49 protein-coding genes, 5 tRNA genes and 2 pseudogenes (1 of these 56 cut by a window edge) are annotated in these 56,797 nt (G+C 65.8%); 12 read left to right on the top strand and 44 right to left on the bottom strand.

What is annotated here, in order from left to right; all coding sequences use genetic code 11:
- The 6 genes from ED208_RS16770 to ED208_RS16755 all read right to left on the bottom strand — a co-directional run.
- A protein-coding gene (locus tag ED208_RS16770; protein WP_158608603.1) for a TolC family protein crosses the window boundary here: on the bottom strand, positions 1-1,238 show its 5' portion. Its footprint begins 22 nt before the window's first position; 1,238 of the gene's 1,260 nt are visible here — the first part of the coding sequence; its start codon is at positions 1,236-1,238; its stop codon lies beyond the left edge, outside the window.
- Between the two features lie 50 nt (positions 1,239-1,288).
- Positions 1,289-1,579: a hypothetical protein gene (locus ED208_RS17195; RefSeq protein WP_148044787.1), complete on the bottom strand. Its 291-nt coding sequence runs from the start codon at positions 1,577-1,579 to the stop codon at positions 1,289-1,291.
- Positions 1,580-1,674: 95 nt separating this feature from the next.
- The gene (locus tag ED208_RS17190; protein ID WP_148044786.1) at positions 1,675-2,079 is read right to left on the bottom strand and encodes a hypothetical protein; all 405 of its coding nucleotides are present in this window, start codon (positions 2,077-2,079) and stop codon (positions 1,675-1,677) included.
- 65 nt (positions 2,080-2,144) lie between these two features.
- On the bottom strand, positions 2,145-2,864 hold the full coding sequence (locus tag ED208_RS16765) for a hypothetical protein (RefSeq protein WP_123213077.1): 720 nt from the start codon (positions 2,862-2,864) through the stop codon (positions 2,145-2,147).
- A gap of 96 nt (positions 2,865-2,960) precedes the next feature.
- Complete coding sequence (locus tag ED208_RS16760; RefSeq protein WP_199720655.1) at positions 2,961-4,940, bottom strand: AAA family ATPase; 1,980 nt, start codon at positions 4,938-4,940, stop codon at positions 2,961-2,963.
- A 93-nt stretch (positions 4,941-5,033) separates the two neighbouring features.
- Positions 5,034-6,167 carry a site-specific integrase gene (locus tag ED208_RS16755; protein ID WP_123213076.1) on the bottom strand — a complete coding sequence of 378 codons (1,134 nt, stop codon included), beginning with the start codon at positions 6,165-6,167 and terminating at the stop codon, positions 5,034-5,036.
- 121 nt (positions 6,168-6,288) lie between these two features.
- On the opposite strand from ED208_RS16755, the gene ED208_RS16750 reads away from it, so the two are divergent.
- On the top strand, positions 6,289-7,320 hold the full coding sequence (locus ED208_RS16750) for a DNA-binding protein (RefSeq protein WP_123213075.1): 1,032 nt from the start codon (positions 6,289-6,291) through the stop codon (positions 7,318-7,320).
- A 169-nt stretch (positions 7,321-7,489) separates the two neighbouring features.
- Here the strand turns inward: ED208_RS16750 and ED208_RS17850 are convergent.
- The 5 genes and pseudogenes from ED208_RS17850 to ED208_RS16725 all read right to left on the bottom strand — a co-directional run.
- Positions 7,490-7,594: pseudogene (locus tag ED208_RS17850) on the bottom strand (VOC family protein); the annotation flags it as partial.
- A gap of 18 nt (positions 7,595-7,612) precedes the next feature.
- Entirely contained in the window at positions 7,613-8,638 is a 1,026-nt protein-coding gene (locus ED208_RS16740; RefSeq protein ID WP_158608602.1) for an AraC family transcriptional regulator, read from the bottom strand.
- Positions 8,639-8,718: 80 nt separating this feature from the next.
- A complete protein-coding gene (locus tag ED208_RS16735; protein ID WP_123213073.1) occupies positions 8,719-10,686 on the bottom strand; it encodes an alkaline phosphatase D family protein in 1,968 nt (655 codons plus the stop codon).
- Between the two features lie 152 nt (positions 10,687-10,838).
- Positions 10,839-11,750 (bottom strand): FAD:protein FMN transferase, encoded by a 912-nt coding sequence (locus ED208_RS16730; protein ID WP_123213072.1) that lies wholly within the window; start codon positions 11,748-11,750, stop codon positions 10,839-10,841.
- Between the two features lie 43 nt (positions 11,751-11,793).
- Positions 11,794-12,282, bottom strand: a complete 489-nt coding sequence (locus ED208_RS16725) for an Lrp/AsnC family transcriptional regulator (protein ID WP_123213071.1) — start codon at positions 12,280-12,282, stop codon at positions 11,794-11,796.
- A gap of 181 nt (positions 12,283-12,463) precedes the next feature.
- On the opposite strand from ED208_RS16725, the gene ED208_RS16720 reads away from it, so the two are divergent.
- The 3 genes from ED208_RS16720 to ED208_RS16710 are packed head-to-tail and all read left to right on the top strand — an operon-like array spanning position 12,464 to position 15,980.
- Entirely contained in the window at positions 12,464-13,708 is a 1,245-nt protein-coding gene (locus ED208_RS16720) for a thiamine pyrophosphate-dependent enzyme (protein WP_123213070.1), read from the top strand.
- Between the two features lie 3 nt (positions 13,709-13,711).
- Complete coding sequence (locus tag ED208_RS16715; RefSeq protein ID WP_123213069.1) at positions 13,712-14,725, top strand: alpha-ketoacid dehydrogenase subunit beta; 1,014 nt, start codon at positions 13,712-13,714, stop codon at positions 14,723-14,725.
- Between the two features lie 4 nt (positions 14,726-14,729).
- On the top strand, positions 14,730-15,980 hold the full coding sequence (locus ED208_RS16710; protein ID WP_123213068.1) for a dihydrolipoamide acetyltransferase family protein: 1,251 nt from the start codon (positions 14,730-14,732) through the stop codon (positions 15,978-15,980).
- Positions 15,981-16,055: 75 nt separating this feature from the next.
- Here the strand turns inward: ED208_RS16710 and ED208_RS16705 are convergent, their stop codons facing one another.
- The 21 genes from ED208_RS16705 to leuC form a co-directional block, all read right to left on the bottom strand.
- A complete protein-coding gene (locus ED208_RS16705) occupies positions 16,056-16,463 on the bottom strand; it encodes an SWIB/MDM2 domain-containing protein (RefSeq protein ID WP_123213067.1) in 408 nt (135 codons plus the stop codon).
- 580 nt (positions 16,464-17,043) lie between these two features.
- Entirely contained in the window at positions 17,044-17,373 is a 330-nt protein-coding gene (locus ED208_RS16700; RefSeq protein ID WP_123213066.1) for a high-potential iron-sulfur protein, read from the bottom strand.
- A gap of 191 nt (positions 17,374-17,564) precedes the next feature.
- Positions 17,565-17,639: transfer RNA gene (locus ED208_RS16695), tRNA-Lys, on the bottom strand.
- Between the two features lie 17 nt (positions 17,640-17,656).
- Positions 17,657-17,732: transfer RNA gene (locus ED208_RS16690), tRNA-His, on the bottom strand.
- 35 nt (positions 17,733-17,767) lie between these two features.
- A tRNA-Arg gene (locus ED208_RS16685) sits at positions 17,768-17,844 on the bottom strand.
- 19 nt (positions 17,845-17,863) lie between these two features.
- Positions 17,864-17,951: transfer RNA gene (locus ED208_RS16680), tRNA-Ser, on the bottom strand.
- 43 nt (positions 17,952-17,994) lie between these two features.
- Positions 17,995-18,070 (bottom strand) — tRNA-Thr (locus tag ED208_RS16675).
- Between the two features lie 46 nt (positions 18,071-18,116).
- Positions 18,117-18,785 (bottom strand): SPOR domain-containing protein, encoded by a 669-nt coding sequence (locus ED208_RS16670; RefSeq protein ID WP_123213065.1) that lies wholly within the window; start codon positions 18,783-18,785, stop codon positions 18,117-18,119.
- Positions 18,786-18,791: 6 nt separating this feature from the next.
- Complete coding sequence (folC, locus tag ED208_RS16665) at positions 18,792-20,054, bottom strand: bifunctional tetrahydrofolate synthase/dihydrofolate synthase (protein WP_233575100.1); 1,263 nt, start codon at positions 20,052-20,054, stop codon at positions 18,792-18,794.
- On the bottom strand, positions 20,044-20,913 hold the full coding sequence (gene accD, locus ED208_RS16660) for an acetyl-CoA carboxylase, carboxyltransferase subunit beta (protein ID WP_123213064.1): 870 nt from the start codon (positions 20,911-20,913) through the stop codon (positions 20,044-20,046). The genes folC and accD overlap by 11 nt, the downstream gene beginning before the upstream one ends.
- Before the next feature lie 123 nt (positions 20,914-21,036).
- Entirely contained in the window at positions 21,037-21,849 is an 813-nt protein-coding gene (gene trpA / locus ED208_RS16655; RefSeq protein WP_123213063.1) for a tryptophan synthase subunit alpha, read from the bottom strand.
- 37 nt (positions 21,850-21,886) lie between these two features.
- Positions 21,887-23,095 (bottom strand): tryptophan synthase subunit beta, encoded by a 1,209-nt coding sequence (gene trpB, locus ED208_RS16650; RefSeq protein WP_123213062.1) that lies wholly within the window; start codon positions 23,093-23,095, stop codon positions 21,887-21,889.
- A 5-nt stretch (positions 23,096-23,100) separates the two neighbouring features.
- Complete coding sequence (locus ED208_RS16645) at positions 23,101-23,751, bottom strand: phosphoribosylanthranilate isomerase (protein WP_123213061.1); 651 nt, start codon at positions 23,749-23,751, stop codon at positions 23,101-23,103.
- Positions 23,748-24,542: a tRNA pseudouridine(38-40) synthase TruA gene (gene truA, locus ED208_RS16640; RefSeq protein WP_123213060.1), complete on the bottom strand. Its 795-nt coding sequence runs from the start codon at positions 24,540-24,542 to the stop codon at positions 23,748-23,750. The genes ED208_RS16645 and truA overlap by 4 nt, the downstream gene beginning before the upstream one ends.
- A gap of 69 nt (positions 24,543-24,611) precedes the next feature.
- Entirely contained in the window at positions 24,612-27,635 is a 3,024-nt protein-coding gene (locus ED208_RS16635; protein WP_123213059.1) for a FimV/HubP family polar landmark protein, read from the bottom strand.
- 173 nt (positions 27,636-27,808) lie between these two features.
- The gene (locus ED208_RS16630) at positions 27,809-28,822 is read right to left on the bottom strand and encodes an aspartate-semialdehyde dehydrogenase (protein WP_123213058.1); all 1,014 of its coding nucleotides are present in this window, start codon (positions 28,820-28,822) and stop codon (positions 27,809-27,811) included.
- A complete protein-coding gene (gene asd / locus ED208_RS16625) occupies positions 28,819-29,934 on the bottom strand; it encodes an aspartate-semialdehyde dehydrogenase (RefSeq protein ID WP_123213057.1) in 1,116 nt (371 codons plus the stop codon). The genes ED208_RS16630 and asd overlap by 4 nt, the downstream gene beginning before the upstream one ends.
- 132 nt (positions 29,935-30,066) lie before the next feature.
- Entirely contained in the window at positions 30,067-31,164 is a 1,098-nt protein-coding gene (gene leuB, locus ED208_RS16620) for a 3-isopropylmalate dehydrogenase (RefSeq protein ID WP_123213056.1), read from the bottom strand.
- Between the two features lie 10 nt (positions 31,165-31,174).
- Positions 31,175-32,032, bottom strand: a complete 858-nt coding sequence (locus ED208_RS16615; protein WP_123213055.1) for an SMP-30/gluconolactonase/LRE family protein — start codon at positions 32,030-32,032, stop codon at positions 31,175-31,177.
- A gap of 22 nt (positions 32,033-32,054) precedes the next feature.
- Positions 32,055-32,690, bottom strand: a complete 636-nt coding sequence (gene leuD / locus ED208_RS16610; protein ID WP_123213054.1) for a 3-isopropylmalate dehydratase small subunit — start codon at positions 32,688-32,690, stop codon at positions 32,055-32,057.
- Positions 32,691-32,768: 78 nt separating this feature from the next.
- The gene (gene leuC / locus ED208_RS16605) at positions 32,769-34,181 is read right to left on the bottom strand and encodes a 3-isopropylmalate dehydratase large subunit (RefSeq protein WP_123213053.1); all 1,413 of its coding nucleotides are present in this window, start codon (positions 34,179-34,181) and stop codon (positions 32,769-32,771) included.
- A gap of 109 nt (positions 34,182-34,290) precedes the next feature.
- Between leuC and ED208_RS16600 the strand changes: the two genes are divergently transcribed.
- The 5 genes from ED208_RS16600 (at position 34,291) to ED208_RS16580 (ending at position 40,879) form a co-directional block, all read left to right on the top strand.
- On the top strand, positions 34,291-35,157 hold the full coding sequence (locus ED208_RS16600) for a LysR family transcriptional regulator (RefSeq protein ID WP_123213052.1): 867 nt from the start codon (positions 34,291-34,293) through the stop codon (positions 35,155-35,157).
- Positions 35,157-36,335 (top strand): BaiN/RdsA family NAD(P)/FAD-dependent oxidoreductase, encoded by a 1,179-nt coding sequence (locus ED208_RS16595; RefSeq protein ID WP_123213051.1) that lies wholly within the window; start codon positions 35,157-35,159, stop codon positions 36,333-36,335. Before ED208_RS16600 ends, ED208_RS16595 begins: the two co-directional genes overlap by 1 nt.
- 277 nt (positions 36,336-36,612) lie before the next feature.
- Positions 36,613-38,643 carry a reprolysin-like metallopeptidase gene (locus ED208_RS16590; RefSeq protein WP_158608601.1) on the top strand — a complete coding sequence of 677 codons (2,031 nt, stop codon included), beginning with the start codon at positions 36,613-36,615 and terminating at the stop codon, positions 38,641-38,643.
- Positions 38,644-38,709: 66 nt separating this feature from the next.
- Entirely contained in the window at positions 38,710-39,399 is a 690-nt protein-coding gene (locus tag ED208_RS16585; RefSeq protein WP_123213049.1) for a pseudouridine synthase, read from the top strand.
- 49 nt (positions 39,400-39,448) lie between these two features.
- Positions 39,449-40,879, top strand: a complete 1,431-nt coding sequence (locus ED208_RS16580) for an MFS transporter (RefSeq protein WP_123213048.1) — start codon at positions 39,449-39,451, stop codon at positions 40,877-40,879.
- Between the two features lie 90 nt (positions 40,880-40,969).
- Here the strand turns inward: ED208_RS16580 and ED208_RS16575 are convergent, their stop codons facing one another.
- Both ED208_RS16575 and ED208_RS16570 read right to left on the bottom strand, forming a co-directional pair.
- Positions 40,970-42,757, bottom strand: a complete 1,788-nt coding sequence (locus tag ED208_RS16575; protein WP_123213047.1) for an acyl-CoA dehydrogenase C-terminal domain-containing protein — start codon at positions 42,755-42,757, stop codon at positions 40,970-40,972.
- A gap of 327 nt (positions 42,758-43,084) precedes the next feature.
- A complete protein-coding gene (locus ED208_RS16570; RefSeq protein WP_123213046.1) occupies positions 43,085-45,049 on the bottom strand; it encodes a DEAD/DEAH box helicase in 1,965 nt (654 codons plus the stop codon).
- Positions 45,050-45,147: 98 nt separating this feature from the next.
- Between ED208_RS16570 and ED208_RS16565 the strand changes: the two genes are divergently transcribed.
- Positions 45,148-45,555, top strand: coding sequence for a hypothetical protein (locus tag ED208_RS16565; RefSeq protein WP_123213045.1), 408 nt, complete (start codon positions 45,148-45,150; stop codon positions 45,553-45,555).
- Between the two features lie 67 nt (positions 45,556-45,622).
- Here ED208_RS16565 and ED208_RS16560 read toward each other — a convergent pair whose 3' ends face one another.
- The 5 genes from ED208_RS16560 to ED208_RS16540 all read right to left on the bottom strand — a co-directional run bounded on the left by ED208_RS16560 (position 45,623) and on the right by ED208_RS16540 (position 51,584).
- Positions 45,623-47,413, bottom strand: coding sequence for an Ig-like domain-containing protein (locus tag ED208_RS16560; protein WP_123213044.1), 1,791 nt, complete (start codon positions 47,411-47,413; stop codon positions 45,623-45,625).
- 201 nt (positions 47,414-47,614) lie between these two features.
- Positions 47,615-48,100 (bottom strand): hotdog fold domain-containing protein, encoded by a 486-nt coding sequence (locus ED208_RS16555; protein WP_123213043.1) that lies wholly within the window; start codon positions 48,098-48,100, stop codon positions 47,615-47,617.
- A 179-nt stretch (positions 48,101-48,279) separates the two neighbouring features.
- Positions 48,280-50,304, bottom strand: coding sequence for an NADPH-dependent 2,4-dienoyl-CoA reductase (locus tag ED208_RS16550; protein WP_123213042.1), 2,025 nt, complete (start codon positions 50,302-50,304; stop codon positions 48,280-48,282).
- A gap of 20 nt (positions 50,305-50,324) precedes the next feature.
- On the bottom strand, positions 50,325-50,750 hold the full coding sequence (locus ED208_RS16545) for a hypothetical protein (protein WP_123213041.1): 426 nt from the start codon (positions 50,748-50,750) through the stop codon (positions 50,325-50,327).
- A gap of 9 nt (positions 50,751-50,759) precedes the next feature.
- Positions 50,760-51,584, bottom strand: coding sequence for a crotonase/enoyl-CoA hydratase family protein (locus ED208_RS16540; protein ID WP_123213040.1), 825 nt, complete (start codon positions 51,582-51,584; stop codon positions 50,760-50,762).
- Positions 51,585-51,971: 387 nt separating this feature from the next.
- Between ED208_RS16540 and ED208_RS16535 the strand changes: the two genes are divergently transcribed.
- Complete coding sequence (locus ED208_RS16535) at positions 51,972-52,745, top strand: DUF2971 domain-containing protein (RefSeq protein ID WP_123213039.1); 774 nt, start codon at positions 51,972-51,974, stop codon at positions 52,743-52,745.
- A gap of 483 nt (positions 52,746-53,228) precedes the next feature.
- Here the strand turns inward: ED208_RS16535 and ED208_RS16530 are convergent, their stop codons facing one another.
- Positions 53,229-54,110: an SDR family oxidoreductase gene (locus tag ED208_RS16530; protein WP_123213038.1), complete on the bottom strand. Its 882-nt coding sequence runs from the start codon at positions 54,108-54,110 to the stop codon at positions 53,229-53,231.
- An 84-nt stretch (positions 54,111-54,194) separates the two neighbouring features.
- Between ED208_RS16530 and ED208_RS16525 the strand changes: the two genes are divergently transcribed.
- A complete protein-coding gene (locus tag ED208_RS16525; RefSeq protein WP_199720654.1) occupies positions 54,195-54,665 on the top strand; it encodes a winged helix-turn-helix transcriptional regulator in 471 nt (156 codons plus the stop codon).
- Between the two features lie 43 nt (positions 54,666-54,708).
- Here the strand turns inward: ED208_RS16525 and ED208_RS16520 are convergent, their stop codons facing one another.
- From ED208_RS16520 to ED208_RS17885, 4 genes and pseudogenes are all read right to left on the bottom strand, one after another.
- Positions 54,709-54,954, bottom strand: a complete 246-nt coding sequence (locus ED208_RS16520; RefSeq protein WP_123213037.1) for a BrnA antitoxin family protein — start codon at positions 54,952-54,954, stop codon at positions 54,709-54,711.
- Positions 54,955-55,021: 67 nt separating this feature from the next.
- Positions 55,022-55,300, bottom strand: coding sequence for a BrnT family toxin (locus ED208_RS16515; RefSeq protein ID WP_123213036.1), 279 nt, complete (start codon positions 55,298-55,300; stop codon positions 55,022-55,024).
- Positions 55,301-55,343: 43 nt separating this feature from the next.
- On the bottom strand, positions 55,344-56,498 hold the full coding sequence (locus ED208_RS16510; RefSeq protein WP_123213035.1) for an MFS transporter: 1,155 nt from the start codon (positions 56,496-56,498) through the stop codon (positions 55,344-55,346).
- 179 nt (positions 56,499-56,677) lie between these two features.
- A pseudogene (locus ED208_RS17885) lies at positions 56,678-56,797 on the bottom strand (IS30 family transposase); the annotation flags it as partial.

Below are 56,797 nucleotides of genomic sequence, written 5' to 3'. Positions count from 1 at the left end.
TGCACTTGGTGGCGCGCGCTGTCGAGTTGCAGGTCGAGCTTCTGCATGGCGAGTTCGAGGGCCATGCGACGGGCGTCGAGCACGTCCTTGAGCAGGCCGCTGCCAGCGCCATACGCCGCCAGGGCGGCATCAATGCGAGCGCGGGATTGCGGCAGCAGAGCGGCGTCATAGCGGGCGAGCCGCTCTTGCAGCAGCTGCCAGTCCTCGGCGTTCATGCGGATTTCGGTGCGGTGCTCGCGCAGGGCGTCCTCCAGCCGCGACTGCTGCGAGGCCTGCATGGCCTTCGCCGCATCCAGCTGCTTGTCCTGCCGGTTGCCGGTGAAGAACGGCAGGGGGATTTCGACTTGCACATTGGCGTAGTCGGCGAAGGCGGGACGATGGCCATACCCCACGGTGAGCGCCCAATCGGGGCGGTAGTCCTGCCGCGCCATCTGTACCTCGTTCTCGACGGTAGCGAGCTTCTTGGCTTGAACGAGAAAGTGAGGGTGGCTGGTCAGGGCGTCCATCAAGGACTGAGCATCCGGTGGAGCTTCAGCAGGAAGATCGGGGCACAGCGGGTTGAATGCCACCTCGCCAATCCAGCGGGCCAGACCGTTGCGGTAGTGGCGCGACTGCTGGGCAAAGCCTGCAATCCGCTCCCGCAGCGCCTCTGCATCAACTCTTGCCGTCAGCACCTCGGCCTGGGTGGCACGTCCCGCGCCATAGGAAATCTCCAGTGCCTTGGCCTGCCGCTCGGCTTCGACGAGGCTTTGGCGGGCGAGCCGCTGTGCGGCTTCGGCTTTCCACACATCGAGCCAGGCGAGGCCGGTTTCGCGGGCGATCATCCGCGATGTGGCCAGGCGCTCGGCGTCGAAGGTCTCGGCCTCGCGCTCGGCATGTTCGCGCTTGAGCTTGAGTTTCTCGGCGCGCGGAAACTGCTGCCGGATGCCGGCCATGATCTGCGTATCGGACTCCTTGCGCAGGGTGAACCGGTCCGAGCCTTCGATCGTCAGATCGCTGATGCCGACGCTCAGGCTGGGATCGGGCAGCTCGCCCGCGGCAATGGCGCGCTGGCGTGCGGCGCGCGCTTCTGCATCGAGCGCATCCAGCTGCGGCTGGCGCTCCACGGCGAGTGCGGCGGCATCATCGAGACTGATGGCGACCAGTGCATCGGCTTGTTCCTGGGCGAAGACTGCTGGCGCACTGGCAATACAGATCGCAGCGACCACGCCATAAAGTATGGTGTTGGGGGTTTTCATCAAGAGCTCCTGGAAATGCCCTGCGGGGTCGCCCGCGCAGGGCATAAGCATCAACGAAGAACAGGAACCGTGTTGCGCGGGCCAACCCAGCGCACGGCATCGTTCGTGAGCGCCGCTTGCGGCGGCGTGACGTCGGAAACCAGCGAGGGAATGGTCTGTCGCGGGCCGTAAAACGGTGCGCCCAGATTGCGTTGCGGGGCCGTGGCCGTCTGTGTCACGACGGCACCGATGCCAGGCTTCCAATCCAGATCGGTGGGGCGTGCGTGCGCACTGGCGATGAAACCTGCCGAAAGAACGGCGGCGGTCAGAACACGGGTAAAGCGGGGGAATGAAGTCAACATGGCGAGCCTCTCAAATGACTAGGGGGAGGTGCAGCCGGACGGCTGCACAGGTCATGAGCCATCACCGTGCGCAAAGGCAGGTGATGGGCGGCGCTTTAGAGCCGCAGGCGAGCCGTGGTGAGATAGGTTCGAGTGCCGGTGCCCGCAGGCGGGCCACGGGCGGGAGGCGGTGCGGAAACCAGGCGGGGAGCCGGTTCGGCAAGCACCCACGTCGTCACCGGCAGAATCGTGAACTCCGGCAAATCGAGGCTGGGAACCTTGGCGATGGCGCCGGGCTGCTGGTCGCCCAGTGCCGAGCTTGAGACCACATCGCAGCACCGTTTCTTCTCTGCGCTGACGCTGGCGGACGATGAATCGTCAGGCTTAGCTTGGTGCTCTTGATGCCCATGCTTGCAGCAGCACATCGCACGCACCATGTTCAAGCCATCCATCTGGCACGCATAACCCGTCGTGACCCACGACAGGCTGAGTGCAAGAAGGATGGAAATGAGGTTGCGCATGGGGTGAATTGGTTTCGACAGCTAGACCATAAACCTTGGGGTTACCCCCAAGTCAAGAAACAGAACTAGCTAAATAACTTGTTGCCCGTATAGAGAGTGGCCATCACACCGGCAGCGGCCAGAAGCAGCTCCAAGCCTCGAACGAGAGCCGCGCGTCTTTTGGTCGAATAGCGGAAATCGTTGTACATCAGCCTGAGGCGGTACCCATTTCCCTTCCATCCGCGATGCCCATGTGCGCTTGTTGCCGCGCAGTAGCGGAAGTAGGCCACGAAATACTGGTTGACACAGCTCTCCGAGACCTCAGAGGCACAGCCGTGACGCGCAAGGATGATATTGGCTTCGTCCACGCGCATTGCCTTGGATTTGTAAGGGGCAAGGAAAACCGTCACGGCACCTGTCGCGTCCTGCGAGAACCACAGGGTGGCTCCACTTTCTGCCAACACCTCTGATCGAGGCGCATCGTTTTCGGAGATTGCCCGGCTGACATCCAACAAGCGCCAGCCAGTTTGGATTTGAATCTGGTTGATAATGTTGACGGGGCTGAAATGCGGCCTGTTGAACGGGGGGTATGCCCGATTCCGGGTCAGATACAGGTCCCCCAGTTCGGCCGCCTCGCGAGAGCACGTCGAAATCTTCTCGTAGGCGGCGGTGACCAGGCGATCCAGATCAAGCCACGCGACCCGACTCACGAAGGCACGATCCCGTCCGCGCGCAAGTGACTTCGCGGCCTCCTGTAACGCCAACTTCATCGCCAGCCCGCCGCAGCAGGCGGCAGCGCGATACAAACCGACTCCAGTTGCGCGCCTCGCATCTTCATTGCCGTAAAGATGTGCTGGCCTATAGTTTTGCAAAGACCCGCCGTCGGCAACTGCGCCAATTCCTCAATAAGCCGCATTGATGGCCGCAAACAGCGCTTTGAATCTGCCCTTCGTCGCAGCATCGATGGACTTGGGTGGCGATCCCGCAAAGTGTGCGGCCACTGCATAGTGATTGAATCCACCGGATGGCCGAATCGTAAGACCCTTGCTTTTGATGTACTGCTCAAGGCGATACACGATCCGGTCGCCGGCCGGGAGATCGGACTCGGCGATCACTGTTCCACCCAGCTGAGTGGCGAAGGTTGCGTTGAAATGCTTGAGGTAGAGCGACACTGAAAACAGGTCTTCGATATCGCTTGGCTGGCGCTTCTCGCTACTTTTTTCGGGATCACGGAACTGCGCTACGTTGAACAGCGATTTGGCGGCCAGCAGCTTGTCGCGCACGAGGCTTTCAAGTTTCTGATCGGGGGAGCCGCTGAAGTCGTGCAGCACCGCCAGTTTGAGTCCGTTGGCCCCGAGAAGAGAAACAAAGGTGGCCAGCTTGTCCAAGCCTCCCGTCGGCACGATGGTGACGTCGTCTCGCAAGCCGCCGCCGCCGTCCGCCTCCAGCAGGCCCGATATCGCCTGCAGGTAGATCAGCTCGGACGGTCCTTCCACCAGCAGATTGCGCTCGGAGATGAAGAGGTTTTGCGCCACTGTCCAGCCAAGTGCTGCTTGCAGCGGGAAAATCGTCCGGGGGTCGGCGCCGCTGAGATGCTCCGAGATGACCGTTCCGACCTTCAGTTGATCCTCCACGACGCGGACTTGATGCAGACGATCCGAATGCACCATGAAGGGTGAGTGCGTGGTGTAGAGCACCTGATGATCGTTGGCGAGGCGGTCGATGTAGCGCAGGAAATCGGCTTGGGCCAAGGCATGCAGTGCCAGACCGGGCTCGTCGAGCAGCAGGATCAGGCGCTTGCTGGCGCTCTTGCCACTCGGATCGAGCTGGTGCTGCACGCTGTCGAACCAGACGAGGAAACTGAAGAACCAGATGAAGCCGCGACTGCGCTGATCGAAAGGAGTGCTGACGCCGCGGTGGCGGCGGTTTTTGATACGCAGATATAGATTGGCACCGTTGTTGAACGGCCCTTCATCACTGGGGTCGGCCTTGATGTCGACTTCCACCTCCAAGTCTTCATTCTGCTTCCAGAACTCCATGACTTGATCCGTCAACCTGATCGACACCGCCTCGATTTTCGCCTTCAACTCTTCGTAGCCACTGGGCGTGGTGAGGTCGGTGATAGGGACGTCCGCCATGCGTAGCAGCGCGAGCACCGCCCGGTGGCTCGGCTTCAGATGCTTGGGGTCGGATTTGGCCTGCTCGACACGAGTGGCGAGGTCAGCCAGGTTCATCTTGCCGGGCAGCAGATCGTAATCGCTGAAGTACAGAAACTTCGGACGGCGGTTACTGATTTCGGCCCAGGTTTCCCATTGGGCGACGTTGTCCCACTTGCTGGCCGTGATACGGGCGTTCAGTGCTGCGAGCGCCGCACTATCAGAGTCCGTCAAACTGACCTCGGCGAGCAGCGTTGGAATCACACGCAATTTCTTGCAGCTTGAAAGGGCCGCCGCCGCATCCGTGCTGAGGGACTTGGTGAAAGCCTTGACGAGAGGCTGTTCATCAACCGCAAGGCCAATAACGATGCTGTTGTCGTACTTGCTGGTCACTGTGACTTGGTGACCTGGCTTCAGAGCCGTGCCGACTTTGGTATTGATCTTCTCGACTTCGTCATCTTCCAGTGCGTAGGTGAGCTCGGTCACCGCAGCGGGTTCGGTCTTGTGGGTCTTGAGGTAGGCAGACAAATCCTTGCGGGGATAGTCTTCGACGGGCTCGAAGGAATCCTCCCCGAGCGCATCCGACGACTTTTGCAGGGCTTTCAGCAATACCGTCTTCCCGGCTTCGTTCATGCCGACAAACACCGTAACGGCCGGATCGATGGCGACGGTCTGCACCGTGTTCATGGAGCGGAACGGCCCCACCTTTGCAGAAACAAGAATCACGAGAATCTCCCGGTAGAAATGGGCACTCGGGCCCTTTGATGTATCCCCGGTCAAATTGTGTCAGAAGCTGCGTACCGCGGCCGATGCGCTTATTTACTTACGCTTTCTTCCGAGCTTGAGCAGGTCTGAAGCCTTGCTGCTCAGCACATCGCCAACCTCCGAGTAGCGCACCACACTCTTGGTGAGCCGGTGCCCCGTCATGGCCATCGTCTGGGCTAGAGGAATGTCGTTCAGACCAGCTTCTGTGACAAAGCCACGACGCAAGCTGTGGCCTGCAAAGTCCCCCGGCAGTCCTGCTTGCGCGGCACGTCGCTTCACAATTGCCGCGATGGCGTGTGCCGAGAGCCGCTCGCCGACCTTTGGGCCCCAGAGCCGCCGGAAGAGGGCACCATCCGTGATCTTGGCAGCGGCCAGCCATTCTCGCAGTGCGATCGCGGCCTCGTCCTTCACCGGCTTCGGACCGGAGTCCCCGGTTTTGGAACGGCGCATGCGGAAGATCGCGGTGTCTGCCCCCATCCATTCGAGGTCCCTGACTTCAGCAGCAGCAATCTCTGATCGACGTCGGCCGCCACTGGACCACCCGAATAGCAGCAGGGCACGATCTCGCCGTCCCTCCAGGCTGTCATCGCAGGTCGCTAGCATGACGTCGAGCCCATTCTGCGTCGCAGCCGTTTTCGTGTGCGGTGCCTGTCCAAGCTCCTTGGCAATCTTCCGGCAGTCCGCCAGCAGGCGACGCACACCGGGGTCTTGGCAGGGGCTTTCCAGGCCTTTCTCGCCATGCGCCCACGACAAGACGGAGAGCCGGTGATCGATCGTGGTCATCCGGTGCAAGCCGGATTCGGCCTTGTAACCCGCAGCAACCAGCGCGGCATCGATTTCCGCGGGCATGCGCTGCTGCAACAGCAGCTGCATTTCGCCGCTGGGGAGCGTGACCCGTTCCGCATGGCCGAAATGATCGAGGATGAAGAGCTGGATGTGCGCCACGCTGACCGGCAGCGTCAAGGCGAGGCCGGTACGGAGCTGCATCCAGGCGCCGATGTAGCGCAGCGCTTTGGCGTAGGCGGTCCAGGTGGCGGTCGGTGTCGCAATCAAGCGGATCGCTTGCACTGCGTTGGCGACTTGCGCCTCCAGTTCAGTCGCCGTTGGTTGCCCGTCGAGAGGGGACAAAGCAGCATCGGCAGACCGCAATGCAAGTGTTCCTAACGGCAGTTCCTGATTGATTTCCATATTACGTATTCTGTATTATTTATAACGATATACAACCTATACCTACGATAACGACCCATTGACGTAGGTATAGCGCGAATCTGCGAAAATTGGAATCACGACACCCGAAAGGACGATTTTTATGCGAACTGGCGTCACCCTCATCGACATCACCCGCGCCGCAGACCAGCTCCTGGCCGAAGGTGAACGACCCACGGTGGATGGCGTACGCAAGGTGCTCGGCACCGGCTCGCCAGCGACCGTCAACAATCTCCTGAAGGAGTATTACCAGGCGCTGCCGACGCGGTTGAATCTGCCGGCGGCGATCGCCACCGCAGCGGCCGAGCTGTACCAAAAAATCCGCGAGACAGCACAGGGGGAAGTTGCTGAGCAACAAGAAAACTTCCAGCGCGATCTGGCGGCCGATCGCGAGAAATTGAGCGCAGATCGCAGTGCATTTGAGTCAGATAAAGCCTCTTTGCAACAGCAACTGGCCGCCCTGACCAGTGATAAGCAGGGACTTCAGGAGCAGCTTTCTGCGCTGCAAGCCAAGGTTGTCGGCCTAGAGAGGAGCTTGAGCGAACAAACCGAGCGGGCCGCCGCAGCCCAATCGCGGGCACTTTCCGCAACGGAAGAGCGCGAACGCGCAACCGCCAAGCATGCCGCTGAAGTCGCCCATCTCAGGGAGCAGGCTGAAGGCAACGAGCGGCATTTGCTGGCCCGCATCGAGGATCAAAAGACCCAGACCAAGCGCATTGCGACCGAGCGCGAGAAGGAAGCAGCAGCCGCACAAAGCCGCATTTCAGCGCTGGAAACCTCCGTGTCGGAGAGCAGCAAATTGCTGGCTGCGACTCGGGGTGAGTTGGCCACTGCACAGCGCGATCTGACGCGGGAGCGTGAACTGCGAACTGAGGTCGAAGCTGCGCTCTCGCACGCTCAAGAGCGGTTCACCAAAGAGCAGCAGGCCTGGACTGCGGAGCGCGAGCGTCTCAAAAATGAGGTGATGCTGGAGCAGTCAGCCATCAAGCACCTTCGTCAGGAACGCGATGACGCCATGCGAGAAGCGGCGCGGCAGGAGGGCAAAGCCATGGCGCTTTTGGGCCAACTGGATGAGGTGAGAGGAGAACTGATTGCGCAACGTAATTCCCAGGATCGCGTTGCAAAAGCCCCATGACTGCCCGGTGCAACGTGAGAGCGCCGTATTTTCTGGCGCGGTTTAGCCGTTTCTGCACGCGAGTAGGTCGGCACCGCCAGTGGGAGGCCATACCATAACGCATTGATTATAAAGGACTTTCGATAAAATACGGCGCTAAGTCATTGATTTATATAGAAATCGAAAGCGCCGATTTTTCCTCCTTCAACCAGATGACCTCGCCCAGCACGCCGGTGTAGAAGGCAATGGAGCGCGGCAGGTCGCCGACGCGGAGCATGGCGTGCAGGATGCGCATAGGATTCGTCTCTTCGATCTAAGGGGATGAAAGGGTACTGGCGCTGGCCTCGGCACCAGCGCGGCGGCGCCAGCGCTTGCGCGCGTGCAGCAAGCTGGCGGCCTCGGAGTAGCCCAGCCGGGCGGCGGCCTCGTCGACCTTCATGCCGATGCCGCCGAGCAGTTCCTCCGCCAGGGTCTGGCGCACTTCCTCGACCAGCTCGCGGTAGCTGCTGCCCTCGCGTTGCAGGTGTCGGCGCAGGGTCCGGCTGCTCAGGTGCAGTTCGGCGGCGAGGGCCTCCATGTCCGGCAGGGCCTTGCCGCTGAAGCCGCGCAGCAGCCGGTCGCGCACCTGGGCGGAAACCCCGGCCAGACTGCGACGCTCGGCCAGCAGTTGCCGGCACTGCGCCTCGCAGACCTGCGCCGCCAGCGGATTGGCCAGCGGCAGGGCGGCGTCGAGCTGGGCGCTGGGCAGCAGCAGCGCGGTTTCCGCGCAGTTGAATTCCGGCACCACGCCGAACAGACGGCGGTAAGGCTCCAGGTCTGCCGGCGTCGGTAGCGCGAACCGCAGGTGGTAAGGGTGACTCTGGGCGGCGAACAACTCGCGCTGGATCACCGCCAGGGCTGCGGTATCGCGTTCCAGCAGGAAACGCCGCAGGTTTTCCGGGACCTCGCTGGCGTCGAAGATCACCCTGGTCTGGCTGCCCTCGTCGCGTAGGCGCAGTTGCAGATAGGAATAGGTGAGATCGAGATAGCGCAGACCGGTTTCCAGCGCGCTGCGCAGGGTCGGTGCGTTCAGCAGGGCCAAGCCCCAGAGGCCGTAGGCGGTGAGGTGGTAGCGCTGGCCCATGGCCAGCCCCAGGCCGGGCGGGTTGCCGAGCTGGCGCAGCACCGAGGCGATCAGCGTCAGCTCGTCGCGGCTGTCGATGCTGGCGCCGACAACCTTCAGTGCCGACAGCTCCAGGCCGGTGCCGGCAAGCGCCTGCTCCGGCGCCAGGCCGCGCTCGGCGGCGAACTCCAGTAGCAGGAGTGCGCTGAGGCAGGGACGACGGAGGACGGAGCGCATGTCCGAAATTATCAGCCGTTTCCCTGCCCGGGTCATCGGCCGCCGCCGGTCTGCCAGCCTGCGGCTGGCGCGAGCGCGTGTCAGCGCGGCAGCACCGTCGCGGTCAGTGGCGCCGGCTCGGCGCTGCGGGTGCCGGTGGTGGCGGCGACGGTCATTCCGTGTGCGAGCACGCAGTCGATCTGGTCCTGGTAGCGCGGCACCAACTGCGCCGTGTCCGGCTGGGCCCAGGCGATCATCTGCTGGCCGAGAACATCCGGCGCGCCGGGGGTGAGCTTGTCCTGCCACCAGTACTCGAAGATCGCCCGTTCGGCGGTGAGCGAGACGATGCCGTAGCCGTGATCCACCCATTCGATGAACTGCACGTTCTTGTTGGCGGCGATCAATGCCAGCTCCAGCGCGCGGGCGCCGCCGACGGTGAAGGCGTTGGGCCCGCTGGCACCGATGGCGTTCTGCACGATCTCGTCGGCGCCACCACGGCCCATGGAGCTGGGCGCGAATTCCACCGCCACCGAGTCGCCGCGCAGGTTCACCGGCCCCAGGTTGCCGGTGGTGAGCCGCGCATAGCCGGCGGCGGCATTGAGCGCGGTCGAGCCCGGGCGTGGGTTCGGCAGCGGCAGTCCGGACACATAGGCGCTGAGCAGAGCCGCTGAGGCGATTACATCCGAACCGAGATTGCCGTGGGCGTCGCCGGACACCAGGATGTTGTTGCGCACCCGCAGGCCGGCCGGGTTGTCGCCGCGCAGGTAGTCGCAGAGGGCGCTGCGCTCCTCCGGATAATCGGTCCAGCGCGAAACACCGATCTTGGGCAGCGGAATGCCGTCGGCGACATCCGGGATGTCCACCGGCGCAAACCAGGTCTGGTTGTTGACCAGACGCCAGGTGACGCCGGCCTGCGCCGAGGCGAGCATGCCGCCGCTGAACCACTCGAACTGCTGGCGGCCGTAAAGGCTGTTGCCGGAGGCGAGATGGCTGGCATCGACCTCGCGCCCGTAGCCGGGCAGGTTGATCTGGGTGTCGACGCCGAACACGTCCAGCAGCGGGCCGTAGGGCAGCTTGCGGTAGACGAACTTGGGGTCGCTGGCGACCGGGTAGCTGCCGTCCTCGACCAGGATGAATTCGCCGCTGCCGTCCGGCTTCACCGGCCGCGAGGGCGTCCATTCGTAGAAGGCGCGGCAGACGTCGTCGAGCGTGGTGGTGGCGCCATCGCCGGTAACCGTGCTGGGCAGCTCGTTGCCGTAGCCGGTGGAGATGTCGTGGTTGTCCCAGACGATGAACCAGGGGTGCTGCTGGTGCGCGCGCAGCAGATTGGGGTCGGAGCGCCAGAGTGCGTAGCGGCGGCGGACCTCGGCGAGGTTGAGCCAGTCGCGGTAGTCGACGTAGGCGGTGTCCTTGACGTCCTTGCGGGCGCGGATGCCCTCGTCCTCGTCGACGAAGTCGTAGATGTAGTCACCACAGTGCACGACCAGATCGAGGTCGTTGCGGTCGGCGAGATGGCCCAGGCCGCTCCAGTAGCTGGACCAGTAGCTGGAGCAGGCCAGCACCGCCAGTCGTAGTTCCTCGACGGTGCTTGCCGGCGCGGTGCGGGTGCGGCCGACGATGCTTTGCGCACCCAGCGCCTCGAAGCGGTAGTAGTAGCTGGTGGCGGGCTGCAAGCCGGTAACGTCCACCTTCACGGTCCAGTCGTGCTCGGCGCTGGCCAACTGGCGGCCGCGCTTCACCACTTGCGTCATCGCCGGATCGCTCGCCACCAGCCAGTCGACGGCAACCGCAGTCGCGCTGGGCGTCAGCTCGGTGATCCGGGTCCAGAGGATCACCCGGTCGGCGAGCGGATCGCCGCTGGCGACGCCGTGCGCGAAGGGCAGGGCCAGCACCAGGGGATAGTCGAAGCTGGCCGGCTCTTCGCCGGGCTTGGGAAATGCCGGGAAACCGCCGCTGCCAGGATCGCCGGAAGTGCCTGGCTCGCTGCTGCCGCAGGCGCCGAGCGCGACGCCGGCGGCGGCCAGGCTGGCGGATTTCAGGAACAGGCGGCGGTCCATCGGCGGTGGCATCGGCTGACTCGGTGGGTTTTTGAGAGCGGCGAGACTAGTGTCCCGTGGTCACGGTTTGATGAACAGCGCCCTCGAACCCGCCCATACGGAGAAATTTCTCTCTGCCGGCCACCGGGCTTGGGGCCGCCGAGGCGCCAACGCGGACCGGCGGACTAGCCGGTGTTGTGAGCGAGGCTGCCTTGCGCGCGACCGTCCGCCCCAATGGCCAGCCATGGCAGGCCCAGCTCCGCCAGCCAGGCCGGGCCTTGCGCGCCCTTGAGCAGGGCGATGGTGGTGGCGGTGCCGGCCAGCAGGCAGCGGTCGGCGACCACGCTGACACTGGCGCTGCTCCCCTCAACCGGCCAGCCGCTGCGCGGGTCGAGGATGTGGCTGTAACGACGGCCGTCCTGCTCGAAATAGCGCTCGTAGTCGCCGCTGCTGGCGATGGCGCCGCTGGCCAGCTCGACCACGGCGATGGCCTGTTCCGGTCCGCCGCGTGGATGGCGGATGCCGACCCGCCAGGGCGAGCCGTCCGGATGCGGGCCGAGGATGCGCAGATCGCCAGCCAGATCGACCAGGCCGCGCTGGAAGCCGGCGGCGAGCAGCACGGCGGCAGCGCGATCGGCGGCGTATTCCTTGCCGAAGCCACCGAAATCCAGCTCCATGCCCTGGACCGGCAACACCAGGCGCGGCCGCTGCCAGTGCAGACGCGACCAGCCGACCAGGGGCAGCAGCGCTTCCAACTCGTCCGCCGCCGGCAGCCGGGCGGCGCGGAAATCCCAGGCACGACGCAGTACCCCGGAGCTGATGTCGAACAGGCCTCCGCTCTGCGCATGGGCGGTGGCGGCGTAGTCGAGCAGCCCGGCGGTCTCGGCGTCCACGACGATGCCCTCGGCCTGGCCGGCGCTGGCATTGATGCGGCTCAACAGGCTGTCGGGCCGATAGCGGGAATACTTGGCCTCGATGCGCCGCACCTCGGCCAGCGCGGCCTGCAAGGCCGTCTCGGCTCCGGCGGTCTCCGTGGCGTAGACCTGCAATGCGCAGGGCCCGGCCATGGCGGTGAAATCGCGGCGATAGAGCTGCATCAGCCTGGCCCGCGCGAGTGCCCTGTTGGACCGGTGCGCCGCACTAGTCCTTGCCGCCGGCGCCGGTCTGTACCGGGATGCGGGTGGTGCTGAAGAACTGCGTCATCGAGATCGAGGAGCTGATTTCCTGTACGCCGTCGATCTTCGACAACTGGTTCCAGAAGAAAGACTCGTAGTCCTTCACGTCGCGCACCAGGATCTTCAGCAGGAAATCGACGCTGCCCATCAGGCTGTGGCATTCCACCACCTGCGGGAAATGCCGCACCGCCTCGACGAACTTGGGCAGCACGTCGCGGCCGTGGCGCGACATCTTCACCTGGGCGAACACCAGCACTTCCAGGCCGACCTTCTTGGGGTCGAGGATGGCGACCCGTTCGCGGATCACGCCGGCGTCGATCAGCCGCTGGATGCGCCGCCAGACCACCGATTTGGAGGAGGCCAGGCGCTCGGCAAGATCGTTGATCGGCTCGGTGGCGTCGCGTTGCAGGGCGTCGAGGATGCGGGTGTCGAGGCTGTCGAGCGAAACGGACATGCGCGATATTTCGGGAAATGGTTTCGGAAACAATAGTGGAGGCGCAACAAAAAGGGAAAAAGTCCCAGCGAATACGGGATAGAGTGATCGGCGCCGCCGGCGGACGCCAGGCGTAGGAGAGAACAACCGGCTGGGGCCGCCAGGAAGGCGCGTCCGAGTCGCCGCAGAGGATTCGAGTCCCATGAGTAGAGCCCCCTTGCAGTTGCACATCCCGGAGCCGAAGGCGCGTCCGGGTGGTGTCACCGACTTCAGCGGCCTGCGCATTCCGCCGGCTGGCGTGCTTGCGCGTCCTGCGGTGGACGCTCCCAGCGAGCAGTTGCGCGATTACGCCTACGGCCTGATCCGCGTGCTCGACGACCAGGGCAGGGCGGTGGGTGACTGGGATCCGAAGCTCGACGCCGACACCCTGCGCCTGGGCCTGCGCCACATGCTGCTGACCCGCGAATTCGACGAGCGCATGGTCAAGCTGCAGCGCCAGGGCAAGACCAGCTTCTATATCAAGTGCACCGGCGAGGAAGCGGTGGCGGTGGCGCAGGCGATGGCGCTGGATGCCGGTGACATGCTGTTCCCCAGCTACCGCCAGCAGGGCCTGCTGGTGGCACGCGGCTGCCCACTGGTGCGGCTGATGAACCAGATTTTCAGCAACACCCGCGATCCGCTCAAGGGTCGCCAGTTGCCGATCATGTACTCGGAGCCGGACTACGGCTTCTTCTCGATCTCCGGCAACCTCGGCACCCAGTATCCGCAGGCGGTGGGCTGGGCGATGGCCTCGGCGTATTCCGGCGACACCCGCATCGCCGCCGCCTGGGTCGGTGATGGCACCACCGCCGAGGCGGACTTTCACTACGCGCTGACCTTCGCCACCGTCTACCAGGCGCCGGTGGTGCTCAACGTGGTCAACAACCAGTGGGCGATCTCCAGCTTCCAGGGTATCGCCGGCGGCGAGCGCACCACCTTTGCGGCGCGCGCGGTTGGCTACGGCCTGCCGGCGCTGCGGGTGGACGGCAATGATTTCCTCGCCGTCTACGCCGCCACCGCCTGGGCGGCGGAGCGTGCCCGCAGCAACCATGGCGCGACGCTGATCGAGCTGTACACCTATCGCGCCGCACCGCATTCCACCAGCGACGATCCGGCCGGCTATCGTCCCGCCGACGAGGCCAGTCTGTGGCCGCTGGGTGATCCCGTGGAGCGGCTCAAGCAGCATCTGATCAGCCTGGGAGAGTGGGACGAGCAACGCCATGCCACGCTGCTTGCCGAGCTGGCGGAAGAGGTGATGAGCCAGCTCAAGGAGGCGACCAGCTACGGCACGCTGGGCAATCCGCCACCCAATGATCCGGGCTCGATGTTCGAGGACGTGCTCAAGGAAATCCCCGGCCGCCTGGTCATGCAACGCGAGCAGATGCTCGCCCTGCGCGAGGGGAACTGAGCCATGGCGCGGATGAACATGATCCAGGCGATCAATTCGGCCATGGATGTCGCCATGGGGCGTGACCCCAAGGTGGTGGTGTTCGGCGAGGATGTCGGCTACTTCGGCGGCGTGTTTCGCTGCACCGCCGGGCTTCAGAAGAAATACGGCAAGCAGCGCTGCTTCGACGCGCCGATCTCCGAGGGCGGCATTCTTGGCGCGGCGGTGGGCATGGGCGTCTACGGCCTGCGGCCAGTGGTGGAGATCCAGTTCGCCGACTACATCTATCCGGCCTTCGACCAGCTGGTGTCAGAAGCGGCGCGCCTGCGTTACCGCTCGGCCGGCGGCTTCACTGCGCCGCTGACCGTGCGCACGCCCTGCGGCGGCGGCATCTTCGGCGGCCAGACCCACAGCCAGAGCCCGGAGGCGATCTTCACCCATGTCTGCGGCCTGACCACGGTGATGCCCTCGAATCCCTACGATGCCAAGGGTCTGCTGCTGGCGGCCATTGAGGACGACGACCCGGTGATCTTCTTCGAGCCCAAGCGCATCTACAACGGCCCCTTCGATGGCCACCACGACCGGCCGCTGACGCCCTGGTCCAAGCACGAGCTGGGTGAGGTGCCGGAGGAGTACTACACGGTGCCGCTGGGCAAGGCCAAGATTCTGCGGCCCGGCGAGAAGGTCACCGTAATCGCCTACGGCACCATGGTGCATGTCTGCCTGGCGGCGGCCGAGGAGAGCGGGGTGGACGCCGAGGTGATCGACCTGCGTAGCCTGCTGCCGCTGGATCTCGACACCCTGGTCGAGTCGGTGAAGAAGACCGGCCGCTGTGTGGTGGTGCACGAAGCCACCAAGACCTGCGGCTACGGCGCCGAACTGGTGTCGCTGATCCAGGAACACTGCTTCTATCACCTGGAAGCGCCCATTGAGCGCGTCACCGGTTGGGATACGCCGTACCCGCACGCCTACGAGTGGGACTACTTCCCCGGCCCCAAACGCGTGGCCCAGGCACTGAAAAAAGTGTTGGAGGACTAAAGCCATGGCGAGCTTCGAGTTCAAGCTGCCCGACATCGGCGAAGGCATCGCCGAGAGCGAGATCGCCACCTGGCGCGTGACGGTCGGCGAGACGATCCAGGAAGACCAGCCGCTGGTGGACATGCTCACCGACAAGGCGGCGGTGGAAATCCCTTCGCCGGTGGCTGGCGTGGTGAAGGAATTGCGTGGCCAGGCCGGTGACAAGATTGCCGTTGGCGCGGTGTTGCTGGTGATCGAAACCGCCGGCGCAGCAGTCGACAGCAAGCCAGTCGCCGCCGCTGCCGCCATTTCCACGACGGCGCCTGCGGCCACCGTGCCAGAGCCTGCTGCCAAGGCGGCGCAAGCCGTCCCCGCAGCCGCTGCAGCGCCGCTGCGCGAGGGCAAGCCGCTGGCGGCACCTTCGGTACGCAAGCGCGCGCGCGAACTGGGTGTCGATCTCGCCCTGGTTCCGGGCAGCCGGCGTGGAGGGCGGGTAGGGCACGAGGATCTCCAGAACTACTGCCAGGCGCCGGTTGCGGTTGCGGCTCCGGTAGCAGTCGCCACGCCGGCCAGGGCCACGGGTGTCGAGCAGATCCGGGTCATCGGCCTGCGCCGCAAGATCGCCGAGGCGATGCAGCGCTCCAAGCAGCGCATCCCGCATTTCGCCTACGTCGAGGAGGTTGATGTCACCGAGCTGGAAGCCTTGCGCGTCCACCTCAACGCGACCAAGCGCCCGGAACAGCCCAAGCTGACGTTGCTGCCGTTCCTGATGCAGGCTCTGGTCAAGGCGGTGCCGTCGTTCCCGATGGTCAATGCCACCTACGATGACGAGGCTGGCGTCGTGAGTCGCTACCAGGCCTTGCACATCGGCATCGCGACCCAGACGCCGAACGGGCTGGTGGTGCCGGTCGCCAAGCATGCCGAGACGCTGGACATCTGGCGCGCGGCGGCGGAGATCAAACGCTTGGCCGACGCGGCACGCAACGGCAAGGCCACCCGCGAGGAACTCAGCGGTTCCAGCATCACCATCACCAGCCTGGGGCCGATGGGCGGCATCGTTTCAACGCCGGTCATCAATGCGCCGGAAGTCGCCATCATCGGCGTCAACAAGATGGTCGAGCGGCCCATGGTGCGCAATGGCCAAGTGGTGGTGCGGACGATGATGAATCTGTCGTCCTCGTTCGATCACCGCATCGTCGACGGCTGGGATGCGGCCTCGTTCATCCAGAAGCTCAAGGGCCTGCTGGAACATCCGGCGACCTTGTTCATGCCGTAGCCGGTCGCCGTCGCGCAGGCAAAAAAACGGCGGCGTCAGCTCGAGGGCTGCGCCGCCGGTTCAATGCCGCATCGTTTAGCTGATGTGCTTGCTGACCAGCTTGGTCATCTCGAACATGCTGACGCTGGCCTTGCCGCCGAAGATCGCCTTCAGCTTCTCGTCGGCGTTGATCTGGCGCTTGTTGGTCTTGTCCTGCAGCCCGTTCTTCTTGATGTAGGCCCAGAGGTTCTTGGTGATCTGACCGCGCGGCTGCGGCTTGGCACCCACGACGGCGGCGAGCGTGGCGCTCGGCGTCATCGGCTTCATCAGGGCGGCGTTCGGCTTGCGCTTGACCTTCACCTTCGGAGCCTTCTTGGCAGCGGGCTTCTTGGCGGCGACAACTTTCTTCGCCGGAGCCTTCTTGGCGACGACGGCCTTCTTCGGTGCTGCTTTCTTGGCAGCGGGCTTCTTCGCTGCAGGCTTCTTCTTGGTGGCAGTAGCCATGCTTCAAACTCCTCTTGTCTAGAGCGCTGAAATTGCGCCCTTGAATCCTATAGGAACAGAAGGCGTACGTAGGGGAAATCACGTGGTGAAGCGCAAAAAAATGCGCTGAAAATGACCTCTTCGCCGCCTGGGGGCGTGCCGCGGGGCTGGTTGTGGCTTGTTGCAGGCCCCAACAGCCAAGCCTCCTAGGGAAGCCGGCTGGCTGGGCGCTCAGTAATTTTCGAGGCAATCGGCAATATGAGTCGCAATTCCAACTGTCGTATGCGCCGATCTGCGGCGGCGATTGCCAATGCTCGCTAAATGGACTCTACAGACGCCAGGGTGCAGACGCGTGCGCTTGCCGAGCGTCGTAGTCATGGCCCGAGGAAGCAGAGTGCAAGGTGTTTCAACGGTCGTTAATCGGCGTGGTTACTTTGGGTTCTGTGGTCGCTGGATATAGCTCCGATTTAGGCGCCATCCCTGCGCCGGCATCGGTCTCCATAATTGAGCACAATGTATATTATGGTAAATGTAGAAGGTAAAAGAAATCTGGCTGAGATCGGAAGCATCTGCCCAGATTTCTGGTTTTAAACCTGAGGATTCAGCTCTTGGCTGCAAACGCTCGACACCAGCCCTTGGCGTTTACCGTTTTGCCGGAGAACGCGAGGCAGGGAGCATAGCCGCCTTCGCTCTTGCTGGAATCAAAGAGCGCGCATCCCGAACAGACGCTGCCCTTTTTGTAGGCGGCTTCCTTGGCGACGGTGAGCTTCGAGGCGTCTTCGACATAGCCCAAGGCCTTCCCCTGCGGGTCGTCGAGGCCCAATCGGGGGGCAGCGCTCCAGGCTGTCAGACTTTTTCCGAGAGATAAACAGGCGGCGCTGGTAACAGCAAGTTGCAGGAAACGACGGCGGGCGGTGTCGGTCGGAGTCATGGCTTGGTCTCGTGGGGAACCTGGCTGAAGAGGCTTGATGCTAGGCCCTCTGCCCTGCCTTCGAACTGACCGGGATCAATCGTCGGACAGCCTGCGAACTCTGCGGCTCTGCGAGCCGCCAAAACAAGAAAGCCCGGATTCTCATCCGGGCTTCTGCGGGTACAAATTACTGTTTTGTTCTGAAAGTAATTTGGTGGGTTGCCAGGGACTCGAACCCCGAACCTACTGATTAAGAGTCAGCTGCTCTACCATTGAGCTAGCAACCCGCTTTGAAACTTTTATCTGGGGTGACCGACGGGGCTCGAACCCGCGACAACCAGAATCACAATCTGGGACTCTACCAACTGAGCTACGGCCACCGTAGACCGCTATTGTAGCAAACCTTTTTCAAATTTGGCGCGCCCGGAGGGAATCGAACCCCCGACCGACTGCTTAGAAGGCAGTTGCTCTATCCGACTGAGCTACGGGCGCGTACCAACAATCGTAGCAATGGCGGAGAGGGAGGGATTCGAACCCCCGGACGGTTGCCCGTCAGCGGTTTTCAAGACCGCCGCAATAGACCACTCTGCCACCTCTCCGGGATCGCAAGCCTGGGTCACACTGCCTTGAGACTGGTGTAGCTGGTGCCGAAAAGAGGAATCGAACCTCCGACCTACTGATTACGAATCAGTCGCTCTACCGACTGAGCTATTTCGGCATCCCGCTATGATACCGGATCGCCCCTGCCCTCGATAGATTCCGAGCTAGGGTTCCTTCTGAAGCTTGGCCCCGGTAAGTCCTTCAACGATCAGCGTTGCGCGCGCGCTCTGGGCTTCGGACTCGCTCTTGAATGGTCCGATCCGCACACGGTTCAGCGTGTTGCCGCCCGATTGGACGCGGCCGATCTCAGCGCTGAAACCCGCCGCTTTCGCGCGCTGCGCCAGCGCCTTGGCATTGGCGGCATCACTGAAGGAACCGAGCGTGATGAACCACCGCTGCTTCTTGGCCGATTCATTGTCGGCGGCCACCGGCTTCTTCGATTCTTTCGGCGCGACCGCAGCCGCAGGCGCGATCACCGGCTTTGGCGGTGCGGGAAGTTTGCCAGGCGGCGACTGAGCACTGGTGGTGGCCGCCTGCTCGGCCTCCTCCGCCACCGCAACGCTGGGCACTGTTTCGCGTGCCGGGGCGTCGGTGACCGCTTCTGACTCCGGCTCCGGCGCCGCCAAGGCTGTGGCCGTTTCTGTCGTTAGCGACTCCCCGCTACCCAGCGGCACCACGACTGTCTGCAAACCGCTGTCGTCAGTCGCAGGGGCACCAAGACTACGCAGCAACACGCTCAGCGCAAACACCGTCGCCAGCAGTACCAGCAGGCCAACCAGCCTGCGCTTGACGAGGTCTGCGGTCGATACTTCGGGATCGGTCGGGGTGCCCATGGTGGTTCAGAGTAAGCCTTCGAGTGCAGCGATGGTGAGAAATGAGCCGCAGACGAGCACTGGGAGCCCCGGGGCGGACTGACTGCGCGCGGCCGCCAAAGCACTGGCGGCGTCTTCGCAGGGGGTAGCTCTGAGGCCCGCGTGGTTCAGACGCTGCGACAAGGCGCTTGCCGATAGCCCACGCGGCGGCGGCAGCCCGAAGACCCAGGCCTGAGCCAGATGCGGGCCGAGAATTTCGGCGATTCTCTCCACCGGCTTGTCAGACAGCATGCCCACCAGCCATTGCAGCCGCCGCCCCGGATAGCGGCTGGCGAGATGGGCGGCCAACACCTCGGCGGCCTCGGCGTTGTGGGCGACATCCAGCAGCAGATCGCCTCGGAGTTCCAGTCGGCCGGCCAGTCGCAAGGCTGGTAAGGCAGCGCGAATCGCCTCTTCGCGGACGGGCAATTTCGGCTGCAGGGTTTCCACGGCGGCGATAACGCCTGCGGCATTGAGCAACTGATGCGCGCCGGCGAGCCCGGGCAGAGGCAGTCCATGCAGTTGCCGCCCAGGGCCGGACCAGTGCCAGACCGCGCCGTCGGACCGGAAGCCGAAATCGTTCCGGTCCAGTCGCAGCAGAGGAATGTTCAGATCTTCTGCTACCCGGAGCAGGCTGCGCGGCGGATTGACGTCGACACACACGGCGGGGCGTCCTCGACGGAAAACGCCCGCTTTCTCGGTGCCGATGGCTTCGCGGTCGGGGCCCAGCCACTCGCGGTGGTCGAGACCGATGTTGGTGACCAGAGCGAGATCGGCGTCCAGGATGTTGACTGCATCCAGACGCCCGCCCAGGCCGACCTCCAGCACCTGCACATCGACGGCGGCTTCGCGGAACAGCCACAGTGCCGCGAGCGTGCCGAATTCGAAGTAGGTCAGCGACTCCCCTGCCCTGGCCTGATCCACCGCCCGGAAAGCGCGACAGAGCGCCTCATTGCTGGCGGTCTCGCCGTTGATCATGACCCGCTCGTTGTAGCGGTAGAGATGCGGCGAGGTGTAGGCGCCGACGCGATAGCCTGCCTGACGGTAGATCAGCGCCAGCAGGCTGGTCGTCGAGCCCTTGCCGTTGGTGCCGGCGACAGTGAGAGTGGTGGCCGGCGCCGTCCGCAGTTGGAGACGGTCGGCGACCGCTGCGACTCGGTCCAGCCCCAGTTCGATGCTGGCCGGATGCAGGCGCTCCTGATAGCGAAGCCAGTCGTCCAGGCCCCAGCTTGCGGTGGCTTCAGGCGGCAAGCGGCGGCTTGAAGTGGGTGAGCATGGACAGCAGCTTGTAGAGGCGTTCGCGCATGTCGCGACGGTCGACGATCAGGTCGATGGCGCCCTTGTCCTTGAGGAATTCCGCACGCTGGAACCCTTCGGGAAGTTTCTCGCGCACGGTCTGCTCGATCACCCGAGGGCCCGCGAAACCGATCAGCGCATTCGGCTCGGCCACGTGCAGATCGCCCAGCATCGCGAAGCTGGCGGAAACACCGCCCATGGTCGGATGGGTGAGCACCGAAATGAACGGCAGGCCGCGTTCGTGCATCTTCGCCAGCGCCGCGCTGGTCTTGGCCATCTGCATCAGCGAGAACAGCGACTCCTGCATGCGCGCGCCACCAGAAGCGGCGAAGCAGACCAGCGGGATGCCGTGATCCAGGCAGGTGTTGACGCCACGCACAAACTTTTCGCCAACCACCGAGCCCATCGAGCCGCCCATGAAGCTGAACTCGAAGGCTGCCGTCACCAGCGGCAGGCCCATCAGCTGGCCGCGCATCACGATGAGAGCATCGTTTTCCTGCGAGTCCTCGATGGCTTCGCTCAGACGCTCGGTGTACTTGCGGCTGTCCTTGAAACCCAGCGGATCGACCGACTTGATGCCGGCGGCGATTTCGATGCGCGGCTCCGGGTCAAGAAAATGGTGCAGTCGCGCGCGTGCGCCGATGGGCCGGTGTGCGCCGCACTTGGGGCAGACCTCCAGGGTGCGTTCCAGCTCGGCGCGGTAGAGCACCGACTGACAGCTTTCGCATTTGGTCCAGAGCCCTTCCGGCACACTCTTGCGGCGGACCCCTTCGGTCAGCAGACGGGAACCGGAAATCTTGTCGAGCCAGCTCATGGTGCGTCGGATCCTGGTGAACGGCCTTGGACCGCTGCCTTCCCAGACCGAGACCTGACCGTGGACGGCCGGGCCGAGGTGGAAACTGACAGGGGTACAACGGCGGGAGCGTTTACGATGAACTCAAACCGAAAGTTCGTCCAGAGCCTTGCGGATGGCGCCGAGTTTAGCGGTGAGCAGCGCCGGCAGCACTTCCGGCGTCGCGGCGTGCTTTTCGATCTCGGAAACCAGCGCAGAGCCCACCACCACCCCGTCGGCAACCTGGCCGACGGCCGCTGCGCTGGCGGCGTCACGAATGCCGAATCCGACCGCCAGCGGCAGCGCGGTGTACTGGCGAATCTCCGCCAGCTTGTGCGCGACGCCGGCCACGTCGAGGGTCGCGGCACCGGTCACGCCTTTCAGGGAGACGTAGTAGAGATAGCCGCTGCCCACTGCGGCGACGGCACGGATACGGGCTTCGGAACTGGTTGGCGCCAGCAGGAAGATCATGTCCAGCCCGGCTTGACGGAACAGCGGCGCGAATTCCGGAGTTTCCTCCACCGCGAGGTCAACGATCAGCACGCCGTCGACGCCAGCATCGCGCGCCTGCTCGGCGAACTTGGCGACGCCACGGTGCTCGATGGGATTCAGATAACCCATCAGCACCACCGGCGTGCTCTGGTTGCTGCGACGGAACTCGCGCACCAGCTCCAGCAGCTTGCTGACGTTGGTGCCGGCCGCCAAGGCTCGCTCGCAGGCCAGCTGGATGGTCGGGCCATCGGCCATCGGGTCGGAGAACGGCATGCCCAGCTCGATCACATCGGCGCCGCCCGCCACCAGGGCGTGCATCAGGCCGACCGTATGGGCCGGCGCCGGATCGCCGCCGGTGATGAACGGGATCAGCGCCCGGCGGCCCTGGGCCTTGAGGTCGGCGAGTTGTTTCTGCAAACGGCTCATGCGGAGTACGGGTGGTGCGGCACTGGAGAGCGACGGCTCAGGTCAGCGAAATGCCTTCGCGCTTGGCGATGGTGAAGATGTCCTTGTCACCGCGGCCAGAGAGATTGATCACGATGTGACGGTCGCTACCGAGCGTCGGAGCCAGCTTCTTGGCATAGGCGACGGCGTGACTGGATTCCAGCGCCGGGATGATGCCCTCGCGACGGGTCAGCTCGTAGAAGGCCTCCATCGTTTCGGCATCGGTGGCGGAAACGTAGTGCACCCGGCCGATGTCCTTGAGCCAGGCGTGTTCGGGGCCGACGCCCGGGTAGTCGAGGCCGGCGGAGATGCTGTGGGTGCCGATGATCTGGCCGTCGTCATCAGCCATCACGTAGGTGCGGTTGCCGTGCAGCACGCCCGGCTGTCCAGCCGACAGCGGCGCGGCGTGGCGTCCGGTCTCAATGCCGTCGCCGCCGGCTTCGACGCCGTACATGGCCACTTCCGGGTACTGCAGCAGCGGATGGAACATGCCGATGGCGTTGGAGCCGCCGCCGACGCAGGCAACCAGTGCGTCCGGCAGGCGGCCGATCTGCTCGCGACTCTGGCCGATCAACTCTCGGCCGACGATGCTGTTGAAGTCGCGCACCAGCATCGGGTACGGGTGCGGGCCGGCAACGGTGCCGATGACGTAGAAGGTGTCATCGACATTGGTGACCCAGTCGCGTAGCGCTTCGTTGAGCGCGTCCTTGAGCGTGCGGGTGCCGCTGGTCACCGGCACCACCTCGGCACCCAGCAGCTTCATCCGGTAGACGTTGGGCGACTGCCGCTCGACGTCGTCAACACCCATGTAGACCACGCACTTCAGCCCCAGCCGGGCGGCAATCGTCGCGGAGGCAACGCCGTGCTGGCCGGCGCCGGTCTCGGCGATGATCCGGGTCTTGCCCAGGTGCTTGGCCAGCAGCGCCTGACCGATGGTGTTGTTGATCTTGTGCGCGCCGGTGTGGTTCAGGTCCTCGCGCTTGAGCCAGACCTGCGCGCCACCCCAGGCCCTGGTCAGCCGCTCGCAGTGGTAGAGCGGGCTGGGCCGGCCGACGTAATGCGCGTAGTCGCGATCCAGTTCGGCGCGAAAGGCCGGATCGTCCTTGAGTCGCGCGTAGGCTTCTTCGAGCTGCCGCAGCGGCTCCATCAGGGTCTCGGCCACGAAGCGCCCGCCGTAGGCCCCGAAATGACCACGGGCGTCGGGGAACTGGGCGTAGTCGTAAACCATGTCTTTCAGGAATCCATCTGGGCGTCGGCGGCGCGGACCGCCGCGACGAAGGCGCGCATTTTAAGGGCATCTTTGCGGCCTTTCGCGGCCTCGATCCCACTACTCACATCCACGCCCCAGGGATGCACGCTGCGTATCGCTTCGGCCACCGTCTCCGGGCGCAGACCACCGGCCAGCATCAGCGGACGCCGGCGCTGGTCCGGCGCCGGCAGATCCGACCACCGGAAGGCGGTGCCAGAGCCGCCGCCGCCTTCGCGGCTGTGACTGTCGGCCAGCAGGGCCCAGGCGTCCGGGTAGTCCTGCTCCCAGTCCGACCAGCACTGCGGATCGCCCATCGGCACCGCGCGGATGTAGGGCTGGCCGCAGCCGCGCACCAGCGCCGGCGATTCGTTGCCGTGGAACTGCAGCAGGTCGGGAGCGAGTTCGGTACGCACTGCCTCGATCAGCGCCGCGTCGGCGTTCTGTACCAGGCCGGCGGTACGCGGACCCGGGGGCAGCGCCAGGCGGATGGCCCGAGCCTGGGCCAGCGTGATCTGGCGCGGGCTGCCAGGCACCAGCACGAAGCCGATCACGTCCACCCCCAGTTCGGCCGCGATCAGCGCGTCTTCCAGACGGGTGATGCCACAGAACTTGATGCGGGTGCGGCCGGGATTCATGACGCCATTGTCGCCGGAAACCAGGGCTCCGGCGGCGCCGGCAGGCCGAACTCCGCCGGATATTCAGGACCGACGAAGTAGAGGCCATCGGCCGGCGCGGTCATGCCCGCCAGCCGCCGCTGCCGGCTGGACAGCACCTCGGCGACCCATTCCGGCGGCTGCTTGCCCTGCCCCACCTCGGCCAGCGTGCCGGCGATGTTGCGCACCATGTGGTGCAGAAAGGCGTTGGCGCGGATGTCCATCACCACGAACTCGCCGCTGCGCCAGACCCGGATCGCGCTGACGTTGCGGAACGGCGTCGGCGACTGGCATTCGGAGTCGCGGAAGGCGGAAAAGTCGCGCTCGCCCAGCAGTGCTTGCGCAGCGGCGTGCATGCGCTGCTCGTCCAGCGCACGGGGCCAGAACGTCACCCGACCGGCCAGCAGGGCTGATCGGGCGCGGGAATTGAGGAACACGTAACGGTAGCGCCGCGCCAGCGCCAGATAGCGGGCATGGAAGTGTGCGGCCACCGGCTGCACCCAGCGCAGCGCGATGTCGTCCGGCAGGTGGACATTGCTGCCCAGCAGCCAGGCCAGCGGTGTGCGCGTCGAGGGGCTGTCGAAATGCACCACCTGCCCCAGTCCGTGGACGCCAGCGTCGGTGCGTCCGGCGGCGAATACCTGCACCGGATGCGCTGCGATCTGGCCCAGCGCCTGCTCCAACTCACCCTGGACGCTGCGGATATGCGCCAGCCGCTGCCAGCCGGCGTAGGCGGCACCCTGGTATTCAATGCGTGCGGCCCAGCGCTGCATGGGGATCGGTACGGCGGCCTGCGTCAGGGGAAGTCGGCCGGCGCCACGCGTGGCGCTGGCGCGCACCCTTTAGGCCGGCAGGCGCTCCAGCAAGCCGCTGGCTTCGCTCTTCTGCGCGGCATTGCCCTGCTGCTGGACTTCCTGCAGCAGGCCGCGCGCCATCTCGTTGTCGCCCATTTCCACGTAGGCGCGCGCGAGGTCGAGCTTGGTGTTGAACTCGTCTTCAACCGAGCCGGCATCCAGCTCGCGCGGGGTCAGGCTGATCTCGAAGTCGGCCAGGTCCAGTTCCGGCTCCGGCTGTGCCCGAGCGGCGGGGGCCAGCGAGGACTGCGGCGCGTCGCCCGCCAGCGACAGCTGGAAGTCCAGCCCCGGCAGCTCGTCGACCACGCCCGGCGTCTTCACCTTGGCATTGCCCGGTGCCGGGTTCATCGAACCGTCGAGATCGAATTCGAGCAGGTTGCTGTCCAGCGCCGGCGGCGGCGCGGCACTGGCGGCGCCCAGCGGTGTGATGCTCTGCCCGAGCATGAAGTCGATGGAGTCCGGATCTTCCTGCGGGATGTCCTTGACGTCGCCGACCAGCGCGGGGTCCAGCTCCAGATTGAATTCCACCGGCGGCACGTCGGGCTTCAGCGCCGACAGCGGCGGGATCGAAACCTCCGGCAGATCCAGCGGCGCGAGGTCCAGCGAAGGCGCTTCACTGGCGATCGGCGGCGGTGGCAGCGAGGACGAGGGCGCCGGCGAGACGGCGGTGGGGATCGAGTGGATCGGTTCCGGCGGCAGCGACAGGTCGGAATCGTCGAAGCCGAGGTCGAAGTCGGCTGCCAGTTCGGCGCCAGCATCGGACTTGAACAGCGCGACGCCCGGGCAGAGCTGCGAGCCCATGATCGCGATCTTGCCCCACTCGGCGGGGCTCAGGCGCGGCTTCAGCTCTTCGGCCAGCAGCTGGAACTCCATCGGCTTGCCCGCCGCGAAATAGGTTTCCGCCAGCTTCACCCGCACATCGTCGCGGTCCGGCGTCTTGCCCAGCGCCTGCTTGAGCAACAGGATCGCCTCGTCGTAAAGACCGTAGGCGAGATGGAAGTCAGCCTCGGAGATCGGGTCGTTGGCATCCAGATTGATATGCAGGGTTTCCGCCTGCATCTGGGTGGTCATGTCGAAGTCGGTCTTCTTCTGACCGACTTGCGTGGCCGCAGCGGCGTTCTGCAGGGTCGCGGCCATCGCCGGCTCGATGATCAGCGTCGACTCAAACGCCGAAGGCTTGCCGCCGGCGGCTCCACCGTCCAGTTGCTGGGTGATGGCCTGGGTCTGTTCGAAGTCGGCCGGGTTGGTGCGCGTCGCATCCACCTGCGTGTCGCCCAGCCGGTTGGCGGCGGCCGCGCCGGCGACGCTGGCGACGGCAGCGGCCCGCGCCGATTCGGACTCCCGGCGCGAGGAGCGCCGCTTGCCACCACGGCGGGTACTCAGCACGCGGGAGCCCACCAGCCCGATCAGCACCAGGGCCAGCAAGCCGCCCAGCGGCAAGGCGTAGGCGGACAGCAGCTCAAGAATGCCGCCCTCGTCCTCTTCCGCCGGGACTGTCTGCGCCAGCTTGGGAGGACTGACGGCCGGAGGCGGCGTGGCAGCGACGGCGGTTGGCTCGCTCGCAGGCGTCGCCTCGGTGGCGGTGGGCGCGGCAGCGGTCTCGGCCGGCTTGGCGGCCGGAGATTCCGGTTTGGCCTCAGGTCCAGCGGCCTCGGCGGGCGCCGCCGTCGGTGCTGCAATGATCTTCGACGGCACCGGCTCGATCTTGCTGGCCGGAGCCGGAGCCGGAGCCGGAGCGGGCGTCGAAACCGACGAAGCCGGCTTGGCCGGCTCGGGCTTGCTGGCCGATGGGAAAGCTTCGGCCACCGATTTCACCAGCGGTTTGGCCGGTGCGGCTGCCGTGGGGGGAGCGGCCGGTTCTGGTGTCTTGACCGCCGGCGCGGCCGCCGGTGGCACAACAGCGGTCACCGAGGCGCTGCCAACCGGCTTCTCGGGCTTGCTGGCCGGTGCCTTCTCCGTCGCTGCCGGAGGCGCAGCGGCCGGCTTCACCGCCGGCGTCGGAGCCGGCGGGACAGGTTTGCTTTCCGGCTTCGCAGCGGGGGCGCCAGACTGCCGCAGCGCCGCCAGGCCCGCCTTGGCCTCGGCGGGTGTCTGGGCCTGGATCGCTTCCAGCGCCGGCACGTTCAGCATCGCACCCTTGTTGACCGTGGTGCCGCGCTGGATGGTCTTGGGATTGGCCAGGGCCAGGGCGTACATCACCTGGTCCATGCTCACCGAGGCATCCGGACGCAGGCGCGTAGCGATGCTCCAGAGCGTGTCCTGCGATTTCACCGGACCGAAGCTGGCACCCGAGGGCGCCGGCGGCGGCACCGCCGCAGCTGGTGCAGCCACTGCCGGGCGCAGCTCCGGTTTGCGTACCGGGGCCGGCTTGGAAACCGGCGCCTGGCTGGTTTCGGTGCTGGTCTGGTAGAACTCGTTGTCCGGCTTGGCGGGCGGCGGCAGCGGCTTGCTGGCGACCACCGGCGCGGGCGGCGGCGGCAGAGGTTTGGCAGCCACCACGGGCGCCGAGGCCGGGGTCGGCAGCGGTGCGGGGGGCGGTAGCGCGGTCACCGACTGCGGTGCCGGCACCGGTTTGGCCGGCTTGCTCGCGGCCGGCAGCGCCAGTTGCGGCGGGTCGAGCAGGACGGTGTACTCGCGCATCAGCTTGCCGCCCGCCCAGCGGGCCTGCACCAGCAGGTTCATGACCGGCTCGTGGGCAATCTGGGAGCTGCTGACCAGTACGCGCGGACGCCCCTGGTCGTTCTTGATCACGAACTCCAGGCTGGACAGGTAGTCGGAGCGCTCGAGACCGGCGCGGTCGAAGGCTTCGGCGGGCGCCAGACTCAGGCTGAGGGTTTCCAGATCCTCGGCGTCGATTTCGTAGAGCGGAATGGTGGCGGAGAAGCGCTGGTTCAGCAGCGAATCGACATTGATCTCGCCCATGCCCAGGGCCTGCGCTGCGGTCGTGTGGACGAGCACAGCGGTTGCCGCTGCCGCAGCCAGAACCCGTACCCGCGCGAATGTGCGTCGCATAACCACTCCCTAGACCCCGCCGTGACCACATATCCGGCGCCGGGCAATGTGAGAGTAATGCATGAAAATCCGGCGCTAAGCTGTTTTATAACCTATTGTTCTCGCGCCAATCAACGACGCTGGAAGCGCCGATTCCCAGTGCCCGTGCACACCGCCGGCCGGGGGCGGCGGTGCTACAGCAGATTCCGCTCGACCAGGGCCTCGGCGATCTGCACCGCGTTGAGCGCCGCCCCTTTGCGCAGATTGTCGGTGACCAGCCAGAAACTCAGACCCTGGGCCGGGGCCAGGTCGCCGCGCAGGCGGCCGATGAACACCGCATCCTCGCCAGAGGCCTGGCCGATCTGGGTCGGATAGTCGGCGTCGGCGGAAAGACTCAGACCCGGTGCCGAGGCCAGCAACTCGCGGGCCGCCGCCAGGCTCAGCGGTTGCTCGGTTTGCAGATGCACCGCCGCCGCATGGCCATAGAACACCGGCACCTGCACGGCGGTGACGCTGATGGCCAGCGCCGGCGCCTTGAGCAGCTGACGGGTTTCGCGGATCAAATCGCGCTCTTCCCGGCTGTGGCCGTCGGCATCCAGCGCACCAATCTCCGGCAGGCAGTTGAAGGCGATCTGCTGACTGAATACCCGCTGGCTGACCGGCTGGAAGGTGAGCAGCTGGCGGGTCTGCTGGGCCAGTTCCTCGACCGCTTCGCGCCCTAGTGCGGATACCGCCTGGTAGCTGGACAGCTGCACGGACTTCAGCCCGGCAGCGCGCTGCAGCGGCGCCAGGGCCAGCGCCAGGGCGATGCTCAGGGCGCCGGGGGCGGACAGCCGGCGGTCACCGCCGAGCTCGAACAGCAGCCCGGTATTCAGCTCCGGCACCAGCAGCGGCACCTCCGGCACCGCCCGCAGAGCGCCGGCGGCGTCGATCAGCCAGCAGCCGGCGGCGGTGATCCGCGCCAGCAGCGCGGCATCCAGGCCGGCGCCATAGGCAAGGAACACCAGATGCAGACTGCCGTAGTCGCAGCTGTCGGCTGGCAGAAGATCCCATTCCTCGCCGCCGGCCTGCACCACCGCGCCCTGGCCGGGCGCCAGGCTCAGGGCCTGAATCTCGGCGCCGGGAAAGCGGCGGTCGATCAACAGGTCCAGCAAGACCTCGCCGACGGCGGTGTCGGCGCCGAGCACGGCGACGCGGTATTTGCTCATGCCCGCTCGACGAGGATGCGCAGCATGCGCCGCAGCGGCTCCGCCGCGCCCCAGAGCAGCTGGTCGCCACAGGTGAAGGCGCCCAGGTACTGCGGGCCCATGTTGAGCTTGCGCAGGCGGCCGACCGGCACGTGCAGCTTGCCGCCGACGGCGGCCGGGGTCAGCTCGCGGACCGAGATTTCCTTGTCGTTGGGGATCAGCCGCACCCAGTCGTTGGCGCCACGGATGAGGTGCTCGAGATCGGCCAGCGGCACATCCTTGTTGAGCTTGATGGTCAGCGCCTGCGAGTGGCAGCGCATGGCGCCGATGCGCACGCAGATGCCATCGACCGGGATCGGGTTGGCGCCACGGCCGAGGATCTTGTTGGTCTCGACCTGCCCCTTCCACTCTTCCTTGGACTGGCCGCTGTCGAGCTGCTTGTCGATCCAGGGGATCAGGCTGCCGGCCAGCGGCACGCCGAAGTTCTGGGTCGGGAAGTCGGCGCTGCGCAGGGTGGCGGCGACCTTGGCGTCGATGTCGAGGATGGCGCTGGCCGGATCGGCCAGCTCCGGCGCCACCGCCGCATGCACGCGGCCCATCTGCGCGATCAGCTCGCGCATGTTCTGCGCGCCGGCGCCGGAGGCGGCCTGGTAGGTCATCGCGCTCAGCCATTCGACCAGGCCCTCGCGGAACAGGCCGCCGAGCGCCATCAGCATCAGGCTCACCGTGCAGTTGCCGCCGATGTAGTCCTTGGTGCCGGCGTCGAGCGCGCGGTCGATCACCTCGCGGTTGACCGGGTCGAGGACGATCACCGCGTGATCCTGCATGCGCAGGGTCGAGGCGGCGTCAATCCAGTAACCCTTCCAGCCGGCCGCGCGCAGCGGGCCGTAGACGGCGCTGGTGTAGTCGCCGCCCTGGCAGGAGACGATCACGTCGAGTGCGGCCAGCGCCTTGAGGTCGTTGGCGTTCTGCAGCGCTGGCGAGTCCTTGCCGATGGCGGGCGCCTGGCCGCCGACATTGCTGGTGGTGAAGAACTGCGGCTCGATCAACGCGAAGTCGCGCTCTTCCTGCATGCGCTGCATCAGCACGGAACCGACCATGCCGCGCCAACCGACAAATCCGACCTTCAACATTATTGTGTTTCCTGAAGCTACGAAGCCTTTTAAGGAGATTCGTCATTCCCACGCAAGCGGGGATCCAGTAGTGATGCGGGGGCACTCCGCTGGAGGACTGGATCCCCGCTTTCGCGGGAATGACCTTGTGAGTTAAAGGCGCGCGATGACTGCGTCGCCCATGGCCTGGGTACCGACCTTGGCCTCGCCCGGGGCGGCGATGTCGCCGGTGCGCAGGCCCGAAGCCAGTACCTGCTGCACCGCCTGCTCGAGCTTGTCGGCGAGATCGCCACGCTTGAGCGAATAGCGCAGCAGCATGGCCAGCGACAGGAGGGTCGCCAGCGGATTGGCGATGCCCCTGCCGGCGATGTCCGGCGCGCTGCCATGGATGGGTTCGTAGAGCCCCTGCCCCTGCGCGTTCATCGAGGCCGAGGGCAGCATGCCGATCGAGCCGGTGAGCTGGGCGGCGATGTCGCTCAGGATGTCGCCGAAGATGTTGTTGGTGACGATCACGTCGAACTGCTTGGGCGCGCGCACCAGCTGCATGGCGGCGTTGTCGACGTAGAGGTGGGAAACCTCGACATCGGGATAGTCCTTCGCCACTTCCAGCACCACCTCGCGCCAGAGCTGGCTGGACTCCAGCACATTGGCCTTGTCCACCGAGCAGAGCTTCTTGTTGCGCAGGCGCGCGGCCTCGAAGGCGGTGCGGACGATGCGCTCGATCTCGAAGTCGGAATAAGCCTCGGTGTCGCTGGCGACGCGCGCCTGGGCGACGGTGTGGCTGCCCACCGAATAGTTCTCGACCACGGCGCTGCTGCGCTTGCCGAAGTAGATACCGCCGGTCAGCTCGCGGACGATCAGGATGTCCAGACCGGCCACCAGTTCGGGCTTCAGCGAAGAAGCGCCGGCCAGCTCCTTGTAGAGCAGCGCCGGACGCAGGTTGGCGTAGAGGCCGAGCGCGGCGCGGATGCCGAGCAGGCCGCGCTCCGGGCGCTTGTCCTTGGGCAGGGTGTCGTACTTGGGACCGCCGACGGCGCCGAGCAGGATGGCATCGGCGCCGCGCGCCTTCTCCAGGGTGACGGCGGGCAGCGGTTCGCCGTGGGCGTCGTAACCGGCGCCGCCGATCAGGCCGTACTCCCAGCTCACGTCGAGACCGTGGCGGTCACGCAGGGCGGCGAGCACCTTCTCGGCTTCAGCGACCACTTCGGGGCCGAGGCCATCACCGGGGAGCAGCAGAATCTTGGCAGTCATTGCGTGAGCTTTATGGCTTGTCGAGGGGATAGAGGCTGAGCGTGCCGGCGCTCAGGTTGGGAACCAGCAGGCCCTTGCCGGGCAGGATGGCGAGGTCGGCAATGCCCTGTTCCAGCGGCAGCCAGAGGCGCACCTCGCCGTCGGCGGCAACATGGAAGAGGTTGCCGAGCGCGAAATCGCTGACGTAGTAGCCGCCCTTGCCGTCTGCGGCCAGGCCATCGAGGTTGCCGAACGGGATCGGCGCGAAGCGCGGCTGGACGGCGCGGCTGTCGAGGTCGACGGCTTGCAGCCAGCTCTGCTCGGCCGGGGTCTCGCCCTGCGCTTCCCGGCCCCAGCTGGCGACCACCAGCTGGCCCTTGTCGAGCACCAGACCGTGTGGGGTTTGCAGGTCGGCGTTCTTGACGATCTGGCTGAAGCTGTCGCCGGACAGCCGCCAGATGGCATTGCCCTGGGCGTCGGAGACGTAGACCACGCCGTTGCTGGCCACCGCGACATCGCTCAGCGAGCGCGTTCCGCTGGCCTTGAAGCGGCGCTTGACCCGGCCGTTGCCGGTGTCGATTTCCAGCAGCTCGTCGAGGTCGGCGACGTAGAGCAGGCCGTAGTAGTAGCCCAGGCCCTTGGGTGCATTGAGGCCGCCCAGCCAGCGCTTCTTCAGTAGCCGGCCTTCCGGCGACACCTGGCTGAGATAGCCCTTGCCGTCCTTGCCCAGCAACTCGCCATCGACGTTAGCGACGTAGATCAGCTTCTGCTGGCTGGCATAGACCGCCGACTGCGGCTGGTCGAGGCCGGTCAGCGTCCAGCTGGCGGGCGGCGCCGCCTGCGCGGTGGAAACCAGCAGCAGAGCGGCAAGCAGGGCGGAGAGGCGCATGGGCAGGTCCTGGGCGGAGAACTTAGGAGAACAGCCAGGGCGCCGACTTGGCGCGCTGCGCCTCGTAGACCCGGATGGCGTCCGCATGTTCCAGGGTCAGGCCGATCTCGTCGAGACCGCGCAGCAGGCAATCCTTGCGGAAGGGGTCGATGCTGAAGGCGGCTTCGGCGCGGTTCCACTGCACCTTCTGGGCGGCGAGGTCGATGGTCACTTCCAGCTTCGGATCGGCCGCGACCGCCTGGAACAGCGCCTCGACGGTGTCGGCCGGCAGTTGCACCGGCAGCACGCCGTTCTTGAAGCAGTTGTTGAAGAAGATGTCGGCGAAGCTGGGCGCGATCACGCAGCGGAAGCCGTAGTCGGCCAGCGCCCAGACCGCGTGCTCGCGCGAGGAGCCGCAGCCGAAGTTCTCGCGCGCCAGCAGCAGCTTCGCACCCCGGTGCAGCGGCTGGTTGAGCACGAACTCCGGGTTGGGGCGGCGACTGCTGACCGGAATCGACAGGTCACCGGCGTCCAGATAGCGCCAGTCGTCGAACAGATACTGGCCGAAGCCGGACTTGTAGATCGACTTCAGGTACTGCTTGGGGATGATCGCGTCGGTATCGACATTGGCGCGGTCCAGCGGCAGTGCCGGGCTGGTGAGGACGGTGAAAGCTTCCATAGGGTTCTCCGTATGAGCGGGCTTGCCCGCGACCGGGTGTTGGGAAAGGTGCGAAGAAGCTCGCGGGCAAGCCCGCTCCTACAGGGTTCTCACGTCGACGAAATGGCCGGCGATGCCCGCCGCCGCCGCCATCGCCGGGCTGACCAGATGGGTGCGCGAACCGGCGCCCTGGCGGCCTTCGAAGTTGCGGTTGCTGGTCGAGGCGCAGCGCTCGCCGGGCGCCAGGCGGTCGTCGTTCATGCCCAGGCACATCGAGCAGCCGGCCTCGCGCCACTCGAAGCCGGCGGCCTTGAAGATCGCGTCCAGGCCTTCCTGCTCGGCCTGCTGCTTCACCAGGCCGGAGCCCGGCACCACCAGCGCCAGCTTGACGTTGGCGGCCTTGGACTTGCCGCGCACCACGCTGGCGGCGGCGCGCAGATCCTCGATGCGGGCATTGGTGCAGCTGCCGATGAACACCTTGTCGATGGCGATGTCGCCGATCGCGGTGCCGGCCTTCAGGCCCATGTAAGCCAGAGCCTTTTCCATGCCGCCGCGCTTGACCGCATCGGCCTCCTGCGCCGGGTCGGGCACCCGGCCATCGACCGACACCACCATCTCCGGGCTGGTGCCCCAGGTGACCTGCGGCTGGATGGCGCTGGCGTCCAGCTCGACCACGCGGTCGAACTTGGCCCCGGCGTCGGAATGCAGGGTCTTCCACCAGCTCACCGCCTGCTGCCAGTGCTCGGGCTTGGGCGCCAGCGGGCGGCCCTGCACGTAGTTGATGGTGGTGTCGTCCACCGCGATCAGGCCGGCGCGGGCACCGGCCTCGATGGCCATGTTGCAGACGGTCATGCGGCCTTCCATCGACAGCGCCGCAATCGCCTCGCCGGCGAACTCGATGGTGTAGCCGGTGCCGCCGGCAGTGCCGATACGGCCGATGATCGCCAGCACGATGTCCTTGGCGGTGACGCCCGGACCGACATGGCCGTTGACCCGGATCAGCAGCGACTTGCTCTTCTTCTGCACCAGGCACTGGGTGGCCAGCACATGCTCGACCTCGCTGGTGCCGATGCCGAAGGCCAGCGCCCCGAAGGCGCCGTGGGTGGCGGTGTGGCTATCGCCGCAGACCACGGTCATGCCCGGCAGGGTCGCGCCCTGCTCGGGGCCAACGACGTGGACGATGCCCTGGCGCAGGTCGGCCAGCGGGATGTAGGGCACGTTGAAGTGCTTGACGTTGCGGTCCAGCGCATCGACCTGCTCGCGCGAGATCGGGTCGGCGATGCCGGCGGCGCGGTCGGTGGTCGGCACGTTGTGGTCGGGCACCGCCAGATTGGCCAGGCGCTTCCAGGGCAAACGGCCGGCGTCGCGCAAGCCCTCGAAGGCCTGCGGGCTGGTGACTTCGTGCACCAGATGGCGGTCGATGTAGAGCAGCGCCGTGCCGTCCGGCTCGGAGCGCACCACGTGGGCCTCCCACAGCTTGTCGTACAGGGTCTGGGGCTGGCTGGCGGACATGGCGGACCTCGCGGGGGGTATCGAACGCCGCGCATCCTATGCGCCGCAGTCGCATAACGCCAATGAATCGTTGTCATGAAGTTGATGCCGCTAAGGCATAATCAACGGCATGGATACCCAAGCCCTGGCCGCCTTTCTGGAAGTCGCCGACACCGCCTCGTTTTCCAAGGCTGCGGAGCGGCTGTTTCTGTCGCAACCGGCGGTCAGCAAGCGCATCGCGACGCTGGAGGCGCAGTTGGGCCGCAGCCTGTTCGACCGGGTCGGCCGGCAGGTGACCCTGACCGACGCCGGCCGCGCCCTGCTGCCCTATGCGCGGCGGGCGCTGGCGGACATCGAGGACGGCCGTCGCGCGCTCTCGCAGCTGTCGGAAAAGGTCGAGGGCCGGCTGTCGATCGGCACCAGCCATCACATTGGTCTGCACCGCCTGCCGCCGGTGTTGCGTGCCTACACCCTGGCCTATCCGGACGTCGATCTCGACATCCAGTTCATGGACTCGGAAGTCGCCTGCGAGGCAGTGCTGGCCGGCAAGCTGGAACTGGGCATCGTCACCCTGCCCACCCAGCCGCTGGCGCATCTGCAATCGCGCCTGGTCTGGCCCGACCCGCTGTCGGTGGTGGTGGCGCCAGCGCATCCGCTGGCGGGGCTCAAGAAGCCGGAGCTGGCTGACCTCGCCGAACATCCGGCGGTGCTGCCCGACGAGGCCACCTACACCCACCGCATCGTCACTGCGGCGCTCACCCGCCACGGCCTGACGCCGCGCATCCGCCTGGCCACCAACTACCTGGAAACCCTGAAGATGCTGGTGATGATCGGCCTGGGCTGGAGCGTGCTGCCGCGTTCCATGCTCGATCAGGATCTGATCGCCCTGCCGATCCGCGAGCTGGCGCTGGAACGCGAGCTGGGCGTGGTCTGGCACGAGAAGCGCACCCTGTCCTCTGCCGCCCTGGCTCTGCTCGACCAGCTTCCTGCGCCCTGATGGACTACGACGTTCTCATCCTCGGCGCCGGGGCCGCCGGCCTGTACTGCGCCTTCAGCGCCGGCCAGCGCGGCCTGCGGGTGCTGGTGCTGGAAAGCGCCAACAAGCCCGGCAAGAAGATCCTGATGTCCGGCGGCGGGCGCTGCAATTTCACCAATCTCGAAGTCGGCCCGGCCAACTATCTCTCGGCCAATCCGCACTTCTGCAAGTCGGCGCTGGCCCGCTACCGGCCCGAGCACTTCATCGCCCTGGTCGATAAGCACGGCATCGCCTATCACGAGAAGGAGCTGGGCCAGCTGTTCTGCGACGACTCCAGCAAGCAGATTTTGCAGATGCTGCTGGACGAATGCGCGGCGGCCGGTGTGCGTCTCCTGACCAGTGCCGCCGCCGAGTCGGTGGACGCCATCGACGGCGGCTATCGGGTGCAGACCGCGCAGGGCCGCTACACCGCTAGCAAACTGGTGGTCGCCAGCGGTGGCCTGTCGATCCCCACGCTGGGCGGCAGCGACTTCGGCTACCGGCTGGCGCGGCAGTTAGGGCACAGCGTGCTGGCGACACGGGCCGGGCTGGTGCCGCTGACGCTTTCCGGCAAACCGCTGGAGCAATGGAACGATCTCTCCGGCCTGGCACTGCCGGTCGAGGCCAGCGCCGGCAGGATGAGCTTCCGCAACCAGCTGCTGATCACCCATCGCGGCCTCTCCGGCCCGGCGATCTTGCAGATCTCCAACTACTGGCAGCCAGGCGAGCCGCTGCGCATCGACCTGTTCCCGCAGGGCGAGGCCGAGAGCTGGCTGGCCGAGCAGCAGCAGGCCCGACCGGCGTCCGAGCTGCGCACGGTGCTCGGTGATCTGTTCCCCAAGCGCTTCGCCCAGCGCTTTGCCGAACTGCACACGCCGGCCAACAAGCTGATGCGCCAGCTGATCCCGGCCGAGCGCAAGGCTATCGCCGCCGCCCTGCACGCCTGGCCAATCAGCCCCAACGGTACCGAGGGCTATCGCACCGCCGAAGTCACCCTAGGCGGCGTCGATACCCGCGAGCTGTCGTCCACCAGCTTCGAGTCGAAGCGCGCGCCGGGGCTGCACTTCATCGGCGAGGTGGTGGATGTCACCGGTTGGTTGGGCGGCTACAACTTTCACTGGGCTTGGGCCTCGGCTTCAGCCTGCGCGACCGCGCTGTAAGCGCCTGTTGTCGCCCGGCTCGCCCGCCATCGGGGCGTTGCTGCTTCCGGGGCGAGCGGACGCGACCTGACGATGGCATCGTGTTTGCTTCACCCTCGGGACTGGCGGCATACCCCGCTCCAACCCCTCCAAAGGCGCCATGCCCCACTCGACGACCACACTCCTGGCCGGCAGCCTGCTGCTAGTTTTCACTCTGTCTGTGCCAGTCCTTGCCGCACCGGAGTCCCGGCTCTGGAAAGACGTCGCGTCGTCAGCCATCACCCCGGTTGGCGAGCGCTTGATCGTCCCCCGCGTGGCGCGCAGCTTCGCCATCGACTACAGCGGGCTGCGCAGCCAATTGGCGACCGCACCGGCCGAGGGCCGGGCGTCGAGCACGGTGATCAGCCTGCCGATGCCGGACGGCCGCAGTCAGCGCTTCCGCATGGTCGAAACGGCGGTGATGGCGCCGGGGCTCGCCGCCCGCTATCCGGAGATTCGGACCTACGCCGGTAGCAGCCTCGACGAACCCGGCACCACCGGCCGTTTCGACATCGGTCCGCGCGGTCTGCACGGCATGATCTTCTCGCCTCAGGGGCAGATATTCATCGACCCCCATTCCCGCGGTGAGACGGCCAACTACCTCAGCTACTTCAAGCGTGATCTGCCGCGCCGCGCCGGGTTCCCGGCCGATCAACTGCTGGCCGAGCCGGCGCAGATCGCCGCCCGTCGCGCCAAGGGCGCGGCCTGGGCCAGCAAGGCGGCGTCGAAGGGCGTCAGCATTGCCGGCGAGCTGCGTACCTACCGGCTCGCCTTCGCGGCCGATGGCGAGTATTCGCGCTTCCACGACCCCGACGGCAACCTGACCACGCTTGGGCCGGACAAGGCCAAGGTGCTGGCGGAAATCGTGAATGTCGTCAACCGCGTCACCAGCGTCTACGAGCGCGAACTGGGCATTCGCCTGCAGTTGGTGGAGAACGAAGACCGGATCATCTTCACCAGTCGCATCCTCGACCCCTATGCCGACCGCTTCGGCCTGGAGATGCTGGCGGTGAACACGGCCGTGATCAGCACCCTGATCGGCAACGCCAACTACGATGTCGGCCATGTCGCCAGCACGGGTGGCGGTGGCGTCGCCGGCCTCGGCGTGGTTTGCAGTTTCACCGGCAAGGGCCAGGGCGTCACCGGCCTGTCGGAGCCGGTGGGCGATGGCTACTACATCGACTACGTTGCCCATGAAATGGGCCATCAGTTCGGCGCCAACCACACCTTCAACAGCGAGACCGGAGCCTGCGGCGGCGGCAATCGCAACGCCGGCACCGCCTACGAGCCGGGCAGCGGGGTCACGATCATGGCCTACGCCGGCATTTGCGGTGACGACGACCTCGCGCCACACAGCATCGACACCTTCCACGCGGCCAGCTTCGACGAGATCGTCGCCTACACCCGCGACGACACCGGCAACGACTGCGCGGTGATCAGCCCCACCGCCAACCACGCGCCGGAAGTCTCGACCGGCGAAGGCGGCTTCAGCATTCCCAAGCAGACGCCGTTCGAACTGACCGGCAGCGCCACCGATGCCGACGGCGACGCGCTCACTTACCAATGGGAGCAGTTCGACCTCGGCGCCGCCGGCTCCCCTGATCTGCCGGACGCGACGGCCCCGTTGTTCCGCAGCTTCCCGCCGACGGCGTCGCCGACCCGGGTGTTCCCGCAGCCATCGGACCTGCTCAGCGGCAGCCACACCATCGGCGAGCGTCTGCCGGACGGCCCTCGCGACCTGAACTTTCGCCTGATCGTCCGCGACAACCGGGTGGCCACCAGCCATGGTGGTAGCGCTGAAACGCCTGAAGCCGGTGGCGTCGCCAGCGCCGACCTGGTCTTTCACGTCGTTGACGCGGGTCCGTTCCAGTTGACCGAGGCCAATGGTGGCGGCAGCTACAAGACCGGCATGAGCCTGCCGGTGACCTGGGATGTCGCTGGCACCGATCTCGCCCCCATCTCCTGCTCCAGCGTCGATCTGCTGCTGTCCACCGACGGCGGCCAGAGCTTCCCCATCACCCTGCTCCGTGCAACGGCCAACGACGGTTCGGAAGCCATCACCCTGCCCGCTGACAGCGCCAGCGAAACGGCCCGTCTGAAGGTGAAGTGTCACGACAACGTCTTCTTCGATATTTCCGACGCCGACTTCGCCATCGCGAAATCAACCGACTCCCCTCCGGGCACACCGGGCAAGCCTTCCGACGGCAGTTCCGGCGGCGGTTGGCCGCTGCTGGCCAGTCTGCTGTTCCTGGCTGGTGCCGGCCTGCGGCGGCGAGTGCGTCGGCGCTGAGCCAGTGGTCAGCGTCCCGGCCGGTGACCGATACTCATCGGCCGGGTCCACCGCCAGATCATCGTCGTGCGTCTCAATAAATTCCTCAGCGAAAAAGGTCTCTGTTCCCGCCGCGAGGCGGATGCCTGGATCGAATCCGGCCGCGTCGCCGTCAATCGCCGTATCGCCACGCTGGGCACCCCGGTGGAGGACGGCGATCTGGTGACCGTCGATGGCGCGCCGGTCGGTGCCCGCGAGCAGGCGCATGTCTACATCGCTTTCAACAAGCCGGTGGGCGTGACCTGCACCACCGAGGCGCGGGTGCGCGACAACATCATCGACTTCATCGGCCACGAGCAGCGCATCTTTCCCATCGGCCGCCTCGACAAGGACAGCGAGGGCCTGATCCTGCTCACCAGCGACGGCGACATCGTCAACCGCCTGCTGCGCGAGGAGCACGAGCACGAGAAGGAGTACGTGGTCACCGTCGATAGGCCGGTGAGCGAGAGCTTTCTCGCTGGCCTGCGGCGCGGCGTGCGGCTGGCGGAACTGGCCACCACCACCAAGCCCTGCGAGGCCTGGCGGGTGGATCAGTACAGCTTCCGCATCGTGCTCACCCAGGGACTCAACCGCCAGATCCGCCGCATGTGCGAGCACTTCGGCTACGAGGTGCGGCAGCTGCGGCGCGAGCGCTTCGTCAACATCCAGCTGGGCAAGCTGCAACTCGGCTACTGGCGCAACCTGGAGGCCGTGGAGCTCCAGCAACTGCTGGCCTGAAGTCACCCGACCCCGGCTACCCATTGACCGCCTGCCCGGAACACCACTCATGAGCCCCCGCAGCCGCTGGCTGGCCCTCTACGTCCTCTGCCTGGGCGTGCTGATGATCGTGCTCGACACCACCATCGTCACCGTCGCCCTGCCCTCGATCAAGGCCGATCTCGGCTTCAGCGAAACCGATCTGGTCTGGGTGGTGAACGCCTACATGCTCACCTTCGGCGGCCTGCTGCTGCTGGGTGGGCGGCTGGGCGATCTCTACGGGCAACGAAGGCTGTTCCTGCTCGGGCTGACGCTGTTCACCCTCGCCTCCCTGGCCTGCGGCCTGGCCGCCAGTCAGACCTTGCTGGTTGCCGCCCGCGCCACGCAAGGCATCGGCGGCGCGGTGATCACCGCCGTCGCGCTGTCGCTGATCACCAAGCTGTTCACCGAGCCGGACGAACGCGCCAAGGCCATGGGCGTCTACGGCTTCGTCTGCGCCGCCGGCGGCAGCATCGGTGCCCTGCTCGGCGGCGTGCTCACCGAAACCCTGAGCTGGCGCTCGATCTTTCTGGTCAACCTGCCGATCGGCATCGCCGTCTACCTGCTCAGCCGACGCCTGCTGCCGGCCGACGAACGCGCGGACGGCGCGCCGCAGCGCCTGGACATGGGCGGTGCAGTCACCGTCACCGGCGCCCTGATGCTGGCGGTGTACGCGGTGGTCAACGGCAACCAGCTGGGCTGGCTGTCGGTGCAGACCCTGGGCCTGCTCGGGCTGGCGGCGCTGCTGCTGGCGCTGTTCCTGTGGATCGAATCTCGGGTCGCCCAGCCGCTGATGCCGTTGGGCCTGTTCCGGCTGCGCAATCTCGCCACCGCCAATGTCATCGGCGTGCTGTGGTCAGCGGGGATGTTCGCCTGGTTCTTTCTGTCCGCGCTCTACCTGCAACTGGTGCTGGGCTACAGCCCGCTGGAAGTCGGCCTGGCCTTCGTGCCCGCCGACCTGATCATGGCCGCCTTCTCGCTGGGCCTCTCGGCCTGGATCGTGATGCGTTATGGCCAGCGCCATCCGGTCTGGCTGGGCCTGGCGCTGGGCACGCTCGGCCTGCTGCTGTTCGCGCGGGCGCCGCAGGCCGGCAATTTCTGGATCGACGTGCTGCCCGGCATGCTGCTGCTGGGCCTGGGCGCCGGCCTCGCCTTCAACCCCTTGCTGCTGGCGGCAATGGGTGATGTCGAGGAAAGCGATTCCGGCCTCGCCTCCGGCATCGTCAACACCAGCTTCATGCTCGGTGGCGCCCTGGGTCTGGCGGTGTTGGCCAGCGTCGCCGATGCCCGCACTGCCGGCCTGCGCGCCGATGGCGTCGAGGCGGTGAGTGCCCTGCACCAGGGCTATCTGCTGGCCTTCCTGATCGGCGCCGGGTTCACCGCCCTGGCGGCCCTGCTGGGTGGCCTGCTGCTGCGGCCGCGATCCGGTCCTGCTTCGGCTGCGAGCGCGCCGCTGCACTGAGCCGCGCCGGGCGGCGTTGATCCGCAGCGCCGCCGCAGGGGCAATAAAAAAGGCCGGTCAGAGACCGGCCTTTTGGCACAGCGCGAAGACTTAGAAGTTGGCGGCATCCAGCGCCATCAGCGTGTCGGCGCCGGCACGGATCTGCTTCAGGTTCATCGCGGTTTCCGGCAGCAGCTTGGCGAAGTAGAAGCGCGCGGTGGCGAGCTTGGTCTTGTAGAACTCGCCCTGGTCCTGCTTCTCCAGCGCGATCTTGGCCATGCGCGCCCAGAAGTAGGCATACACGAAGTGACCGACCAGGTGCAGGTAGGGCACCGAGGCGGCACCGACCTCGTCCGGGTTCTTCATCGCCTTCTGGCCGATTTCCATGGTGACCTTCTGGACTTCGGTGCCCAGCTCGGCGAGCGGGCCGGTGAATTCCTTCATGGCCTCGTTGCCGGCCTCGGCCTTCACCAGCTCGGTGACCAGCTTGCCGAACTTCATCAGCTTGGCGCCCATGTCGGACAGCACCTTGCGGCCGAGCAGGTCCAGCGCCTGGATGCCGTTGGTGCCCTCGTAGATCATGTTGATGCGGGCGTCACGGACGTACTGCTCCATGCCCCACTCCTTGATGTAGCCGTGGCCGCCGTAGACCTGCATGCCCATGGTGGTGCTGATGTAGCTGTACTCGGTGATGAAGCCCTTGACGATCGGGGTCAGCAGGGCCATCAGGTCGGCGGCGTCCTTGCGCACCTTCTCGTCCGGGTGGTTGTGCTCCTTGTCGAGCATCAGGCCGGACCAGTAGGCGAAGGCGCGCGCGCCTTCGACGTGGGCCTTCTGGGTCAGCAGCATGCGACGCACGTCCGGGTGGACGATGATCGGGTCGGCCGGCTTGTCCTTGGCCTTGGGGCCCGTCAGCGAGCGCATCTGCAGACGGTCCTTGGCATAGGCCAGGGAGTTCTGGTACGCCACTTCGGCCAGGCCCAGGGACTGCATGCCGACGCCGAGGCGGGCGCCGTTCATCATCACGAACATGGCGTTGAGGCCCTTGTTCGGCTCGCCGACCAGCCAGCCGGTGGCGCCGTCCAGGTTCATCACGCAAGTGGCGTTGCCGTGGATGCCCATCTTGTGCTCGATGGCGCCGCACTTGATGCCGTTGCGGGCACCGATGGAGCCGTCCGCGTTGGGAATGAACTTGGGCACGATGAACAGGCTGATGCCCTTGGTGCCGACCGGCGCGTCCGGCAGGCGGGCAAGCACCAGGTGGATGATGTTCTCGGCGAGGTCGTGCTCACCGGCGGAGATGAAGATCTTCTGGCCGCTCAGGGCATAGCTGCCGTCGCCGTTCGGTTCGGCCTTGGTGCGCAGCAGGCCGAGGTCGGTGCCGCAGTGCGACTCGGTCAGGCACATGGTGCCGGTCCAGTGGCCGGAGACGATCTTCGGCAGGTAGGCGGCCTTCTGCTCCGGGGTGCCGTGCGCCAGCAGCGCGGCGTAGGCGCCGTGGGTGAGGCCGGGGTACATGGTCCAGGCCTGGTTGGCGCTGTTGAGCATTTCGTACAGCACGTTGTTGACCACTTCCGGCAGGCCCTGGCCGCCGAACTCGGGGTCGCAGGCCAGCGCCGGCCAGCCGGCTTCCACGTACTGGGCGTAGGCCTCCTTGAAGCCCTTGGGCGCCTTGACGTCGCCGGTGGCCTTGTCGTGGTGGCAGCCTTCCTCGTCGCCGCTCTGGTTGAGCGGGAAGGTCACGTTCTGGGTGAACTTGGCGGCTTCCTCGGCGATGGAGTTGATGGTGTCGGCGTCGAGGCTCTCGTGCGCCGGCATCGCCTTCAGCTCGGCTTCGACGTTGAGCAGCTCGTGCAGGACAAACTGCATATCGCGCAGCGGGGCGTTGTACTGACCCATGGTTAATGCTCCAAAAAGTGAAAGGTGGATGGGAAGGGAAAATTGAGGTGCGCGAGATTACCGCATCGTCCGGCCGGACGATACGGGGGAGTATGTTGCGCTGCGACGGGAGGCCCGGCGGGCCGGCTTGCTGGTCATGCCGTGCACTACGGGATTGGCTCGCACCCGGAGGCAGTCCGGCGCCGTAGGCGCGCACAGACGCTGTGTGACAAGGCCGGGATCGGACCTGCTATCTGATTGACAGAAAAGGATTTTCTTCGGCCGGGGAGACTTCTTGAGCAGCCACCGCCCCCGGCCAGGATTTGCCGGCCGGGGGCTTGGTCGGGCTCAGCCCTCGTAACGGGGCTTGGGCTTGCTGAAGCTCTTCTTGTAGGCCGGCTTCTCGCCCTCGCCCGCCTTCACCCGGCTGATGCTCAGCCGCTGGCCGGCGACCCAGACCTTCTTGAGCTTCTCGAACACTTCCTTGGGCATGCCTTCCGGCAGGTCGATCAGACTGTGATCGTCGCGGATGTCGATGCGGCCCATGTACTTGCTTTCGATGTCGGCCTCGTTGGCGATGGCGCCGACGATGTTCTTCGGCAGCACGCCGTGCTGGTGGCCGACCTCAATGCGGAAGGTCTCCATGCCCTCGTCGGACTTGGCCGGGCGCTTGGCGCGCGGCGCCTCGTCACGGTCGGCGAAAGCCGGACGCTCGCGGAAGGGCTTGGCAGCACCTTCGCTACGCGAGATGGGCGGCGCGGGTGGCCGGAAGCTGGGACGCTCCTCGGCGCCGGCAAACGGCGGCTTGAAGCTGGGGCGCTCGCCGGTGCTGCCCTCGTCCTTGCGGAACGGCTTCTTGCTGAACGACTCCGGCCGGCTGCTGCGCTCGCCGGCGTGGCCTGGGCGAGGGCTGCGGTCGAAGGAGTGTTCGCGCACGGTCTGCGCCGGCGCGCTGTCGCCACTCAGCAGCAGGCTCTTGCCGCCCTGCGCCATCAGCGCCAGCGCGGCGGCGATCTCGTGCAGGGAGGCACCCTGTTCCCGGCCCAGCTCCTGTTCGAGCTGCGCCACCAGCTCGCGCATCGGCGTCAGCTTGGCGGTCTGCTTGAGGGTATCCACCACCTGCGCCTGGAACTTGGCGGTGCGCTTGGCGTTGATCGCCGAGTCGCTGGGCAGGCCCATCATCTCGATGTGCTTGCGGGTGGTGCGCTCGATCATCTTCAGCAGGCCGCGCTCGCGCGGCGAGATGAACAGGATGGCGTCACCCTCGCGACCGGCACGGCCGGTGCGACCGATGCGGTGCACATAGCTTTCCGGGTCGGTGGGCACGTCATAGTTGATGACGTGGCTGACCCGCTCAACGTCGAGGCCGCGCGCCGCCACGTCGGTGGCGACGACGATGTCGAGGCCGCCGTCCTTGAGCTTGTTGACCGTGCGCTCGCGCTGCTGCTGCTGGATGTCGCCGTTGAGCGCCGCCGCCGAATAGCCGCGCGCCGACAGCTTGTCGGCCAGCTCCTCGGTGGCGATCTTGGTGCGGGTGAAGATGATCAGGCCGTCGAAGGGTTCGACTTCCAGGATGCGGGTGAGCGCATCGAGCTTGGCGTGCGGGCTGACGATCAGGCAGCGCTGGCGCACCGTGGTCGCGGTCTTGGTCGAGGCGGCGATGCTGACCTCGGCCGGCTCGCGCAGGTAGGTGCTGGCGATGCGCTTGATCGGCGGCGGCATGGTGGCGCTGAACAGCGCCACCTGCTTCTCCGCCGGGGTCTGCTGCAGGATCTTCTCGACATCGTCGATGAAGCCCATGCGCAGCATCTCGTCGGCCTCGTCAAGCACCAGGGTCTTGAGCTGGTCGAGCTTGAGGCTGCCGCGATCCAGGTGGTCGATGACGCGGCCCGGCGTGCCGACGATCACGTGCACGCCGCGCTTGAGCGCCGCCAGCTGCGGCTGGTAGCTCTGGCCACCGTAGATCGGCAGCACATGGAAGCCCGGCAGCCGGGCGGCGTACTTCTGCAAGGCCTCGGCGACCTGGATCGCCAACTCGCGGGTCGGCGCCAGGATCAGCGCCTGCGGCTTGGCCAGGGTGGCGTCGATGCGCGCCAGCAGCGGCAGCGCGAAGGCGGCGGTCTTGCCGGTGCCGGTCTGCGCCTGGCCGAGCACGTCACGGCCGGTGAGCAGATGCGGGATGGTGGCCGCCTGGATCGGCGACGGGGTTTCGTAACCGACCGCCGCGAGGGCTTCGAGCAGGGGAGCCGGCAGGCCGAGAGCAGCAAAAGTGAGAGTAGCGCCCTCGACGGGCACTGGGGTTTCAGCAGACATTAGGAGCGCCTCGCGCGTAGCGGGCACTCGACATGATTTGTCACTGGCCCTGGAAAAACGGCGCGGATTATAGGCGTTTATCGCTTGGAGCATCGGATATGCAATTTCTCAAGAGCTTTGCCGCCGGGTTTGCCTCAACGCTCGCCTTCCATCAGGGCCTACTCTGGTTGCTGCACCGGCTGGGCAGTTCGCCGCGCGCGCCCTGGAACTTCGCGCCGGTGCCACCGTTCGGCGTACCGGCGGTGGTCTCCCTCGCCTTCTTCGGCGGACTCTGGGCGATTGCCCTCGCCTGGCTGATCCAGGAAGCCCGTGGCAGCCGCTACTGGTTGCTGTGGACCCTGCTCGGCGCGCTCGGCCCCAGCGTGGTGGCCTGGATGCTGGTGATGCCGGCCAAGGGCATGGCCATGGCCGCTGGTGGCGATCCCAAGATCATGATCGGTGCGCTGCTGCTGAATGCCGCCTGGGGCGCTGGCTGCGCCCTCTTGCTGCGGCTGCTGCCACGCTGAGGTCGCAGCCGGACAGCGGGCAACAAAAAGGGCGCCGAAGCGCCCTTCTTGTTCCGCGTGGCTGGCCTTACTGACTGGCCACTGCGCAGGAGGAGTTGACCCGCAGCGACTGCGCCAGCGTCGCCACGCCGGCATTCATCTGCAAGCGCAGCTTGTTGTAGGGCTTGGTCACCGGCATCGACAGCACGTAGGCGTCCTGGCCGATGATGTAGGCCCCCAGCAGGGTCAGGCGCAGGCCATCGAAGGTCACCGCCGTTTCCACCACGTTGTCGCTGGCGTCCAGGGTGTCGATGGTCACCGCGCCGAGCAGGGCCAGCGACAGCAGCTGACCGGGCGGGCGGCTGATGATGAAGCCGGCGCGCTGGCCTTCGGCGGTGATCGGTACCTGCAGCGGCGCGGTCACTTTCAGCTCCGCGTAGCCACCCAGCAGACCGAGGTTGACGTTGAGCCCGGCGTAGGTGCTCAGGTCGTTGTCGATGGCCGAGGTCTCGTCGCTGACCGTGCAGGCCAGGCAGAGCAGCGGCAGCGTATAGCTGGACACGGTCGCGCCCTGGGTGGCCAGCAAGGGGCCGGTGCAGATGGCGTCGGTCACTGTCAGCGTGGTGGAGACGCTGCCGGCGCCGCTGCTCGGGGCGGTCTTGAGGGTGGCGGTGACCACCGCCGAGCCCTGCACCTTGCCGAGCGCCACGCCAGTGGCGCTGACGGTGGCAATGCCGGTGTTGGAGGAGGTCCAGTTCAGCTCGCTGGCCGGCACGATGGCCTCGGTGCCGTCGGTGTACTTTCCGACGACATTCAGTTGCAGGCTGGCGTCGATGGCGACGTTGGCCGGGACCGGGGTGATCCGGGCACCGTCCAGCGATTGCAGCACGGCGGCCCCAACGGTGACGTTGGCGGGCGCGCTGCTGACGGTGCTGACGCCATCGTTCTTGGTGGTGGTCGCGGTCACCGTCGCCGAGCCCAGGCTGACGCCCTTCACATCGACCGAACCGTTGGGCTGGTTGCTCAGCGCCAGCACGGTGGCGGCGGGGTCGGAAGAACTCCAGCTCACCGTGCCGGGAATGTCGCGCGGGTTGCTGCTATCGGTATAGATGCCCTTGGCGACCAGGTTGATGCTGGCACCGCGCGGCACCGCATAGGGCGGGCTCGCAGCGTTGTCGCTGCGCAGTACCACCACCTGCTGCAGTTCCGGCGCGATCACGGTGATCGCCGCGCTGCGCTCGACCACGCTGCCGTCGGCAGCAACCGCACTGGCCTTGATCTGCACCGGCGTGGCGTTCTGCTGAAGGGTGCTGACGGTGACCGTGCTGCCCTGTTCCGGCACGCTGGCCACGGTCGGCGCGCTGGACACCCAGCTGAGCAACTCGGTGACGGTGTGGGTTTCGGTGCTGCCGTCGGTCTTCTGGTAGCTGCCGATGGCGGTGATGGTCTGGCTCAGGCCCAGCGGCACCGAAGCGGAAGCCGGGTCGAGACTGATGCTCTTCAGCACCGGCGCGGCCACGCTCAGGCTGAACGGCTCGCTGGTGAAGCCGCCCCAGCTGCCACGGATCGAGGCGGCGCCATTGCGCAAGGCGGTGACGGTGCCGTTGGCGCTGACGCTGGCCACGGTCGGATTGGTGCTCTGCCAGGCGTCAGCGGTGACTTCCTTGGTGGTGAACTCCGGATTGGAGCCCGGCGGCGTCGAGTACAGCGCCAGCAGCTTGTACTGCCGGGTCTGGCCGATCTGGTCAAAGTTGGTGGGGGTGGCGCTGTCTACCACCACGCCTTTCAACTGCGGGAAAAAGTCCGGGCTGGTGAGGTCACCGCCGCAGGCGCTGAGAAAGCTGATCACCAGGATCAGCCAGTATTTTGTGATTCGCATCCGTGCCACTCCCTTATTCGGCGTCCGTCGCCGCAGTCCGCAAATTACCGGCTGTCGTCCGGCTGTTCAAAATGAACTGACAGTCAACCACCGCAATCCCGCCCTGGTACCAGGGAAAGTCGGGATTGGGGGGTGAGCGTCAAAATTCCGACGCCATCCTCGTTTGCCGCAGAAGCCTGATTCAGCGGCGCGCGACGAGCGTCAGCTTTTTGCCGGCTTAGCGGTTACCCAGATGCGGATCTCGGCGGTGAATACCTCGACACCCTGGGGGTCGCGCACGCTCACCGGCACCGCGATCTCCTGCTTGTCGGCCAGCTGCTTGGGCAGCACCAGCACCGCCTCGGCGTGCATGGTGCCCCTGGCCTTGGCCAGGTAGGCGACGGTCATGCCCTTGGGAATCCAGCGGTGGCTGGCGGGAATGCTGATCTCCGCCGCCAGGCCCATCACCGCCTCGGCGAGGTTGCAGAGCGCGATGGCGTGCACGGTGCCGAGATGGTTGTGCACCTTGCGCACGTGCTTGAGCCGTGCGCGCACCAGGCCCGGCTCGGCATGGGTGAACAGCATCGGCAGGGTGCTGAAGTACGGCGCCGCGAGCTGAAAGGCGCGGGTGAACACGCGCGGACCCAGCGGCAGGCGCAGGGCGCGGTCCCACATCTTCAGCAGGCGGGGCTTTTCGTTGGTGGACATGGGGGAGACTCCGATGAAGGAAGGGGGGCGTCATTCCGGCGCAAGCCGGAATCCAGTACTCGCCCGCTGACTCAGTGACTTCGCACCGGGATGGCGCGGTCAGCGGGGGGACGGAACGTCCCTCTCGCGAGGGGCCGGATGCCGGCTTTCGCCGACCTGACAGATGGGGTACTGCGAACTCAAATCGCAGCGGCCAGTTCAGCCGCCTGACGGATGGCGCGCTTGGCATCCAGCTCACCGGCAGTGTGGGCGCCACCGATCAGATGCACCTTCACCCCGGCTGCCTCCAGCGGCGCCTGCAGCGTGCGCAGCGGCTCCTGGCCGGCGCAGATCACCACATGATCGACCTCCAGCGTGCGCGGCTGCTCCTTGATCTTGATGTGCAGGCCGGCGTCGTCGATGCGCTCGTACTCGACGCCGCCGATCATCCTCACCTGCTTGTCCTTGAGCGCGGTGCGGTGCACCCAGCCGCTGGTCTTGCCCAGGTGCTTGCCCAGGGCCTCGTCCTTGCGCTGGAGCAGGTACACCTCGCGCGCGGCCGGCGCAGGTAGCTTCTCGACCAGCGCCCCAGCGGCGGTGAGTGTGGCATCCACGCCCCATTCCTTGTACCAGTGCTCGGGGTGCAGGGTCGGGCTCTCGCCCTCGTGCACCAGGTATTCGCTGACATCGAAGCCGATGCCGCCGGCGCCGATCACCGCCACCTTCTTGCCGATCTGCACCCGGCCTTTCAGCACATCGACATAGCTCACCGCCTTCGGGTGGTCGATGCCGGGGATGCCCGGCTTGCGCGGACTGATGCCGGTGGCCAGCACCACCTCGTCATAACCTGCGGCCTTGAGGCTCTCGACGCTGGCGACGGTGTTGAGCTTCAGATCGACCCCGGTGCTCTTCAGCTTCTCGCCGAAGTAGCGCAGGGTTTCGTGGAACTCCTCCTTGCCCGGGATCTGCTTGGCGAGATTGAACTGGCCGCCAATCTCGCCGGCCTGATCCAGCAGCGTCACCTGATGACCGCGCTCGGCCGCGTAGCTGGCGAACGCCAGTCCGGCCGGCCCGGCGCCGACCACCGCCAGCTTTTTCTTTTGCGTCACCGGCTTCATCACCAGCTCGGTTTCGTAGCAGGCCAGCGGATTGACCAGGCAGCTCGCGCGCTTGAGCGAGAAGACGTGATCCAGACAGGCCTGGTTGCAGGCGATGCAAGTATTGATGGTCTCGGCCTTGCCGGCCGCCGCCTTGTTGACGAAGGCCGGGTCGGCCAACAGCGGCCGCGCCATGCTGACCATGTCGCAGACGCCACCGGCGAGCAGGCCCTCGGCCACCTCCGGGGTGTTGATGCGGTTGGTGGCGATCACCGGAATCTTCACCTCGCTGCGGATGCGCTGCGTGGGGAAGCTGAAGGCCGCGCGCGGCACGCTGGTGACGATGGTCGGCACCCGCGCCTCGTGCCAGCCGATGCCGGTATTGAGCAGGGTGACGCCGGCGTCCTCGACCGCCTTGGCCTGGTAGACCACCTCGTCCCAGGTATTGCCGCCCTCGACCAGATCGGCCATCGACAGCCGGTAGACGATGATGAAGTCCTTGCCGGCCGCCTTGCGCACCGCCTTCACCACCTCCACCGGAAAGCGGCAGCGGTTCTCGATGGACCCGCCCCATTCGTCGTCGCGGCGGTTCACCCGCTTGCAGGTGAACTGGTTGAGCAGATAGCCCTCGCTGGCCATGATCTCGACGCCGTCATACCCCGCCTGGCGCGCCAGCTCGGCGGCGCGCGCATAGGCGGCGATGGTGCGGCGGATGCCCCAGCCGGACAGCGCCGAGGGCTTGAAGGGATTGATCGGCGACTTGTGCGCCGACGACGACACCGACAGCGGGTGGTAGCTGTAGCGGCCCGCGTGCAGCAACTGCAAGGCGATCTTGCCGCCGTGACGGTGCACCGCCTCGGTCACCTGCAAGTGGCGCGGCACCTCGCGGCGCGAGGACAGCTTGGAGCCAAACGGCGAGAGCCAGCCCTGCCAGTTGGGCGCGAAGCCGCCGGTGACCATCAGCCCCACCCCACCCTTGCTGCGCTCCTCGAAATAGGCGGCGAGCTTGTCGAAGTCCTTGGCCTTGTCTTCCAGGCCGGTGTGCATCGAGCCCATGAGGACTCTGTTACGCAGACTGGTGAAGCCGAGATCAAGGGGGCTGAGCAGGTGCGAGTAAGGGCTGGTCATGGCGACTGGCTGAAGGGTTGCTAGAAGGAAGTTTGAGAAAAGCGGCGCCCACGGTAGGCGGTGAGATCTGGGCAAGTGCAGTCGAGAGTCTCGATGTAAAAGTTTCGCTCCGCCCAGATCACTTCGAGATCGTAGAGGCAGAAGGAATGACGCGAAGGGTCTTCTACCCAGTCGCCAGCCTCGCCCTTGAACGATACCGAGATGAACAGCTCGTTTCCGTTGTCCCACCAGGCCAGCACCAGATAGAGGCCGGTGGCGCCGTGATGGAAGATTGCAAAGGCCGGACGCTGCGCCCAATCGCCGCCGCGCGCCGCCTTCACCGCTTCCAGGCGCTCGCGGAACGGTGCCGGCATCACCGGGCCGTCATGGGCGGTGATGCTGTAGCACTTGATGCGATCGGCCTGCTCCCATTCGGGGTGGCTCTCGATACTGCGGGGGCGATACATGGCCGGGTGTTACCAACTACGCGGCACGTAAGGCGTATCCGGCTTGCCGAGATTGCGGGCACTGGCGACGCGCTGGTTCTTACGGCCGATCAGGCGGCGCTGCCACTTGCGCTCGGCGGCCAGCGCACCGTACTCGCTATTGCCCCAGGCCTCGTCGAACAGGTGCTTGGCGGCGGCCACCGAGTCCGGCGAGCGGGTGGCGATCTGTTCCGCCAGCGCCTTGGCGGCAGCGAGCGGATCGTCGGCAATGCGGGTGATGAGGCCCAGCGCCTGCGCTTCGCCAGCGTCGAGGATGCGGCCGGTATAGGTCAGCTCCAGCGCCACGTCGCGCGGCAGCACCTCGCGCAGCAGCACCGTGCCGGCCATGTCCGGGATCAGACCCCACTTCGCCTCCATCACCGAGATGCGGCTGCCGGGCGCGGCGATGCGGATGTCCGCCCCCAGCGCCAACTGGATGCCGGCACCGAAGCAGTTGCCGTGGATCGCCGCGATCACCGGCACCGACAGCGAGCGCCAGATCATGGAGACCACCTGGTAGCGGTTGGCCCAAGGCTTCCACAGCGGCAGGAAGGCCAGCGCCACCTTCAGCGGCCCGCCGCCCATCACGCCCTTGATGTCGAGCCCGGCGCAGAACGACGGCCCCTCACCGGACAGGATCACCGCCCGCAGCGACTTGTCGCGCTTGAGCCGCCGCGCCACCGCGATCAGCTCCTCGATCAGCGCCACATCGACGCCGTTGTGCTTGTCCGGCCGGTTGAGCCGCACATGGGCGACGCCGCCCTCGACGCTGACGAGTACGCGGCTGGCTGAGGCGGAGGCAGTGGTGGCGGTCATGCAAGAGTCCCTGTCAGGTTGCGACACATACTCGGAGGTATGCGCCTCCCTCGGCAAGGGCAGCAGCGACAGCGGGCGGGTGTTGGTGGGGACAGGGTGGCTGAGCGCCTTTTCGCCTTGGGCCTCCTCGCCACCGGCGGATGGACACATCGAGGAAGCCCGCATTAGGCTTGGATCATCGGTGTGTTGGGATCACATCGGCATATCGAAGAAGGAAGGGAATGAGATGGCCAATCTGTTGACGCATTTGCCGAAGCAAGCTTGGCGACACCTCACATCCAATAACTCAAGGGAATCATGGATATGGACCAGATTATTCGTACCTACGGTGCCGGAACGGCGCCGTGTTATACGTCAGTTTTGACGCCTAATTGGCGTTAGGTTTATATGAGCTACGGCACCCTACAACCAACACTTCTTCTGCAGGCCCTTAATGAGGGGAAGATTCCAAAATATTTATACAAATATAGAGACGCAAAGTCCAATACCGAGTCAATATTTAAGAGCAAGAAAATATGGTTCTCGCTTTCTACGGCATTTAACGACCCCTTTGACTGTCATTTATCTGAGGCGCAGCACAGCCTCGACGACGCGAATAAATTTCGCGAGCATATACTAGAAGGCCGACCAGATCGAGATTTTCTAATGAGTCAGCCCGTTAGCATTGAGAGGTTAGAGGCGGCCTTGGAGGGTTCAAAACAATTAAAGCTGTCTCGACTCGGCATTTTGTGCCTGTCGAGAAACTACAACAACATCCTCATGTGGTCACATTACGCCGACTATCATAAGGGATTGGTCATTGAGTTTGACCTTGAGAAAGATTTAGATTTTTTTGTGACTCCGATAAAAATAAAATACGTTGAAGGCTACGAGCCGACTAATTATTTTATAAATCAGAAAGAGGCGATAGATAAAATAATATCGACTAAAAGTTTACATTGGAGTTACGAAGAAGAAATTAGAATCCTGAAAAACAATCATGTTGGCGCTTGCGCCGTTTCTCCAGCAGCGATTAAGCGGATTATTTTTGGTTGCAAATCAGACCCTGATTTTAAAGAAAGGATTAAAATCTTATGTGGCAGCGCCGGGCTGGGGCATGTGACGTTCTCCTCCATGAAAATGTCTTACGGCAAGTTCTCTTTAGAGTGCGTAGATGAATAAACCTAACCAGCGTATATGGACTCCTCCCACAAGGCCCTGGTGAAGTGAATCGCTGATCGTGGCGTGTGAAGGTGGTTGCAGTCGTATGTCCGGCTTTGTCGAGGGCCTGCGATGCGGGCCGAGCCTTCATGGGAATTCGCGCAGGGAGAGCCATACGTTCGCAACGAGCTTTTCCTCGCTCACGCTTGTTATCGGCTTTGGTCCCGGACGGTCCGACCGTCTACGCCATGATCTGCTGTCTTCTCCAGTGCAACCGCAGGAAAGGGTTGGGTTGGGTTGAGTTGAGTTGATTGTGTGGCCGGTCAGCAAGCGTAGCCCGGATGCAATCCGGGACTTTGCGAGTTCGGCAGTCCGATCCCGGATTTCATCCGGGCTACCAGCCGGCCACGGTGAAAAAGGGGCGGAGTAAATATCCGAGATCAGTTAGATCTGGCTGTCCAACCAGCCCGATCATGCAAAGTCGGCGACCGCCCACTCCCCCAATTACTTGAGAGCAGCCGCCACCGCCTCCGTAAGCGTCACCGTCAGCCGCCCAATCAAACGGCTCAACGCCTTGCCGTCGTCGTAGAGCGAGCCCGCCGCTGCCTTTACATCGCTCTCGGCCAGCAGGCCGGCGAAAGCCGGTGGTAGGCCGAAGCCTTCCAGCGAGGTCTTGTACTCGGCTTCTGACAAATTCTTGTACGCCACCGGCTTGCCGGACTGGCGCGCGATCTCGGCGGCCAACTCGCTGAGCGTGTAGGCGCTGTCGCCGGCCAGTTCGTACACCTTGCCCGCTTGCGTCGCGGCCGTGCTGGCGAGCACCACAGCGGCTGCGGCGGCGTAGTCGGCCCGGGCGGCGGAGGCGATGCGTCCTTCCCCGGCGGCGCCGAGCACCACGCCGTGTTGCAAGGCAGCACCCACGCTGCCGGTGTAGTTCTCGGTGTACCAGCCGTTGCGCAGCAGCACATGAGGCAGGCCGGAGGCGCGGAGGTAGTCCTCGGTGGCCTTGTGCTCCACCGCGAGGTTCATCGGGCTGGTGTCGGCGCGCAGGATGCTGGTGTAGGCCAGCAGCTTCACCCCGGCAGCCTTGGCGGCGTCGATCACGTTGCGGTGCTGTGGCAGGCGCCGGCCGATTTCGCTGGAGGAGATCAGCAGCAGCTTGTCGGCGCCGCGCAGCGCGGCGACCAGGGAGGCGGGGTTCTCGTAGTCGGCTACCCGTAGCTCGACGCCCAGGGCGGCGAGGTCCGGCGCCTTGGCCGGGTCGCGGACGAGACCGACCAGCTTGGCGTTCGGCGCGCGGGAGCGCAGTTCGGCGAGCACGAGGCGGCCGAGCTGGCCGCTGGCGCCGGTGATGACGAGGGTTTCGGTGGAGGTGGTGGTGGACATGGTGGGCTCCTTTCTAGGGTTCAGGTTGAAGACGTGGTCTCATAGTGAGACCATCTGTGCCTCTTTGTAAGGAGGCAGTTTTTTGTGACCGGGTTACCTCCCAGTAACCGCCTGCCGGCGCGTCAGGGCCTGGCGGTGCGGTTTGAGCAATGGAGCGCCGAGGCCTTCGACGCCAGCCGCTGTCCGGTGCGCGGCGTGCTCGACCGGCTGGGCGACAAGTGGTCGACGCTGATCGTGATCGCCCTCGCCCGCCGTCCGCATCGCTTCGGCGAGATTCGCCGCGCGGTGCCGGATATTTCCAAGCGCATGCTGACGCAGACCCTGCGCGACCTGGAACGCGACGGCCTGATCTCGCGGCAGGTGTTCCCCACCAAGCCGCCGAGCGTGGAGTACCGCCTCACCGCGCTGGGCGAATCGCTGCTGGAGCCACTGAACGCGCTGGTGGCCTGGGCGGAGGCGAATCAGGCCCGCATTGGCGCGGCGCGCGTGGCGTTCGATGCCGCAGCGGCGATGACGGAGGCGCCGTTGCCTGGATTGGAAGTCGGGGGCCGCTAGTCTTGATTAGGTCCGAGGTTCGTTAAGAACTGAGGCCCGCGACTCAGGAGCCATCTTTCACGCGCTGGCGCAAGTCGGCGTCGATGCGGCCCTGCCAGCCTGGCCCGAGGGCCTTGTAGTAGGCCAATACGTCTGGAGACAGCCGGATGGTGACTGACTTCTTCTGCTGACCGGCCGCCAAGGCCGGGCGTCCCCGTCGCACGGCTTGTGCCCTGGCGAAGTCCTTCGCAGCGAGCGGTGGATTGTCCCCATCGCCCTTGGCATTGGCGGTCGCCTCGGCATCCCGCATGCGCTTTACTCGGGCCCAATCGCTGCGGTCCTCCGCCTGCATCGACCGGAGTTGGGTGCTGGAATAGCTAACGACTCTTGATTTCGGCATACATCCTCCGTTCCCGGGCGTTGGCGCGGCGCAAGCTGATCACCCGCACCGCTTCATCTCGCAGCGTGTACACCAGCGAAAGCACCAGGAGTTGTCCCTGCACCTCTGCCACGTCGACATACCGCATCTCGTCGCCTCGCGGACTGGGAATGGTCAGCTTGAAATCGGCTTCGTGCACCCAGACCGCCTGAACAAAATCCAAGCCATGCTTGACCAAATTGGCCTCGCGTTTGGCTTCGTCCCATTCGTAGCGCATGAATAATTGTACATACAAAATTGTATGTAAAGCCTAGCAGGCGCTAACGCAGTTCTGGCACCTTGCGCCACACCACCCAGGTGCCCACGGTGGCGATGGCCGCCGCGATGAGGAAGGGCGCTTCGGGCCGGATGTGGTCCCAGGTCCAGCCGGCACCCAGGCTACCCACCGAGCCACCGATGCCGTAGGCGGCAGCGTTGTAGAGCGCCTGCCCGCGCCCTTGCAGCCGCGCCGGGAACAGCCGGAACACGTAGTGCATCGCGCAGGCGTGATAGGCGCCGAAGGTGAGCGCGTGGTTGAGCTGGATCAGCACCAGCGCGACGATGTGGTCGGCCAGCAGCACGGTCAGGCCCCAGCGCAGCGCCGTGGTCGCCAGCGCCAGCAACAGCAGCTTGCGCGCGCCGATGCGGGCGATCACCCGGCTCATGTAGATGAACAACCCAATCTCGGCGATCACCGCCACCGCCCACAGCAGGCCTGCGACGCTGCGGGCGTGGCCGTGGCGCTCCAGGAACAGGGTGAAGAAGTTGTAGTAGGGCGCGAACGACATCTGCGAACACAGGCAGGCGAGCAGCAGCGCGATCACCTCGGGCCGGCGCAGCACGGTCAGCAGGTCTACCGGTGCAGGGGCGCCGGGCTCGGCGCGTGCCACCGGCGTTGGCGGCACTAGGAAGCTCGCCGCCGCCATGCCTGCGAACAGCACGCCCACCAGCCAGGGCAAGGGCAGGATGCCCAGCCAGTCCAGCAGCGGCCCCAGGCTGAGCACCGACACCACGAAGCCCACCGAGCCCCAGAGCCGTACCCGTGAGTAGTCGCCGCCGCTGTGCTGGAGGTGCACCAGCGAGACCGCCTCGAACTGCGGCAGCAGCGCCTGCCAGAACAGGTTGTAGGCCAGCATCGCCGCAGTGATCTGCCAGATGCCGTCGGCGAAGGGGATGAGCAGAAACAGCATCAGCGAGGCGAGGCTGGTGCCGCGCACCAACTGGATGTGCCGGCCGCTGTGGTCGGCGATCCAGCCCCAGACGAAGGGCATCACTGCTCGCTCCAGCCCGGCCAGGGCGTAGGCGACGCCGATCTCGGTGGCGCTGAAGCCGCGCGCTGTGAGGTATGGCGCCCAGTAGGGCATGAACGCGCCGACCGTCGCGTAATAGAAGAAGTAGTAGCCGCCGAGGCGGGTGTGGAGGGCGGCGGGCGTCATGGGCGGCGCAGTTTAGTGGATGGCCTTTGCGGCTTGGGGGTGTTGGGCCTTCGTCTTGGTCTGCGGCTGGGTTGTGGTTCGCGCGTTCGCGCTCTTTTAAGCGTGCAGGGCTTGAGAGTTTCTTTTCGCCTATTGGCGACTTACTTTTCTTTGCTCCTGCAAAGAAAAGTAAGGCGGATTCAAGCATCAAGTGCAACACGGTTGTTTTGATCGCGTTGTTCGAAGCATTTGTTGAAGAAGACTTCGGCGGGAGTCTTCCACCCGAGGGTTTTGCGGGGGCGGGTGTTCATCTCCCAGGC

It is taken from the genome of Stagnimonas aquatica (assembly GCF_003730135.1).
GTDB classification, from domain to species: Bacteria; Pseudomonadota; Gammaproteobacteria; order Nevskiales; family Nevskiaceae; genus Stagnimonas; species Stagnimonas aquatica.
The sequence above is the reverse complement of the archived record's forward strand: the minus strand, read 5'-3'. Positions and strand labels throughout refer to the sequence as shown.

Excerpts from the sequence above, each read along its gene's own strand:
- ED208_RS17195 (WP_148044787.1), bottom strand. The coding sequence starts at position 1,579 with ATGTTGACTTCATTCCCCCGCTTTACCCGTGTTCTGACCGCCGCCGTT.
- ED208_RS17190 (WP_148044786.1), bottom strand. The coding sequence starts at position 2,079 with ATGCGCAACCTCATTTCCATCCTTCTTGCACTCAGCCTGTCGTGGGTC.
- ED208_RS16755 (WP_123213076.1), bottom strand. The coding sequence starts at position 6,167 with ATGGAAATCAATCAGGAACTGCCGTTAGGAACACTTGCATTGCGGTCT.
- ED208_RS16750 (WP_123213075.1), top strand. The coding sequence starts at position 6,289 with ATGCGAACTGGCGTCACCCTCATCGACATCACCCGCGCCGCAGACCAG.
- ED208_RS16740 (WP_158608602.1), bottom strand. The coding sequence starts at position 8,638 with ATGCGCTCCGTCCTCCGTCGTCCCTGCCTCAGCGCACTCCTGCTACTG.
- ED208_RS16735 (WP_123213073.1), bottom strand. The coding sequence starts at position 10,686 with ATGCCACCGCCGATGGACCGCCGCCTGTTCCTGAAATCCGCCAGCCTG.
- ED208_RS16730 (WP_123213072.1), bottom strand. The coding sequence starts at position 11,750 with ATGCAGCTCTATCGCCGCGATTTCACCGCCATGGCCGGGCCCTGCGCA.
- ED208_RS16725 (WP_123213071.1), bottom strand. The coding sequence starts at position 12,282 with ATGTCCGTTTCGCTCGACAGCCTCGACACCCGCATCCTCGACGCCCTG.
- ED208_RS16720 (WP_123213070.1), top strand. The coding sequence starts at position 12,464 with ATGAGTAGAGCCCCCTTGCAGTTGCACATCCCGGAGCCGAAGGCGCGT.
- ED208_RS16715 (WP_123213069.1), top strand. The coding sequence starts at position 13,712 with ATGGCGCGGATGAACATGATCCAGGCGATCAATTCGGCCATGGATGTC.
- ED208_RS16710 (WP_123213068.1), top strand. The coding sequence starts at position 14,730 with ATGGCGAGCTTCGAGTTCAAGCTGCCCGACATCGGCGAAGGCATCGCC.
- ED208_RS16705 (WP_123213067.1), bottom strand. The coding sequence starts at position 16,463 with ATGGCTACTGCCACCAAGAAGAAGCCTGCAGCGAAGAAGCCCGCTGCC.
- ED208_RS16700 (WP_123213066.1), bottom strand. The coding sequence starts at position 17,373 with ATGACTCCGACCGACACCGCCCGCCGTCGTTTCCTGCAACTTGCTGTT.
- ED208_RS16670 (WP_123213065.1), bottom strand. The coding sequence starts at position 18,785 with ATGGGCACCCCGACCGATCCCGAAGTATCGACCGCAGACCTCGTCAAG.
- accD (WP_123213064.1), bottom strand. The coding sequence starts at position 20,913 with ATGAGCTGGCTCGACAAGATTTCCGGTTCCCGTCTGCTGACCGAAGGG.
- trpA (WP_123213063.1), bottom strand. The coding sequence starts at position 21,849 with ATGAGCCGTTTGCAGAAACAACTCGCCGACCTCAAGGCCCAGGGCCGC.
- trpB (WP_123213062.1), bottom strand. The coding sequence starts at position 23,095 with ATGGTTTACGACTACGCCCAGTTCCCCGACGCCCGTGGTCATTTCGGG.
- ED208_RS16645 (WP_123213061.1), bottom strand. The coding sequence starts at position 23,751 with ATGAATCCCGGCCGCACCCGCATCAAGTTCTGTGGCATCACCCGTCTG.
- truA (WP_123213060.1), bottom strand. The coding sequence starts at position 24,542 with ATGCAGCGCTGGGCCGCACGCATTGAATACCAGGGTGCCGCCTACGCC.
- ED208_RS16635 (WP_123213059.1), bottom strand. The coding sequence starts at position 27,635 with ATGCGACGCACATTCGCGCGGGTACGGGTTCTGGCTGCGGCAGCGGCA.
- ED208_RS16630 (WP_123213058.1), bottom strand. The coding sequence starts at position 28,822 with ATGAGCAAATACCGCGTCGCCGTGCTCGGCGCCGACACCGCCGTCGGC.
- asd (WP_123213057.1), bottom strand. The coding sequence starts at position 29,934 with ATGTTGAAGGTCGGATTTGTCGGTTGGCGCGGCATGGTCGGTTCCGTG.
- leuB (WP_123213056.1), bottom strand. The coding sequence starts at position 31,164 with ATGACTGCCAAGATTCTGCTGCTCCCCGGTGATGGCCTCGGCCCCGAA.
- ED208_RS16615 (WP_123213055.1), bottom strand. The coding sequence starts at position 32,032 with ATGCGCCTCTCCGCCCTGCTTGCCGCTCTGCTGCTGGTTTCCACCGCG.
- leuD (WP_123213054.1), bottom strand. The coding sequence starts at position 32,690 with ATGGAAGCTTTCACCGTCCTCACCAGCCCGGCACTGCCGCTGGACCGC.
- leuC (WP_123213053.1), bottom strand. The coding sequence starts at position 34,181 with ATGTCCGCCAGCCAGCCCCAGACCCTGTACGACAAGCTGTGGGAGGCC.
- ED208_RS16600 (WP_123213052.1), top strand. The coding sequence starts at position 34,291 with ATGGATACCCAAGCCCTGGCCGCCTTTCTGGAAGTCGCCGACACCGCC.
- ED208_RS16595 (WP_123213051.1), top strand. The coding sequence starts at position 35,157 with ATGGACTACGACGTTCTCATCCTCGGCGCCGGGGCCGCCGGCCTGTAC.
- ED208_RS16580 (WP_123213048.1), top strand. The coding sequence starts at position 39,449 with ATGAGCCCCCGCAGCCGCTGGCTGGCCCTCTACGTCCTCTGCCTGGGC.
- ED208_RS16575 (WP_123213047.1), bottom strand. The coding sequence starts at position 42,757 with ATGGGTCAGTACAACGCCCCGCTGCGCGATATGCAGTTTGTCCTGCAC.
- ED208_RS16570 (WP_123213046.1), bottom strand. The coding sequence starts at position 45,049 with ATGTCTGCTGAAACCCCAGTGCCCGTCGAGGGCGCTACTCTCACTTTT.
- ED208_RS16565 (WP_123213045.1), top strand. The coding sequence starts at position 45,148 with ATGCAATTTCTCAAGAGCTTTGCCGCCGGGTTTGCCTCAACGCTCGCC.
- ED208_RS16560 (WP_123213044.1), bottom strand. The coding sequence starts at position 47,413 with ATGCGAATCACAAAATACTGGCTGATCCTGGTGATCAGCTTTCTCAGC.
- ED208_RS16555 (WP_123213043.1), bottom strand. The coding sequence starts at position 48,100 with ATGTCCACCAACGAAAAGCCCCGCCTGCTGAAGATGTGGGACCGCGCC.
- ED208_RS16550 (WP_123213042.1), bottom strand. The coding sequence starts at position 50,304 with ATGACCAGCCCTTACTCGCACCTGCTCAGCCCCCTTGATCTCGGCTTC.
- ED208_RS16545 (WP_123213041.1), bottom strand. The coding sequence starts at position 50,750 with ATGTATCGCCCCCGCAGTATCGAGAGCCACCCCGAATGGGAGCAGGCC.
- ED208_RS16540 (WP_123213040.1), bottom strand. The coding sequence starts at position 51,584 with ATGACCGCCACCACTGCCTCCGCCTCAGCCAGCCGCGTACTCGTCAGC.
- ED208_RS16535 (WP_123213039.1), top strand. The coding sequence starts at position 51,972 with ATGAGCTACGGCACCCTACAACCAACACTTCTTCTGCAGGCCCTTAAT.
- ED208_RS16530 (WP_123213038.1), bottom strand. The coding sequence starts at position 54,110 with ATGTCCACCACCACCTCCACCGAAACCCTCGTCATCACCGGCGCCAGC.
- ED208_RS16520 (WP_123213037.1), bottom strand. The coding sequence starts at position 54,954 with ATGCGGGATGCCGAGGCGACCGCCAATGCCAAGGGCGATGGGGACAAT.
- ED208_RS16515 (WP_123213036.1), bottom strand. The coding sequence starts at position 55,300 with ATGCGCTACGAATGGGACGAAGCCAAACGCGAGGCCAATTTGGTCAAG.
- ED208_RS16510 (WP_123213035.1), bottom strand. The coding sequence starts at position 56,498 with ATGACGCCCGCCGCCCTCCACACCCGCCTCGGCGGCTACTACTTCTTC.